Genomic DNA, 57671 nt, shown 5'->3' on the forward strand with positions numbered 1-57671 from the left:
ACCGCGATCTTCCATTTTCGGTTATTGGATTCTTCCGGGACATCACCGGAGTCTTCAATCAGGTAGAGGACATCGTCCTGGTCGGCCATTGCGTAGTCCCGTCAAATGATCCGGCGGCGCCAGTGGCGGCCCGCGGCATGATAATGCGAAATGTCGTGCCTTGTCCCAGTCTTGACTCCAGCATCATCCGGCCACCCAGCTGCTGGGTCACCAGATTGTACACGATGTGGAGGCCGAGGCCGGTACCGCCTTCGTTGCGGCGGGTGGTGAAAAACGGGTCGAAAGCCTGTCGCTGGACGTCCGGGCTCATGCCCGCGCCGTTGTCGGAGAAGCTGATCTCGATATCGTCGGTGCCGCGCGGCTTGGCGGTGATAGCGATGGCGCCGGGCTTGCCGTCCGGGAACGCGTGATTGGCCGCATTCAGGAACAGATTCGTCAGGATCTGGCCGTAGGAACCGGGATAGCCGTCGATCATCAGCCCGTCCGGCACGTCGACTGTCAGCGTGATCGGAGCCTTCTTCAGGACGGGGCGCAGACTGGCGATAATCTGATCGGTGGCCTCGGAGAGGCTGAATTGCCGCCGTTCGGCATGGGAACGATCGACGGCGACCTGTTTGAAGGACTGAATAAGCTCGCCGGCGCGATGCAGGTTGGCGACCAGTTGCTGCGCCGCATCGCGTGACGTCTTGACGAATTCTTCCAGTTGCGAGCGCCGCAGCGGGGCATTGGAGCGCAGCTCGGCCTCGAACATTTCCGAGCGCCGCGCGAAGCTTGATGCCACGGTGAGGCTGATGCCGATCGGATTATTGACCTCGTGGGCCACGCCGGCGACCAGACCGCCAAGTGCGGCCAGCCGTTCGGCGTCAATCAAATTCTGCTGTGCGGCATTTAGTTCGAGCAAGGCGCTTTCGGCCTTCTCTTTCGATGCCCGTAGCTCGTTCTCGGCTTCGCGCTTGGCGACGGCGTTCTCACGGAATACTTCGACCGCGCGGGCCATGGCGCCAACTTCGTCCGTAGCGGCAGTGCCCTGGACCTTGCGATCATAGTCGCCGGAGGTGATTGCGCGCATCGAGGCCATGATCTGCTGCAGCGGCAGGCGGATGCTCAACGCGATGATAATGCCTGCGGTGATGATCAGCCCAAGGAATGCGGCGGCGATGACCATGACATTGCGGGAGATCGCCGTCAGCGTGCGGTCGAAAGTGGCCTGCGCGGACTGCTCGCGCTGGCGCATCTTGACGGACAGGCCATCGATCGCAGCAATCGTGTCGGCCTGGCTGGCATCGATCGAATTGCGCAGCAGGTCCGTGCGGCTGGAGAGTTGCTCCGACAGTTTTGCGAGCCCCTGGCGGAGTGCAACTGAGCGTCCCTTGAGCCGCTGCAGTGCAATGCGCTGCAGATCATTGTCCGCAAGGTCGGTCATGACCGGGATGGTGCGCTCGATCGTCTCTGTGTTGCGCCGCGCCTCCTCGGCCGCGGCGGATGCCAGCGACAGATAATAGGCGTTGGCGGCGACCAGCATCGCGGTGAATGCCTCGCGTGACTTGCCGAGTGCCGGCCAGATCAGCGCGTCTCGCTGGCCGGTGGCGCCCTCGATGATGGAGTACAGCCCCGCCATGTCCTTGGCAGGCCCGAGCACCTGTTCCTCATAGGTCTTGGCGATGGTGGTCTGAAGCGTCCGCAATTCACCGAAACCGCTGAGGAAGCGCTCGGTGACCCGCTCCAGCTCGGCGACCGAGCCTGACAGCATGGGGTCGGTCGAGGCACGGGTATTCAGTGTCCCAAGCACAGCCTCGCGCAACAGCAGAATCTCGGCGAACAGTTCGGGGCTGGGCTGATTGATATAGCGATGGATCAGGTTCTGCAGCCGGCCGGTCTCGCTCTCGAGCAGGGCCAGAACCTGATCGGACTGCCGGACCTGGCGCACGTCGTCCCAAGCGGAGGACAGCACCCGCGAGCCACTCCAGATCAATCCCGCCAAGACGAGAACGACCGCGGAGTTCAGGGCTGCGATGGACAGAATGCGCCAGCGGATCGGAATCGCGCGGACAGCCGCCACCAAGCTGGTCCGGCTTCGCGCCGCCAGTTCGTCCTGTCCGTCGGAAACTCCGTTGTGCGGGCTCGTCACCACAGGTCTGTCATTCGGCCTTGCGAAAGGTTCAATCGGTGAGACAGCCGTGCGTCACAACCCGGCAACTCGATCTTTATAGTCTGAAAGAGTTTCGTTGAGGTTGCGAGACAGTTCAATCTAGCAAATAGAGGTGTTGCTGGCTATTGGCTTGCAACAGCTGGTTGAGCCACACTTGGTCCGATTGAACCGAACGCCGCGAAGTCGCAACAGAGTGCTGCGGCTGATCGTGTCCGGTGAACGCCACCGTGCGGGGCAATTTCGATCAAAACTATAATGGAATCATTATTTTATTGGGCGGACGCTTTGGCCCCCAATGATGACGCAACAGGCGGGTAGCCGACGGCGTTGTAGGGCAGGATGAAATGAAGTTGAAGGCGGCGCTCGGATATCTCGCGCTTGTGGTGACAGTCAGCCAGATGGCGACGCCCGCACGCGCCACCGACATTCAGTGGTGGCACGCGATGTCCGGAGAACTCGGCCGGCATGTCGAAAAGCTGGCCGCGGATTTCAACGCCACGCAGACGGGCTATCGCATCGTTCCGGTCTACAAGGGCAACTATACCGAGACCGTCACCGCGGCGATCTTTGCCTTCCGGTCGCGCAGCCAGCCGGCCATCGTCCAGGTCAATGAGATCGCGACGGCCACCATGATGGCCGCCAAAGGCGCGACCTATCCCGTTTATGAGCTGATGCGCGATCAGGCGGAAGCGTTCAATCCCTCGGCCTATCTGCCCGCCATTACGGGCTATTACACCGACATGGCCGGCAACATGCTGTCCTTTCCGTTCAATGCGTCGACGCCGATCCTCTACTACAACAAGGATCTGTTCCGTGCCGCCGGGCTCAATCCGGACGAGCCGCCGCGGACCTGGCCCGAACTCGGCGCCGCTGCCAAGCGATTGCGGACGGCAGGCGCGGTTTGCGGCTTCACCACAGCTTGGCCGTCATGGATCAATGTCGAAAACTTCTCGGCATTCCACAACATTCCGGTGGCGACCAAGTCCAATGGTCTCGGCGGTCTGGACGCTGTCCTGACCTTCAACAATCCGTTGATGGCGCGCCATATCGCGCAGCTCGCCGAATGGCAGAAGACCAAGGTCTTCGACTATAGCGGCCGCGCGACAGCGGCTGAGCCACGCTTTCAGAAGAGCGAATGCGGGATTTTTCTGGGCTCGTCGGGCACCCGCGCCGACATTCTCGCCAATGCGAAATTCGAGGTCGGCTATGGCCTGATGCCCTACTGGCCGGATGTCACGGCCGCGCCGCAGAATTCGATCATCGGCGGCGCAACGCTCTGGGTACTGCGTGATCGCCCGCGCGAAGAATATAAGGGCATCGCGAAGTTCTTTGCGTTTCTTTCGCAGCCCGAAGTGCAGGCGACCTGGCATCAGAAGACGGGTTACCTGCCGATCACGCGCGCCGCCTATGAACTCACGCGCCAGCAGGGTTTTTACGACCGCAACCCTGGCACCGTGAAATCCATCGAGCAGATCACGCTCAAAGCGCCGACGGAAAATTCGAAGGGATTGCGCCTTGGCTCGTTCACGCTGATCCGTGACGCTATCGAGGATGAGTTGGAGCAGGCCTTCAGCGGCAAGAAGCCCGCGCAGGAGGCCCTCGACGGTGCAGCAGAGCGCGGTAACAAACTGCTGCGCCAGTTCGAACGCGCCAATCCCGTGCAGTGATATCTGCCGGGGCGCGGCGCATCACGATCTTCGGTTGCTAACGAAGATCGTATCGGAGCGGAACGTTGAATGCTTCCGTACCGCCGGTCTTCTCCGGCGGAAATGCCGGAAATGGCTGCGCGCGACGAACCATGGCGAGCGTTTCGGCATCGAGCGCCGAATTTCCCGACGATCCCAGGAGGCGAGAAGACAGCACGCGACCGCCGCGATCGAGCGTAAAGGCGATCCTGACGACTGCCGTGCCTGACTGACCAGTGCGGGCACTCTGGGGAAATTGCTTGAAGCGCTGCAAGTGTGATTGAACGAGCTGATTGTAAGACGCTGACGCTGCCCTCGATGCACCGGCGGCGGCCGCCGATGCCGCAGGCGCGATGCGTTCTGCGCGCGGTGCTGCGGTGGTCTGCGGCGCTGCCGGCGTATCGCTGGGCTTCTTCTTGACCTCGGCGCGTATCGGCTTCGGCTTGGGCTTTTCCGGCACCGGCTTTGGCGGATCGGGAATGATCTTGGCGGGTTCGGGCGGGGGCGGCGTCGGCTCGATCTTCTGCTCGGGCGGGGCTTCGACGACCGGCTTCTCCATCAGTGGCGTCGGCGGGATCTGTTCTTCGACCTGCTTCTGCTGAACCGGCTCGGGCGGCGGCTCGGACGGCGCTTCCGACTGCTGCATCTCGGGGCCGGGTGCGATATCCAGCGGCTGCGTTTCAGGTGCGGCGGTGGCAGGCGCCAGGTCGATCATGATGGTGGGCATAGTAACGCCCGGCGGGTTCGGTTGATGGTACCACCAGATTCCTGCGGCGATCAGGCCGGCATGGATCGCGACGATAGCGATCGCCGACCCGGTCCAGCGAAGACCGACGCTGTCGGTCGGCGCATGTAGCGCAAAGACGTTCATGGCGCGGAGGTTCGTCCGTCGAGGCCGACCAGTGCGACTTTGAGATAGCCTGCGTTGCGCAGCAGGTTCATCACTTCCATCAGATCGCCATAGCTCACGACCTTGTCCGCGCGCAGGAAGATGCGCTCGTCCTTGTTGTTCTTGGTCGCAGTATCCAGCGTACCGCTCAGCGTATCGCGCGGGATGATGTCTTCGCCGACGGCGATCGTCAGGTCAGGCTTGACGGTGACGAAGACCGGCTTGTCAGGACGCGGCTGTGGTTCTACCGCGCTTGCCGGCAGATCGACACCGAGATCAACCGTTGCGAGCGGCGCTGCCACCATGAAGATGATCAGCAGAACCAGCATCACGTCGATGAAGGGCGTCACATTGATTTCGTGGTTGACTTCGAGGTCGTCACCGCCGCCTGAGCGTCCACCTAATCTTGCAGCCATGGTCTATTCCGCCGCCCGCGAGATTGGCATGCCGCGACGGCCGTGATCGCGGCTCATCAGCAGCATGACCTGTGCGGAGGCATCGCCGAGCAGCGCACGGTAGGTCGTGATGTTACGAACGAGCTGGTTATAGATCACCACGGCCGGAATGGCTGCGACAAGACCGAGTGCTGTCGCGAGCAATGCTTCTGCGATGCCCGGTGCGACGACGGCGAGGTTGGTGGTCTTGGTTTCCGAAATGCCGATGAAGGCGTTCATGATGCCCCAGACGGTTCCGAACAGGCCGACGAAGGGTGCAGTCGCACCAATCGTTGCGACGACGCCGATGCCGCGAGAGATCCTGCGCGACATCGCCTGTTCGACGCGCTCAAGCCGGAGCGCGATACGCTCCTTGAAGCCGTCATCGAACAGTCCATGGGAGAGAGCGGTCTCGCGCACTGCCGAATGAATGAGCTGGGCCACGGGGTCGCGGGCATCGGCGCTGTCGCGCTCGACCTGGGCCAGCGTCGTGTCGCTTTCCAGTATGTCGAGCCGCCGTTTGGCGGACCGTGTTTCGCGGTTGAGTTCGATGGTCTTTGCGAGCCAGACCGTCCAGGTCGCCAGCGAGGCGATGGCAAGACCGATCATCACGGCTTTCACCACGATGTCGGCGTTCATGAACATGCCCCATGGGGACAGATTATGCGGCAGCAACGCTTCTGTGGTCGCAGCTACAGCAAACTGCGGAACCGCCGCCATTCCACTAACCGCCACGAATACAGTTGCGATGGGAGACCAGGATCTTGTCATAGGGGCTGCATTCCGTCGGTCGAAGTTTGCAATGTGAGATGATGGCGAAAGAATAGCTTCGCATGTGAACGATGTCGCCCTCAGGAGGCGGAGTTGAGGCCCAAACTGGAGCGATTCCAAGGTCTCGGCGCTCAAAATCTCATACTCGTGAAGAGCCGTACGCCGCGTCCGGGCTGCAACACCTCCGCCTTCTTGAAGGAGATGTGGTTGCGGACCTGTTCGTCGAGCAGATTGTCTCCGGTGACGCCGAAGGTGATGTCGCGCAGGCCGCCGTCGACCTTCGCGAATGTGTGGGTATAGCTCACCTCAGCCTTGAGCAAGTTGTAGCCGGCGGTCGAAGTTTCATTGAGCGCAATGTCATTCTGCGTAAATGCATGCAGGACACCCAGACGGGCATACCATTCAGCGCTGCGCCACCAGACGCCGCCGCCAACGCGCATCGGTGCGATGCGCGGAACATTGCTGCCATCGGCAAAGGTCGCGCGGACCACGTCGAATTGCGTATCGATGCCGAACATGCCGTCGCTGAGCGGCGTCACGTCGAGTTGTGCCATCAGCTCGGCGCCGCGGAAATTCGCGTCGCGCTGGCCATAGGCGACCTGCAGAAGCGGGCCGGTCGCGCCGCAGCTTGCGAAAGTGTCGGTGCAGAAGTTGCCGGTCACCTGCTTGAAGATGAAATCCAGATAGCGCGTGTAGTAGAGGCTCGCCTCGAAGCGAAGCTGGCCGCTGCTGCGCTTGAGGCCGACTTCGACCGACTCTGCGGTTTCGATTTTCAGATCCGGATTGCCGATGACGAAGGTGCCGGATGCGCCATCAGAACCGCGCGAATAAAGCTCGGGCGCGGCGGGCGCGCGCTGCGCACGCTGAACGCTCAGATTGGCAACCATGTCCCAGGGCAGTGATTTCAGCAGTCCGAAGCTGAAGCTCTTCGGGGTGAAATCGCGTGTCGCTGCGGTCTCGGAGAATGTGTCGGGCGGCGGCAGGAAATTGCTGGGGAAGATCGGCGCCATGCCGGACACGGAAAGATGTTCGATGCGACCTGCCGCCTGAAATTTGAGAGTGTCCGAGAGCTGCAACTGTTCGAACACGAAGCCTGCGACTGTGTCCGTGTTGGTCGGTGCGAGCAAACCGCCGAGCAGGCCTGCGGTGGCGAGCTTGCGATTGCTGGCCTGCACGCCCCAGCTTCCGGTCAATGCGCCGAGCGGCGTTGCGACCGCGGCGTGGTCCAGTTCGAGGCGGCCTTCGATTTCCTTGTTGGTGATGGTGTTCTGCAGGCCATCGACGCCATTGCTGCCGATGCCGAGCTCGCCATGCTTGTAGTCGCTGACGCCGAACGTGTAGCGGATCGCGGCTATGCCGTCGGTTGGCGCGCGCCATTCGCCCTTGCTGGTCACCTTGGTCTGTTCGAGGTCGATGCGGGTTCTTGCAGCTGACTCGGCGACGCCGGGGATATGATACAGGCTGGTGATGTGCTGGATCGCGGTGCCGATATAGCCGCCATCGAAGATGTAGGAGCCGCCGACCGACTGGCCCTCCGAGCGCAGCCTCGTATTGGCCTGCACGCCGCCGCCGGGAATTCTGTAATCGCCGGCGCTGCGGCCGAAGGCGTCGACGTGAATGGCAACATTGTTGCCTGACGCATCGATGCTGGCCGCGCCGTCGATGCTGCTATCCACCGAGGAACCGCCGCCCTTGACGCGTGCGCTGAAATTGTCCGGCACGAGATTTTCCGGAATGCGGTTGTTGCTGGCATTGACGACGCCGCCGATGGCCTGATTGCCATAGCGCAGCGTTGCGGGACCGCGGATCACCTCGATCTTGTCGGCGGAGAGCGGATCGACCGGGACCTGATGGTCCTGACTGAAATCCGACGCGTCCTGGCTGCCGATGCCGTTCTCCTGAATGCGAACACGATAGTCGTCGAGGCCGCGGATGTTCGGCCTGCTCGCGCCCGGCGCAAAAGTCGATGCCGCAACACCCGGCTGGGTTGCCAGCAGGTCGGCGATGGAGGCGGAGGTGGTGCGTTGGAGTGCGTCACCGGTCAGGAGCGTGGTGGACTGGAAGCCGTCCGCTTCCTTCTGCCGCTCGGCGCTGACCACGATTTCCGACAACGTTTGTCCCTCCTGAGCCTTCGCGTCTCCAACCCAGACTGACGAGAGGCATGCTGCCCCCGTGATCGATGCCCACAACCTTAAACTCACGCCATTCCCCAACGTTACTGATCTGATGCGAATGCTAATGCGAACTATTCGCAATAAGGAGGCGGGAGCCGTTTATGTCAAGCCGGAATCGGGCGAGTAATGACCGGGCAAGCACGCGCAGCGGTCTAAATTTTATGCATATCAATATCTTTGTATGCAACATGACTGAGTCTAGGCGATGCTGACCGTCGAGCGCGCTGCGGAAATGCAAGGTTTATCAGGTGCCTAGACGCGCATTAGGTGTTCGTTAAGCTCTGGCACGAAGTTTGCGATGTCTGTTCCCAAGCCGATCCACTCGCGCCCTTGGGGAGAGCAAGAATGAAGCGTCGTGATTTTCTGAAAACCGCCACGGGCGCCGCCGCCGGCGCCATGGTCTCCGGCCCGGCGATCTTCTCGTCCGCCAAGGCTGATGCCCGGTCCGAAACCCTGCTGATCGTTTCCGAAAGCGGCCCCAACAACCTCGATATCCATGGCGTCGGCACCAATGTGCCCGGCTATGAAGTGTCCTGGAATTGCTACGACCGCCTGATCGGTCATGAGATGAAGGCCGGCCCCGGCGGTGTGCCCTACTACGACCGCGACAAGTTCAAGCCCGAACTCGCGGAAGACATGACCATCTCGGACATGTCGGCGACCTTCAAGCTGCGCAAGAACGCCAAATTCCACGATGGCTCGCCGGTGACGGCGAAGGACGTCAAGTGGTCGCTCGATCGTTCGGTGAGCGTCGGCGGTTTTCCGACCTTCCAGATGAGCGCCGGCTCGCTGAAGAAGCCCGAGCAGTTCGTCATTGTCGACGATCATACCGTGCGCGTCGATTTCGCCACCAAGGATCGCCTGACGATTCCCGATCTCGCTGTGATCGTGCCCTGCGTGATCAATTCCGAACTGGTGAAGAAGAACGCCACCGAGAAGGATCCGTGGGGTCTCGAATACACCAAGATGCAGACCGCCGGTGGCGGCGCCTACAAGGTGACCAAGTGGACCGCCGGCACCGAAGTCGTGCTTGAGCGCAATGACGACTGGGTCTCCGGCCCAATGCCGAAGATCAAGCGCGTGATCTGGCGCATGGTGCCGCAGGCCGGCAACCGGCGCGCGCTGCTCGAGCGCGGCGATGCCGATATGTCCTATGAACTGCCCTACAAGGATTTCCAGGAGATCAAGGCCAACGGCAAGCTCGACGTGGTGTCGCTGCCGTTCTCCAACGGCATCCAGTATATCGGCATGAACGTCACCAAGCCGCCCTTCGACAATCCGAAGGTGCGTCAGGCCGTGGCCTATGCGCTGCCCTATCAGAAGATCGTCGATGCTGTGTTGTTTGGTCTCGCCAATCCGATGTACGGCGCATCAGCCGACAAGCCGACCGAAGTCGCGTGGCCGCAGCCGCATAAATACAATACCGACATGGTCAAGGCGAAGGCACTGCTCGCGGAGGCCGGTTATCCCAACGGCTTCGAGACCACGATTTCGTTCGATCTCGGCTTTGCCGTGGTCAATGAGCCGCTGTGTGTTCTGGTGCAGGAAAGCCTCGGCCAGATCGGCATCAAGACGACCATCAACAAGATCCCCGGCGCCAATTGGCGCACCGAGCTGAACAAGAAGGAGATGCCGCTTTACACCAACGTGTTCTCCGGCTGGCTCGATTACCCCGAATACTTCTTCTACTGGTGCTATCACGGCGACAATTCGGTGTTTAACACCATGAGCTACAAGTCGCCCGAGATGGACAAGTTCATCAACGGCGCGCGCACCGCTGCCGCAACCGGCGACAAGGCCGCCTATGATGCCGATGTGAAGGGCTTCGTCGATCTCGCTTTCACTGATGTGCCGCGGATCCCGCTGTATCAGCCCTATGTCAACGTGGCGATGCAGAAGAACATCTCAGGCTACCAATACTGGTTCCACCGTCGGCTCGACTATCGCGCGCTCGTGAAGGCGTGATGTGTCATGCTCAGCCTGATCGGCAAACGACTGATGTTCGCGATCCCGAGCTTGATCGGGGTGGTGATCGTCACATTCCTGCTGACGCGCGCGCTGCCCGGCGATCCCGCGGCCTATTTCGCGGGACCGTCAGCGGACAAGCAGGCGGTGGAGGAAATCCGCAAGAAGCTCGGTCTCGATAAGCCGCTGATCGAGCAGTTCTTCCGCTATACGGCGGATCTGGCCAAGGGCGATTTCGGCAATTCGCTCACGACGGGCCAGCCGGTGGCGACGGAAATCCGCAACCGCCTGCCGGCATCGGCCGAGCTGACGCTGCTGGGTCTCATGGTCTCGGTCATGATCGCCATTCCGCTGGGTATCCTTGCCGCGACGCGGCCGGGCTCATGGATCGATCATCTCTGCCGGGTGACGACCACCGCCGGCGTATCGCTGCCGGTGTTCTTCACTGGTCTGGTGCTGGTCTATGTCTTCTATTTCAGGCTGGGCTGGTCGCCGGCGCCGCTCGGACGTCTCGACGTGTTCGCGTCGACGCCGCCGAATGTGACCGGCTTCTATCTGATCGACAGTCTCATCGCCCGTGACTGGGAAGCCTTCAGGTCGGCCTTCAACCAGTTGATCTTGCCGACGGCGACGCTAGCGATCTTCTCGCTGGCGCCGATCGCGCGCATGACGCGCGCATCTATGCTGGCGATCCTGTCATCTGACTTCGTGCGGACGGCTCGCGCCAGCGGCCTGTCGCCACGCGCCGTGATCGTCACTTACGCCTTTCGTAACGCCATGCTGCCGGTCATCACGACGCTGTCGATGACGTTCTCGTTCCTGCTCGGTGCGAATGTTTTGGTCGAGAAGGTCTTCGCCTGGCCGGGCATCGGCTCATACGCGGTGGAAGCGCTGATCTCGTCGGATTTCGCACCGGTGCAGGGCTTCGTGCTGACGATGGCCGTGATGTATGTGCTGATCAATCTGATCATCGACATTCTCTACGGCGTGATCGATCCCCGCGTGCGGCTGGAAGGGTGAGGTGTAGACCATGAACGTTGTCACGCCCGTCGATTCCGAAGCCGTTCCTGCACCGCAGCCGGCGCCCGCAAAACGCACCTCCGGCTTCGCCGCGACGCTGCAACACACGCGTTACATTCTCGGCGAGAACCGCGTCACGGCCTTTGCGTTCGGCCTGCTGGTGCTGATCGTGTTCGCAGCGCTGTTCGGTCCCTACATCGTGCCTTATGACCCGCTCGCCAGCGACACGGCCCAGGCATTGAAGGCGCCATCTGCGGCGCACTGGTTTGGGACCGATCAGCTCGGGCGTGACATTTTCAGCCGCGTCATTGTCGCGACACGGCTCGATTTCTTCATCGCCATCGCCTCGGTCATCCTGGTGTTCGCCATGGGCGGCCTCGCCGGCATCGCCTCGGGCTATTTCGGCGGCTGGACCGATCGCATCGTCGGTCGCATCGCCGACACCATCATGGCGTTTCCGCTGTTCGTGCTGGCTATGGGCATTGTCGCGGCGCTGGGCAACACCGTGCAGAACATCATCATCGCGACTGCGATCGTGAACTTCCCGCTCTACGCGCGTGTCGCGCGGGCCGAGGCGAACGTCCGCCGCGAGGCCGGCTTCGTGCAGGCGGCGCGACTGTCCGGGAATAGCGAGATGCGCATCCTGCTGGTGCATATCCTGCCCAACATCATGCCGATCATGATCGTGCAGATGTCGCTGACCATGGGCTACGCCATTCTCAACGCGGCGGGTCTCTCCTTCATCGGCCTCGGTGTCCGCCCGCCGACCGCGGAATGGGGCATCATGGTCGCCGAAGGTGCGTCCTTCATGGTGTCGGGCGAGTGGTGGATCGCATTGTTTCCCGGTCTGGCGCTGATGATCGCGGTGTTCTGCTTCAACCTGCTGGGCGACGGTCTGCGCGACATCGTCGATCCGCAGCGACGCACGTGAGGGCTCGGACATGACCGCTCAACCGCTTCTCGACGTCAGCGACCTCACTGTCGAATTCGCCACGCGACGCGGCATCGTCAAGGCCGTGCAGCACGTCAATATTTCGGTCGCCAAGGGCGAGACGCTGGGCATCGTCGGCGAGTCCGGCTCGGGCAAGTCGGTGACCTCCTATGCGGTGATGCGCATTCTCGACCGCGCTGGAAAGATCGCTGAAGGGTCGGTGATGTTCTCCGGCGTCGACATCAAGGGCGCAACAGAGAACCAGATGCGCGACCTGCGCGGCCGCGAAATCTCGATGATCTTTCAGAATCCACGGGCGGCGCTGAATCCGATCCGCAAGGTCGGTGACCAGATCGAGGACGTGTTGCGCCAGCATGCGCAGGCCGGCAGCGCAGACCGTGCCGAGAAGGCCATCGAGGCGCTGGAGCAGGTCAAGATCGCACGCCCGCGCGAGCGCTATCACGCCTATCCGTTCGAACTCTCGGGCGGCATGTGCCAGCGTGTAGTGATCGCGCTTGCGCTGGCCTGCAATCCGCAGCTTCTGATCGCAGACGAACCGACCACCGGCCTTGATGTCACGACGCAGAAGGCCGTGATGGATCTCGTCGTCGAGCTCACCAAGAGCCGCGGCATGTCGACCATCCTGATCACCCATGATCTCGGTCTTGCCGCTGCCTATTGCGACCGCGTGGTGGTGATGGAAAAGGGCAGGGTGGTCGAGACGGCACTGTCGGCCGATATCTTCGCCAATCCGAAACACGCCTATACCAAGAAACTGATGCAGGCGACGCCGCGGCTTGGCGTCTCGCTGCGCGACCTGCTGCCGGCCGAAGAACGCGCGGCGATGCCGGTGCAGCAGCCGGTGGCGGATAGCGTCGGCGCCGATGCAGCTGCAAAGCCGCTGCTGGTCGTCGACAACCTGGTCAAGGAATATGCCCGCCAGGGCGCGACCGCGTCGCTCGCCAAACTGTTCTCGCGCAAGCCGCCGACCGAGCCGGACAAATTTCGCGCAGTCGACGGCATCAGCTTCACGGTTGGCCATGGCGAGAGCGTCGGCCTTGTCGGCGAATCCGGCTGCGGCAAGTCCACGACATCGATGATGGTGATGCGGCTGATCGACAAGACGTCGGGCCGTATCTCGTTCGATGGCGACGAGATCGGCGAGATCGCGCCGAACTCCTTTGCGCGGCTGCCGTTGCGCAAGAGCATCCAGATGGTGTTCCAGGATCCCACCGACAGTCTCAATCCGCGCTTCACGGCCGCGCGGGCCATCGCCGACCCGATCATGCAGCTCGGCGATATCAAGGGCGGCGATGCATTACGTGCAAAATGCGAGGACCTCGCGCGGCAGGTGGGGTTGCCGCTCGAATTGCTCGATCGTTTTCCGCATCAGATGTCCGGCGGCCAGAAGGCGCGTGTCGGCATTGCCCGCGCCATCGCGCTGCAGCCGAAGCTGATCATCCTGGACGAGCCGACTGCGGCGCTCGATGTCTCCGTGCAGGCGGTGGTGCTGAACCTGCTGCAGGATCTGAAGCAGTCGATGGGCATGAGCTATTTGTTCGTGTCGCACGATTTGAATGTGGTGCGTTTGCTGTGCGATCGTGTCATCGTGATGCGCACCGGGCGGATCGTCGAGCAGGGGCTGACCGAGGCCGTGCTGGATGCGCCGCAGGATAACTATACGAAGGAACTGCTGTCGGCGATCCCGCATCCGCCGTTGCCGGTTCATTGAGACAGATCGAGAGAGGGACCGTGGCCGAACCGCTTGATGACTATATCGACGCCGTCGCCGGGGCGCTGGAATTGCCAATCGAAGACGCATGGAAGCCGTCCGTCCGTGCCAATCTCGCGGTGACGCTGAAAATGGCTAAAATGGTCGACGAGTTTTCGCTGCCAGATGAAATCGAACCGGCGAGCATCTATGCAGCTTGATCCCGTTATCACCCCCGAAGGCGATTGGCGCCCGGCGTCGGAAATCGCACAGGCGGTCGCCTCGAAGAAAATCTCGGCGCTCGCCGTCATCGAAGCTGCGCTGGCGCGGATTGCTCAGCATAATCCAGTCCTGAACGCATTCACCGATGTCACGGTCGATCGCGCACGTGCAACGGCCAAGGCGCTCGATGCCGCGATTGCCGCGGGTCAAAGCGTTGGTGCCCTTGCGGGCGTGCCGTTCGCCGTGAAGAACCTGTTCGATGTCACGGGCCTGCCGACCCGGGCCGGCTCCAAAATCAATCGCGATCGTCCGCCCTCGACCCGCGACGCGACACTGGTCGAGCGCATGGAAGCCGCGGGCGCCGTATTGGTCGGCGCGCTCAATATGGGCGAATACGCCTATGATTTTACGGGCGAGAATATTCATGATGGACTGTCGCGGAATCCGCATGACGTGACCCGGATGACCGGTGGCTCTTCGGGCGGTTCCGGCGGCGCAGTCGGCGGCAGTCTCGTGCCGCTTGCCCTGGGGTCGGACACCAACGGCTCGATCCGCGTGCCGTCGTCATTTTGCGGCATCTTCGGCCTGAAGCCGACCTATGGCCGGTTGTCGCGGGCGCGCTCGTTTCCGTTTGTCGCGAGCTTCGATCATCTCGGCCCGTTTGCGCGGTCGGTGGAGGATCTGGCGCTGTCCTACGACGCCATGCAGGGACCCGACGCCGAAGACGCCGCGTGTTCGACCCGCGCTATCGAGCCGGTGACGGCGCTGCTCGGGCAGGATATCGGCTCTCTCCGTATCGCTGCGGCCGGTGGATACTTCCGCAAGAACCTGTTTCCGGAGGCCCAGGAAGCGGTTGCCCGCGTCACCAAGGCGCTCGGCGTCACACGCGATATCGAGCTACCCGAGGTCGCCCGCGCGCGGTCTGCAGCTTATGTCATCTCGACGGTTGAAGGCGCCTCACTGCATCTGGATCGCTTACGCACGCGTCCCAATGATTTCGATCCGGCGGTGCGTGACCGGTTGCTGGCGGGCGCCATGGTGCCCGCGCCGCTGGTCGATCGCGCGCAGAAATTCCGCCGCTGGTATCGCGCGAAGGTGCTCGAACTGTTCAGGGACGTCGATGTGATCATCGCGCCGGCGACGCCCTGCGTCGCGCCGAAACTGGGTCAGGCGACTTTCGTGCTCGATGGTGTCGAGCTGCCGGTGCGGGCCAATATCGGCATCCACACCCAGCCGATCTCCTTTATCGGCCTGCCGGTGGCGGCCGTGCCGGTGCCACTCGATCCGATGCCGATCGGCGTGCAGATCATTGCAGCGCCGTGGCGGGAAGACATCGCGCTGCGCGTCGCTTATGCTTTGGAGCGGGCCGGCGTCGTTGCCGCGCCGCGCGCAAAAGGGTTCTGATATGGACATTGATCTACCGGACGTCATCGCCGAAGTGGGCGAAGCTTTCGCGCGCTATGAAAAAGCACTGACGACAAACGACACTGCGGTGCTCGGTGAGTTGTTTCGCAACGATCCCCGAACGCTCCGCTATGGTATGGGCGAAAACCTCTACGGCTATGACGAGATCCAGGCCTTTCGCGGTGCACGTTCGCCGGTCGGATTGATGCGCCGCACTGCGCGCACGGTGATTTCCGCCTATGGCCGCGACACTGCGGTCGCTTCGACGCTATTTTATCGCGACACGGCTCCGGGTAAGGTCGGTCGACAGATGCAGACGTGGATCCGCTTTCCGGAAGGCTGGCGAATCGTGGCGGCGTCTGTCAGCCTGATCGACGAACCGCAGGGCGCCAAGGGATGAGTTTCGACGACATGCTGATCCAGCCGGGGAAGCCGCGCCGCAAGGCGGGCATCGCCGGGCCGGTCAGCCGGGTTGACCGTGCCGGCACACCTACCGGCAAGCTGACGCGCGCTGAAGAGCTTCGTCTGCAACTCGCCGACGAGATCGTGCGTGGCGTACTAGCGCCGGGCACGCCGCTTGACGAAACCGATCTGGCACAACGTTTCAATGTTTCGCGCACGCCCGTTCGTGAAGCGTTGCGCCAGCTCACGGCGAGCGGACTTGTCGACTCGCGCGCCCATCGCGGTGCCGTCGTCGCGCAGCCGTCGATCGATCGTCTCACCGGGATGTTCGAGGCAATGGCTGAGCTCGAAGCGATATGTGCCGGTCTCGCCGCCGAACGGATGCCGGCCGTACAGCGTCACGGGCTGGAGGCCATCCACGAAGAGCTGCGGGTGCTGAGCTATGACGGCAACCCGGATCGCTTTCACGAAGTGAACGAGCGTTTTCACAACGCGATCTATGCGGGTTCGCAGAACGAATACATCGCAGAGATCACGCTCGCGACCCGGGTTCGGGTGCAGCCGTTCCGGCGCGCCCAGTTCCGCAATCTCGGCCGTCTCGCCAAGTCGCAGGCCGAGCATGACCGCGTCGTCGTCGCCATCATGCGCGGCGATCGCAACGGCGCCGCCGCGGCGATGCGCGCCCATATCGAACTGGTGCGCGGCGAATACGAGCATTACGCCGTTTCGCTCTAGGTCCCAATTCCCCGCATAAAATGGGAACCAACGCGTTCTTCGTGGGTTCCTTCACGGAGAATGTAACCCTTTGGCGCTGAAACACCCGTCACCGCAAGGTTTCGGGATTTTCGTGTTGATGTCGATTCCCGCTTGTCCGTATCGAACAAAAGCTCAGGAGCAAGGCGGCATGGCTTATCTGAGCAGCGCGGATATCGCGCCTTCGCCGGTGCCGGGCCAGACGCCAGCTTCTGACTCGAATCGTATCATCGAGACCGACATTCCTGCACGCCTGGATGCGCTGCGCTGGAGCGGCTTTCACACGCGGGTTGTCCTGGCGCTCGGTATCACATGGATTCTCGATGGGCTCGAGGTGACCCTGGCAGGCGCGTTGTCCGGCGCGCTCAAGGAAGATCCGGCGCTGCGGTTCTCAAACCTCGATATAGGCTTTGCGAACAGCGCTTATCTTGCAGGCGCCGTGATCGGCGCGCTGGGCTTCGGCTGGCTGACGGATCGCATAGGCCGGAAGAAATTGTTCTTCATTACGCTTGCGCTTTATCTCACGGCGACTGCCGCCACAGCGCTGTCATGGAATCTTGCCAGCTATGCATTGTTTCGCTTCCTGACGGGCGCCGGCATTGGCGGGGAATATACCGCGATCAATTCAACGATTCAGGAGCTTGTCCCGGCACGCTATCGTGGCTGGACCGATCTGGTGATCAACGGCAGCTTCTGGCTTGGCGCGGCGATGGGCGCGGTCTGTGCCATCGTTCTGCTCGATCCTGCTATCATTTCTCAGTCCTATGGTTGGCGTGTCGCATATTTCACCGGTGCTATTCTGGGTCTCATCGTGCTGTTCATGCGGATGTGGATTCCGGAAAGCCCGCGCTGGCTGATGATTCATGGTCAGCCGCAGCGCGCCGAAGAGATCGTGGCCGATATCGAAACTTCAGCGCATCAGAAGGCAAAGCCATCGGCTCTGGCCGCGCTGCCGAAGATCCGGCTGATGATGCGCGATCATACGCCGTTGAAAGAAGTCGCCCAGACACTGTTCGTGCTGTATCGGCAGCGGTCGCTGGTTGGACTCGTGCTGATGGCGTCGCAGGCGTTTTTCTACAACGCGATCTTCTTCACCTATGCGTTGGTACTGACGGATTTCTTTGGCATCCCGTCCAACCATGTCGGCTGGTATATCCTGCCGTTTGCCGCGGGCAATTTTCTCGGGCCGCTGCTGCTCGGCCGGCTGTTCGATACGCTGGGCCGCCGCGTGATGATCGCGGTGACCTATGGGATGTCGGGCATATTGCTGGCGATCTCCGGCTATCTGTTCTCGATCGATGTGTTGAGTGCACAGACCCAGACCATCGCCTGGATGATCATCTTCTTCTTTGCGTCGCCTGCGGCGAGCGCGGCCTATCTCACCGTCAGTGAGACGTTCCCGATCGAGGTTCGCGCATTGGCGATAGCTGTCTTCTACGCGATCGGTACCGGAATCGGCGGCGTTGCCGGCCCGGCTCTGTTTGGCGTGCTGATCGATACCGGGTCGCGCAACAGCGTGTTTGCCGGATACTTGTTTGGCGCTGTTCTGATGGTCGCGGCTGCGATTGTCGGCTGGCGCTATGCCATCGCGGCGGAACGCCAGCCGCTTGAATCAGTTGCACGGCCGTTGGCTGTAGTGGAGTAGTCTTATGAGCATGCCTCAGAAAATTATCGAAATCCCTGTCGACGATGCGCCGCATTCCGAAGAGGTGCTGTATCCGGGTGCGGAATTGCCGCGGCTTAGCGAATGTGCGCTGCTGCTCGATATCGACGGAACGCTGCTCGACCTGGCGCCGACGCCGCGTGAAGTGTGGGTGCCGCCGGATCTGGCGACGTCCATGGGCAAATTGCTGCAGCGCACGAATGGCGCCATGGCGCTTGTCTCGGGTCGTTCGGTCAACGACATCGATCTGATTTTCGCGCCGATGCAGTTCCCGGCGGTGGGTGGTCACGGTGCCGAGATGCGACTCTCGGCAGAGAATGAATCGGTTGCGGCCGGTGCGCCGCCGATGGACAAGGAGTTGAAGCGTCGCCTTGCTGCCATTGCGAAGTTGAGTCCGGGTATTCTGCTCGAGGACAAGGGCTATGCGCTCGCGCTGCATTACCGTCTCGCGCCGCATGCGGAGAAGGCGATCTATGATGCGGTTTCCGCGATCCGTGCCGATTTGCCGAATGCGCCGATCGAAGTGCTGCCCGGCAAGGCTGTATGCGAGATCAAGCCGGCTGGTGTGACCAAGGCGACGGGCGTGATCGAGCTGATGACGCATGAGCCGTTCAGCGGGCGCCGTCCGATCTTCATCGGCGATGATGTCACCGATGAATCTGTATTTGCGATCATGCCCGGCATGAATGGTCTCGCATTCTCCGTCGGCCGCCGTGCGCAAGGTGTGTCGGGTCACTTCGACGAACCGCGCGATGTGCGCGCATGGCTCGCGCGCCTGCTGATCGACGATGCCGCGAAATCAAAGTGATTTACCCATGTCGTTGATACCGATGCAGATGGAACTCACTGAAAGGTGAGTTCCATCGTTGCGTGCCCGAATTTGGTTTCAATTGGGTCGAATGGTGACGAGGAACCATATTGATGAACAGACGTTTATCAGTGTGTGCAATCAGGAGGGGACCCTGTGAATCTCGTCGTAGTCTCAAACCGAGTATCGCGCGCTTCGGCGAATGAGCCGATGACCGGCGGTCTGGCAGCAGCCTTGCTGCCCGTGGTGGAGAAATCTGGCGCGATTTGGGTGGGTTCCAGCGGCCGCGTGCGCGATGGCGCGCAGAAGGAACCGTTTGCCGAAATTGAGGCGCTGGGCGCCGGTGCGCTGGCCATGCTCGATCTGCCTGCCGCGCATTACGGTGGCTATTACGAAGGCTTCGCCAATTCGGCGCTTTGGCCTGCATTGCATTCCCGTACCGACCTGATCTGCACGTCGCACGATGATTATCAGTCGTATCGCGAAGTGAATTCGTTCTTCGCGCGTGCGCTGCTGCGGTTCCGCAAGCCCGATACCGCGTTCTGGATTCAGGATTACCATTTCCTTGCGCTGGGCGCCGAATTGCGCGCGCTTGGCGTGACGCATCCGCTCGGCTTTTTCCTGCATACGCCGTGGCCGGCACGCGATATTTTTGGCGGCGTGCCGCATCATCGCGAACTGGTCGAGGCAATGCTCGCTTACGATCTGATCGGCTTCCAGACCGAAGGTGATCGCGACAACTTCCTGTCTTATGTCGATGGCGAGCTCAGTCTGGACACGACGGGTGGCGTGGTGATGTCGCGTTACGGCGCGTCGCGTTGTGCGGTATTTCCGATCGGCATCGATCCCGCGAAGTTTGCTGCGCATGCTGCCAAGGCGGCGTCGCATCCCGATGTGTCGCGGCTGCGTCGCAGCCTGAATGGCGAGAAGCTCGCCATCGGCGTCGATCGCGTCGATTACTCCAAGGGCCTCATCAATCGTCTCGATGCATTCGACCGCATGCTGGAGCTGCAGCCGCAGCTCAAGCGCTCGGTCTCCCTGTTGCAGATCGCGACGCTGTCGCGCGGCACGATCGAGGCCTATGGCGATCTGCAGAACCAGCTTGCGAAGCTCGTGAGCGATATTAACGGGCGCCACGGCGAAGTTGACTGGACGCCGATTCGCTATCTCAACAAGGGCTTTAGCCAGACAGTGCTTGCTGGTCTTTATCGCACCGCGCAGGTTGGTCTGGTCACACCGCTGCATGACGGCATGAATCTGGTGGCCAAGGAATATGTCGCTGCGCAGAACCCAGTCGATCCCGGTGTGCTGGTGTTGTCGAAATATGCCGGCGCTGCCAACGAGCTCGATACGGCCCTGCTGGTCAATCCGCATGATGTTGACGGCATGGCGCGGACCATTGCGACCGCTCTGTCGATGCCTTTGCTGGAGCGCCGCATGCGCTGGGAAGCCATGATGGCGAAGCTGCGCGCCGGCACGATCCAGGACTGGTTCGCCGATTTCGTCGATGCGCTTCAGCAGGCTCACACGGCCAATGACAAGACACCGTTGGAAACGCTTGAGCCGCCCGTGGTCTGGCCGGTTCGGTCGGTAGGAGCGGGTTTCGGCAGCCAATTCCACTGAGCCGCGCCGCCAGGCCGGCCAATGGCGAGGTCTGTCGGGCGCGCTGGTGTCTGGATTGCCGCGCCGACGCATCGCAGGCCGATTCGCCGCTCGCCGGGGCGGGCTGGCGGCGCCAAGGCTCACCCGAATTCCCTATATCCTTCAATAATTTGAGAAAAACCGCCGGGTCGAGCCGGCGGTCCCTTGCAAATCTCGCTCCGGCCCGTCATGAGAAGGCGCGCTGGAGAGATGGCCGAGTGGCTTAAGGCGCACGCTTGGAAAGCGTGTGTGCGGGAAACCGTACCGTGGGTTCGAATCCCACTCTCTCCGCCAGCCCCCTCCTAACCAGCTGATCTATTTGCGAGCCGGCCGTCGTCCTTCCGCTCCCCGCGCGGTAACAGGATGACGTGTGTGTCGATGGCTAGGTTTTTAAGGAGCGTGTATCGGCAGGCTGGCATTGGAAGGAACCTCACGCTCTGGAAGGCGGAGCTTCTTGAATGGCGCAAAGTCTGACGAGGCAAATGGCTGAATACGTCAGACTGGTTGCCTTGATTTGAGCTTGAATTATTGGGTAGCCTTTTTGCGTCGCGCCTTGGGGCATCAATTGCGTAGATCTCGAATTGTTATTGCTGCTGCGTCTGCCGGAGCCTTGGCTGTGGTTCTGACGCTATGCGCATACGTTCGAGACTCTGAAAATATGTTGCGCTTCCTTAGGGCCGAAAATCCAGATCGTCCCCGGGCCGACGTCGTCTCGTTCGTTCAGCGTTTTCCGCAAGCTTTTGATTTCGAAGTGTCGGTTTCCAATGCCCCATTGGAAGTTCAGCGGGCCAAGTTACAACTCGCGCAGGCAATGCGATCGCAGCCAATGCTTCCCGCCGATAACTCGCCCGGAATCTCGGCGGTGAATGGAAAAGTGCCGCTACCGAGAGTCCGGCCGTTGGCTGCCAATTTGATTGCTGTGTCTCTGCCCGATCAGGTGCCAGCACCGTCCGATCCGTTGTCCAATGTAAGCGCAGCGCTTAAAAAAGTCTTCGCGATGCTACAGCCGTCTGAAACTGTTTTGGCATCTGCGTCACCTGACGGTGGGATCACCGGCGACGGAAAGGATAGTGCAGCTCCAACGTTGGCGGAAACGCGGGCGGCGCTTTACGACATCTCCGCGCGCACCGTGTACATGCCTGATGGAACGAGGCTTGAGGCTCACTCCGGACTTGGCGAGCTATTGGACGATCCAACGCAAGTCCACATCCATGATCGAGGTGCGACGCCACCGCAGATATATGAACTGAGCAAGCGAGAGAAGCCGTTCCACGGCGTCGAAGCATTGCGAATGAAACCGGTGGGTCAAGGTGATCTGTTTGGCCGCTCCGGTTTGCTCACACACAGCTACCTGATGGGGCCAAAGGGAGATTCGAACGGTTGCGTATCGTTCAAGGACTACGCAACGTTCTTGCAGGCCTACAAGGCAGGCGCCGTGAAGCGATTGATCGTTGTGCCGAGCCTGGCCGATCCGACTGTCATGGTGGCACAAAAAACGTCGATGTAGCCGTGTCTGTGAGTACTCAGATATCGCGCTGCAGCTTGAGATTGATCTTCAGAACTAATTTTCGCCCAGATTTGGATTGGTAGTATGTCAACGCTGAATCGGGGGATTCGCATATGACACCCAGTGACTACGCGCGAATGGCAAAAAATTGCGCTGAGCGAGCTGACGCCTTGGAGCCCGGCCCGAAGAGAGACGAGTTGCTTAAGAAGGCACAGCAGTTTCGGTTTTACGCGAAGGTCGAGAATTGGGTGGCGTCACCGGGGCTGCAACCCCCGGATTAATTCTCGCGCAGTCAGAGCGGCAAACTACGCAGTGCCTGGAAGACGGGACGCAGATAGTCCAGCATTTTTGGCGGGTTCTCCGTCATCGGAAAATGCCCGAGCTCCGGCATCTCTGTCACCACGGCGCCCTCGATCCATTCGGCGAGCGCGTAGGCATCGCTCACGGTGGCAGAGAAGTCGTAGTGACCGATCAGGAGATGCACCGGGATTTTGTGGCCATCGATGAGCTTGGCGGTCTGTTCGCCGTCGAACTCGTCCGAATAGAAAGCCAGATCGCCATCATAGATGCCCGGCGCACCCTGCGAATAGATCCATGCGGCGCGTCGGCGATCCTCTGCGGGGCTGGACGGGCTCATCAAGCCGCGCACATAGGCTGCCGAATGCCAGCCGCCATTGACGCCTGCATGGGTGAGATAGTCGTTACGACGGCCGCGTGGGCGCAAGGGCGCTTCGAGCGCGATCACGGCCTTCACGAGATCAGGTCGCTCCGCGGCGAGCGCCATGGCGATGCCGGCGCCCATCGAGCAGCCCATCACCACAACGGGTTCGCCGATCGCCTGTTCGATAAAGCTCGAGCACCAGTCAAGATAGGTCGGCTGATCGAGCTGATAGATGCTGCCATCCCAACCGGCGGGCGGCATCGAGCGGCCATGATGCGGCATGTCGAAGCCGATCAGGCGCCAGTCGCGACCCAGTTCGGGATCGCACATTACGCCGTGAAACTGCCGTGTATCCGCTCCGGCTGTGTGGAGGCACAGCACTGGCCTGCCGGTGCCCGTGGCCTCTGAATAGATTTCAGAAATCTGCCCGCCGGCGCTGTGCACGCGGTGATAGCGGCCCTCAAGGCGCGTGAGATCGACTTCGACCGCATGCGCGGCCGGCGTCGTCAGATTCGCGAACACGGCCTCGAGGAATGCGCGGGCCTGCGCAATGACCAGCGCATTGCCGGTCACGGTGAAACTGGTGTTGCGCAGTTGGATCGATGAAAACGAATGATAGGTCGGCGGCGGGCAGGGCGCCAGCACCTTCAGCCATGCCGTGGCTGGCCCGGATAGCGCGATGTCCGGTGCATGGCTGGGTATACTGACAACCGGCTGGTTGTTGCGACAAGCGATCGCGACGGTGGCCTCGTCGATCCCGAACTGAATTTCAAGATCTAGCCCGCGCGCGAAGGACTGCACCTCAGGCGCGGCGATCGCGACCGCAAGTCGATTGCGAAGCTCGTCGATCAGACCCATGCCCAACGTCACCTACTTCCTGGCAGTCAGATAGCGGCCGATCTCGACATGGTCGGCGGACGGTCCGAGTTTCTCCAGTGCGGCATCCCACAATGCGGCGACTTCATCTGCCAGCGGCGCATTGACGCCGATCTGGTGCGCGAGTTCGTCGGCGGTGCGGATATCCTTCGCCATCAGGGCCAGCCCAAATCCCGATGTGTATTTCTCGGGAATGATGAATTGCTTGAGCTTGTTCTCGGTCGAGTTGTTGCGCCCGGTGGAGGCATTCAGCACGTCGACGAGGACATTCGGATCGATGCCGAACTTTCCACCGATGGCAACAGCTTCGGCGGCAGCGGCGAGGCCTGCTGCCGAGACGTAGTTGTTCAATGCCTTGGCGGCGTGACCGGATCCGAGCGGGCCGGTGCGGAACACCGACTTGCCCATGGCATTCAGCACGGGATCGGCGCGATCGATGGTCTTGCCGTCGCCGCCGGCCATGATCGCCAGCGTACCGTCGACGGCGCGTTTCACACCGCCCGATACCGGCGCGTCGATGAACGCGAGACCTGCCGCGATCAGTTCTTCGCCGAGCGCGCGCGTACCCATCGGTGCGGACGAGCTCATATCGATCACCACCGTGCCCGGTGCGAGCTTCGCCTTGAAGCCTTCGACGGCGGCGCGCACGATCTTGCCATCTGGCAGCAAGGTGATGACGGCGGCTGCGTCCTTGACGGCTTCATCGACTGTCGCAGCTGACGTGCCGCCGGCTTCGGCATATTTGGCGCGGGCTTCTGCAAACGTATCGAAGCCGACCACCTGATAGCCCGCGCGCGCAATGCATGCGGCCATGGGGCGTCCCATATTGCCGAGGCCGATGACGGCGATCTTGGCGGGCGGATTGATGGCGGCTGAATTCGACACGAGCGTTCCTCTTTACGTTCTTATTTTATTCGATATCTGGCGCGGCAGGTGATCGCGCTTGTCAGGGATTATCGCGCCGCAGCGCTTCCAGAGCTATGGCGGCGGCATTCTTGATGTGCTGGACGCAAGCCTGCTCGGCGCCATCTTCGTCGCCGGCCTCGATCGCGACAAGGATGGTCTCGATTTCGGCAAGACTGCGGCCGATGCGATTGGACTGGGTCATCGATGTCATGCGCAGCACCGTGACGCGGTTCAGCAGCATTTTCAGAAAGCGTTCGACGAAAACGTTGCCGCAGCCTTCGAGCAGCGCGGCATAGAATTCAGTCTTGGCGGCCAGCAGGTCGCTGCGGTCTTCCTGACCGGCAACCGCCCCCATCTGGATGAACTGTTTGCGCAATCGTCCGATGATTTCCGGATCGCGCAGGCGCGCGCATTCGCGGCCGGCATAACCCTCCAGCAGCGCGCGCAGATCATAAAGCTGCTCGGCTTCCTCGACACTGATCGTGCTGACGATGGGGCCGCGATGCGGGATCGTGGTGACGAGACCCTCTGCCTCAAGTTGCCGGAGCGCTTCGCGGATCGAAGTCCGACCGACGCCGACCTGCTCGCACAGTTCGCGTTCGATCAACCGCTGACCAGGCTTGAACAACCCACTGCCGATTGCAGATCGCAGTCGATTTTCAACCAGCAGTCGCAGGCTGGTCGATTCCCGCGAGACATTCAGGTCCGATTCGATCTTTGCCATGCGTCAAGTTGACCGCCTATCAGACAATCTGTCAAGCAGCTTGACCGCTCGTCTGTTTTATGTCGAATTGCGGACGAAGCCGCAAAGGCCGTTCTGCATTCGGAGAAAACGCCCATGTCCAAGACAACCTCCCATCGTGGTGGCCTGAGCCGCCGTTCGCTGCTCGCCGGAACCGCGTCTCTGCTGGCCAGCCCGATGATTGTGTCGTCGGCACGCGCGCAGGCGAAGCCGGTCAATATCGGCGTGATCATGCCGCTGTCGGGCGCCAACGCGCAGTTCGGCATCAATTCGCGCAACGGCATCGAGCTGGTCGCCGATGAGATCAACGCAGCCGGCGGCATCAAGGCGCTCGGTGGTGCCAAGATCAATCTGATCGTGGCCGATGCGACGTCGACGCCCACCACCGCGGGCACCGTCGCGCAGCGCCTCATCACCCAGAACGAAGTGACGGCGATCCTTGGCGCATTCGCGTCATCGCTGACCATTGCCATTTCGGAAGTCACGGAGCGTCGCGACATTCCGCTGCTCACCATGTCCTTCGCCGACCAGATCACCGGTCGCGGCTTCAAGAACATCTTCCAGATCGTGGCCAAGGCCTCTGCGCTCGGCAAGGCGCAGCTCGACTACACGCTGGCGATCGCGCAGGCATCTGGCGCCAAGATCGACAAGATCGCAATCATGTACGAAGACACCGCCTATGGCACTGCGCAGGCGGCCGGCCTTCGTGCCGCTGCCAAGGCAGCCAATATCGACATCGCGATGGACGATGCCTATCCGCTGGGGATCACCGACACCACGCCGCTGATCAACAAGCTGCGCGCGTCGGGTGCTCAGGCCGTCTTCCCAGTGTCCTATCTCAACGACAGCCTGCTGCTGATCCGCACCATGCGCCAGCAGCGCATCACCATTCCGGCCATCGGTGGCGCAGCCGGCTATGTCATTCCGGATTTCGAGAAGGGTCTCGGCGAATTCGCCGAGAACGTGCTGTCGATCGCGCCCGCCAATTACGATCTCGCCCCCGACCTTACCGAGCGTTTCCGCAAACGTTTCGGTTACTTCATGGTGCATGAGGCGCTGGAACACGCCGTCGCCCTCGACGTGCTGGTACAGGCCATCGAGAAGGCGAAGTCGGCCAAGGCCGAGGACGTCACCATGGCGTTGCGCGGTGCGAAGTTCACCGGTGGCTGGACCAAGGCGATGACCGGCGGCGCCGTCGAATTCGACAGCACCGGCCTCAATACCCTGTCCGTTCCCGTCATGGCGCAGTGGCGCAATAAGGAGCTCGTCACGGTCTGGCCGAAGGACGTCGCCAAGGGTACCGCGGTCTGGAAGTCCTGACGAACTAAGAAAGATCGCAGTGTCATTTCTACAAGCAATAATCGACGGGCTGCTGGTGGGTGGCGTCTACGCCGTCATCTCCATCGGCCTGACGCTGGTTTATGGTGTGATGGGCATCGTGAATTTCGCGCAGGCGGAATTCCTGATGATCGGCATGTTCGTGTCCTGGTTCGCCTGGGCCTATCTCGGCCTTGATCCGGTGCTGGCCGCGCCGCTGTCTTTCGCGGTGGCGTTCGGCATCGGCTGGCTGGTGCAGGGGCAGCTGATCGCGCGCGTGCTGAAGGCGCCGTCGGTGGCGCAGATCTTCCTCACCGTCGGCCTGTTGATCGTCATCGAGAATGGATCGCTGCTTCTGTTCGGCTCGCAGTTCCGTTCGGTGACCACGTCCTACCAGACCATGTCGCTGTCGCTCGGCGCGCTGTTCATTAGCGTGCCGTATCTGATCGCTTTCGGCATGTCGCTGGCCTGTGGTCTGGCGCTGTGGTGGTTCATGCGCACGAGCTGGTTCGGCCGGGCGATGCGCGCCACGGCGCAAAACCCGATGGCTGCCCAGCTCATGGGGATCGACACGGCATTGATGTACAAGATCGCCTTCGCGCTCGGCGTCGGCCTCACAGCCTTTGGCGGCGCAGTGATCCTGCCTTATGTCACGGTCTTCCCCGGTGTCGGGGGCCAGTTCGTGGTGCTGATGTTCACCGTCGTTGTGCTCGGTGGTCTCGGCAGCGTTGCGGGTGCCGTGGTCGGCGGACTGGCCGTGGGCGTCATTCAGGCATTGTCGTCGCTGTTCTTTCCGATCCAGTTGCAGAACCTCATTCTGTTCATCGTCTTTATTTTTGTGCTCGCGGTGAGGCCGCAAGGTCTCGTAGGAGCATCCCGATGAAACGCTGGATCGCAATTCTGGCTGTGATCGCCATTGCGGCTGTGTTGCCGCTGTTGCTCAGCCCGACCGGATACTGGATCCGCGTGCTCACCTTCACGCTGCTATTCGCAGCGATGGCGCAGGTCTGGAACATCATCGGTGGTCTGGCCAACCAGACGTCACTCGGCCACGCCGCCTTCTTCGGCATCGGAGCCTATACGTCCACTATCCTGGTGCTGAAATTCGGCATCAGCCCGTGGATCGGCATGTTCGCTGGTGGCTTCCTCGGCGGCATCGCCGCGCTGATCATTGCCGTTCCGACCATGCGACTGCAGGGCCATTACTTTGCTTTGGCCACGCTGGCGTTCGGCGAAGTGATGCGCGTCATCGCCAATGTCTGGACGTCGCTCACCGGCGGTCCTGTTGGTCTGTCGGTGCCGTTCGTGCCGCCAAGCATCGCCGCCTATTCCTTCAAGCAGCTATTGCCGCATGCCTATATCGCGCTGATCGCCTTGATTATCGTGACGGTCATCTTCGAGGTGATCCGGCGCAGTGCCATGGGCTATCGGCTGCGCGCCATCAAGGAAAACCCGGCCGCGGCGGAAGTGATCGGCATCGACACCACCAAGGTGAAGCTGCAGACCGCTGTCATCTCTGGCGTGCTGATGGCCATGCTGGGCACGCTCTATGCGCAGGTCGCCGTATTCTTCGATCCGGATACGGTGTTCAGCGCAGCATCCATCTCCATTCGCGTTGCATTGATCGCCATCTTGGGCGGCGTCGGTACGGCGATCGGTCCGATCCTCGGCGCGCTGTTCATCATTCCGGTCGAGGAGCTGATGAATGATCTGTTCTCGTCGGGCGCGGCGGGTCTTTCGCAACTGATCTTCGGCGTCATCCTGATCGCCGTCATTCTGTGGCGTCCACGTGGCTTCATCACCGTGTTTGACTCGCTGATGGCGCGGTTCTCGAACAAGGCACGCTCATGACCATTCTCGATGTGCGTGGCATCTCGCGTCGTTTCGGCGGCCTTCAGGCGCTGTCCGACGTGACGTTCTCGGTGCCGAAAGGTCAGATCGTCGGCCTGATCGGGCCGAACGGCGCCGGCAAGACGACGTTCTTCAGCACGCTGGTCGGCCTCATTCGTCCCGACAGTGGCTCGATTCAGCTCGATGGCACCAGTCTCGTCGGCCAGAAGCCGCACAAGGTTGCGGCGCTTGGCATGACTAAGACGTTCCAGAACGTGGCACTGTTTGCCGAAAGTTCGGTGCTCGACAACGTGCTGACCGCGGGCCTGTTGCGCCACGATGTGGAGACTGCGCGCAAGGAGGCATTGATCTGCCTCGACCGCGTCGGGCTCAAATCCGTTGCCCACAAGCTCGCCGGAAATCTCTCGTTTCCCGAGCGTGCGCGCGTCGAACTGGCACGCGCATTGTGTACCGGTCCCAAGGTACTACTGCTCGATGAGGTAATGGCCGCACTCAATCCGGTGGAGATGCAGGAGATCATGGATCTGATTCGCTCGCTGCGCGACGACGGCATCACGCTGCTGGTCGTCGAGCATCATATGCGCGCGATCATGACGATCTGCGATCGCATTCTGGTGCTGAACTTCGGTCGCCTTCTGGCCGATGGCACGCCGGAGCAGGTGGCGAACGATCCGGTGGTGGTGGAAGCCTATCTTGGCCGTTCGATGGAGGCCCACAAATGAATGCGTCTCAGCCACTGCTCGAGATCAAGGGCCTCAATGCCGGTTATGGCGAGATCGAAGTCCTGCACGGCATCGATCTGCAGATGTTCGAAGGCGAGTTCATCTGCATCATCGGCGCCAATACCGCCGGCAAGAGCACGATCCTGCGCGCGATCTCGCGCCTGGTCCCGCATGTCACCGGCACGTTGCGTTTTACAGGCAATGATCTGTCGAGCCGCGCCTCGCATGACATCCCCACGCTGGGCATCGCGCATGTTCCCGAAGGGCGCCATGTGTTTACGGACATGATGGTGGAAGAAAACCTGATGCTCGGTGCCTTCACCGCGCGGCATGCCAAGGATCTGTCGTCGCGCATGGAAGGCATCTTCGAACTCTTCCCGCGTCTGCGCGAGCGGCGCGGGCAATTGGCAGGCACGCTCTCGGGCGGCGAGCAGCAGATGGTCGCTGTCGGGCGCGCGCTGATGCTGCAGCCGAAGCTGTTGCTGCTGGACGAGCCGAGCCACGGACTGGCGCCGAAGGTCGTCGAAGAGATGCACGACGCTTTCACCAAGATCCACAGCGGTGGAACGTCGATCCTGCTGGTCGAGCAGAATGTCGGACTGGCACTCGATGTGGCGACACGCGGCTATGTGCTGGAAAGCGGTCGCGTCACGCTGCAGGGCACGTCTGCAGAATTGAATGAAAATCCTGCCGTTCGCGCGGCCTATCTCGGCATATGATCGAGGCAGACGCGCGAACGACGTCGAACTCTGGCAATCGCAAACGGAAGGAATAAACATGAGCTACGATCAGACGATCACCCTCGGCGGGATGTTCGACATCGGTCTTGCCGCACGGCGCGAAGTGCTCGGCGCTGCCTATGTCGACAAGTCGATGCAGTCGACCAATGACTTCATGATGTCATTCCAGCACATCACCACGGAATGGTGCTGGGGCTACGCCTGGAATCGTCCGGGCCTCGATCGCAAGACCCGCAGCATGCTGAACCTTGCAATGCTGACGGCGCTGAACCGCGCGCCGGAAATCAAGCTGCACACCCGCGGCGCAATCACCAACGGCGTTACCGTCGACGAGATCAAGGAAGTGCTGCTGCACGCCACGGTCTATTGCGGCATCCCGGCCGGCCTCGATGCGTTCAAGGCCGCCAACGAAGTGCTCAAGGAAATGGGCAAGGTCGAGTAGGTCGTCAGCATAACGCTGGCCACTTGAGGCGGCCTTTGCTGCTGCTCCAAAAGTCCGCTCGATCTGCACAAGATCAAGCGGACTTTTCTGTTTACCCCGACGATACGAACAGGAGCGACTGGCGCAGATACCCACGCCGGGCGCTTCTGTTGCACCTATGCCAGTCCCGCAAACTCAGGCAGCGGGCTTGGATGCCGTGGTCGTGGATGCCGCTGGCGCTGCCTGAGCCTGGGGCTCGGTTGTGGCCTTGGCGAGCGCGTTCCTGAGCGCCTGCTCCTTGGCATCGTCGAGGGACGTCTTCAACACTGTGCCGCCGGCGTCTTGGATTTCCTTGAGGACCTTGTCTGCAGTGATGCTCTTGATGAGAACGAACAGCGCCGCATTTCCCGGCTGAAGATTTGCCGATAGCTCCTTCATGAAATCGTCGTTGATGCCATAGTCGGTCAGTGCACCGCCCAATGCACCGGATGCGGCGCCCAGTGCCACGCCGAGCAGGGGATTCAGGAACAGCACGCCGATCAATAATCCCCAGAAACTGCCGGAGGCGGCGCCGGCCATGGTCGTATTCATCAACTGGTTCAGTTTGACGGGGCCAGCTTCGGTTTTCACCGCGATAACGGCATCGCTGATCGTGATCAGATATTCCTTCTGCAGCTTGAACAGACGCTGCCGTACCTCTTCGGCTTTGGCCTCGGTTGGATAGATGATCGCAACGAGATCTGACATTTCCAATCCTCCTGACTGAGAGATTTCTATTCCGCCACGTGGTCTGCGTCGTTGATGGTTCCTTATGCGGCTATGCTGCCTTGGTTCTCAGCTGCCACGCGTAAGCGAGCCACGCTAATCCGTGGGAGATCATGTCGACGGCCAGCAGAGTGCCGAGAACCCACAGGCCTGTCCTGGGAAAGCCGGTCAGAATGACCAGGCCTGCCAGAATGCCGAAGAGTCCCGAAGCCAGCATGATCCAGCCCCCTTTGCTCCAGCGACTAAATCCAAGCAGCATGCGAATGAAGCCGGAAACCAGCAGCAATATGCCGAGGACATAGGTGAGGATGATTGCGCTGGCGACGGGCTGTTGCACCAGAACGATACCGAATGCGATGTAGAGAATGGCGAGGAGGATCTGCCACAGAAATCCTCCCCATCCCTTGGTCCAGAACGCATGGATCATTTCGAACACGCCGGCGGCAATGGCTGTCCAGCCGATGAACAGCGTGCTGATGACAGTGGCGAGAACGACATCGCCGAGGATCAGGAGCCCGGCCAAAATCAGGACGATGCCGAGCAACACGCACATCCAGAACGGCGGGGAAGGCAAGCCAGTGACGCTTACGGAGGAGCTGCTGCCATACGTCGTCATCTTACTCTCCCAGTCCTGTGCTGCTCCCGCGCCATCATTTGTGGCCGCGCGTATTACAACGCATGCGCCTCACACCATCAACGCCACGCGCAGACGCGGCGACCATGACGCCACCAGCACACACGGCGACGACGTCGCGACGATCGATGCGGGTGGTGAAGGACCCTGCGTGCCGGGCGCCCAGCCACAGTTACCTGGGCGTTTTCTGTGAGGGGCTCCAACTTGTTGGCGAGGTCCTTCTCCAGCGGGATTGGCGCGGCCTTGGCGGTCGTCAGAAAGACGCTCGTGCCAAGGCCCGTGGCGACTGCGCTGAACAGAAGGCCCTGCAACAGGTTTCGCCGATCCATCACTTCCATAGAACTTCTCCTTTCACGCATGGAAAAGGAACGTCAGAGATATAAGGAGGCACCGGAGTTGCGCGGCAGAGCCGGTAATGGCGGAGCACAGGCGTGCATGGGCGCACGAATGATAGTTCACTAATGAAAGCTGTTGTGAAGCGGTTATGGATTTCAGGCGCCAGCCCTTGGACAGTCTCCGACCAAGGTGATTGCCCAGTCAGGACATCAGGCAGCTCAGCCTGTGTTGCGATCGATTGCGGGGCCATGGGACTCCGTTCCGGCTTTTTGTCAGCCTGATTTTTGATATCGCACGGGACGAATGGATATTACCAAAGGTGTAGTCCGTCAATCGGAACAGGAAGATGTGCTCGATATGGGTATGCCTCGCTGTCTTAATTTTGCAGGGATCTTGAACCGCCTGATTAAATCGGCATGTCGCAACATGTTGAAGAAATTGAGTGATATTTTCAGTTACCTGTCTCTATTTGCCGCGCTCATTTCTCGCCATGCCTTAGTAATTACATCATAGGAGCGGTGATGTTGCATCGGGTCAAACCCTGACGCGCGCGGATACTGTCGAAGGTGTGATAGCGTCACTCTGATGACGGGATTGTGCCTGCTCGCAAAAGGCGACGCCATGAAGAGAGGGGATGCGGGAGACGACAAACCAGCGAAGGAACGGAACAGAGAAGCAATCGATCCGCGCCGGGGCGATATCGAGGACGATGCCGCCAGCCCTGAACAGCGAACCCTGCTCTCGATGGCCGGGAGCCTGCTTGTTGAAGTCAGTCTGCCAAAGCTCCTGTTTGCCTGGACCGTATCGTTGTTACTGCCGGCGGTGTCGTTGGGTCTCGCGGCATTGGCTGCTTCTGCCTGGCTCTCAACTCTGTCGGACAAGGTTCTCGTACTGACGGAGATTGGCGCGTTCCTGGTGGCAATCGGGATCGTCGCGCTGGGGTGGATCGGCTGGAAGCCTCTGTTTCGGGTCGCCGAGGTCAACTTCTGGTCTCTCAATGCGCTTACCATCCAGCCAGGATACGTCTTCGGCCGCGAAGGCCTGCAGCATCTGACGGAGAAGGTGCTGGGAAGACATCTGACCGTGCATGGAAGAGCGCGGTTGCGCGCGGTGAATTCGGCCGCGGCAGGAATCGCCATCTCCATTTGCGCCGTGGCGGTCGCGACGTGGGCGTGGCCAGCCTCGCGCTGGACAGGGAGTCTGGAAGATCTTGGTGTTCCTCATCGTTTGATCATTCCGACGCTAGCAAATGCCGCAGTCTTGATATGCGGCTACCTCGCCGGCGCATCGCTTGTCTGGGGTCTGGCCGATGCCCGTATGGCGCAGCCTGTTGATCTCGTCGCCTTCGATACAGCCCCGTCACACGCCAGGATCTGGCGTGTGGCTCATTTGTCGGACCTTCATGTGGTTGGCGAACGTTACGGTTTTCGCATTGAAAGCGGGCGCGCCGGGGCGCGGGGAAATGAGCGTCTGCAGCAGGTGATGGCGCGGCTGGCCGCCATTCACGCCGTTGATCCGCTCGACCATGTGCTGATCAGCGGCGATATGACCGATGCCGGACGGGCGACCGAATGGGCAGAGTTTCTGGACATCCTGTCGCGCTATCCGGACCTCGTCGCGCGCATGTTCGTGCTGCCCGGAAATCACGATATCAACATTGTGGACCGGGCGAATCCGGCGCGGCTGGATCTCCCGTTCAGTCCGGGCAAACGGTTGCGGCAGGTCCGCACGCTTTCGGCCATCGCTGCCATTCAAGGCGATCGTGCTTTTGTGGTGAAGGACGGGAAAGGTCATACAGCAACGCTGACCGACGCGTTGGTACCGTATCGCCGTCAGATGGCGGATTTCGCAGATCTCGGCGGCCTGCAGCGTGCAGCCCGGTTGCGTGGGGTTTTCGATGACCTGTATCCGATGGTGGTTCCGCCTCTGGAGGAGAATGGACTCGGCATAGCGCTGCTCAATTCCAATGCTGAAACACATTTTTCCTTCACCAATGCACTTGGCCTCGTCTCGATCGAGCAGACCCGCCGGCTGGAGGCTTTTATCGCTCAGTTCCCGAAAGCGCGCTGGATAATCGGATTGCACCATCACCTGATGGAATATCCGATGCCAGTGACTGCGTTCGCTGAACGCATCGGCACGGCCGTGATCAACGGCAGCTGGTTTGTACGTCGGCTGGAGGCCTTTGCCGATCGGGCCGTCGTCATGCATGGACATCGCCATATCGACTGGATCGGCACCTTTGGATCGTTGAAGGTCATTTCGGCTCCGTCACCGATCATGGCCGCTGCTGATGCGGCCAGCACGCACTTCTATATTCACAGGCTTGCGGTCGGGCCGGATGAGCAGCTCTTCTTGCTTGAGCCGGAGCGGATCGACGTGCTGGCGGACGCGAGTGACCGTGCGGATGCGGCGGAGGATACGACCGCCAGATCATCGATTGCGTAATGCTATCACTCGCAATCGTCGGCAGAAATGGTTCGACCAGAAAGCGCGCCGAACCGAATCGCGTCGTAACTATTCGAATCGAAATCGAGTCAGCTTGTGAGTTGTGCCTGAGGTGGCGATCTTGCGGCACTGAATAGCCACTGCCATATTCTCGCGCAGAAAGTGGAGGCTCCCATGATCAAGAAGGCTCTGCTTGGACTTTTCGGCGCATCCCTTTTGCTTTGCGTCTCATCGCTGCCGGCTTCCTCTGCCGCATTCAGGGCAGGAACGCTGACATGTATGAGCAATCCCCGGATTGGCCTGATTATCGGCTCGCGTCAGACGCTGCGATGCGTGTTCAGGGTACGAAATGCGTCACGGCAGTACATCTATGAGGGAACGGTGCGCCGCATCGGCCTGGATCTCGGGGTGACTCCATCGAGCGCGTTGGTCTGGGGGGTCTTCGCCCGAAACTCACAGGTCGGCCGGGGTACGCTCCGTGGAAATTACGTTGGCGCGAGTGGCAGTGTGGCGTTTGGCCCGGGTCTGGGCGCGAATGTTTTGATCGGGGGATCCCGCAGGACCGTGATGCTCCAGCCACTGTCGCTTGAGCGCCAGATTGGCGTGAGCCTTGCTGCGGGAATAGCGACGCTGACGTTACGCTAGTGTCACTCGACTGATTTCTGTTGCTTGCGCAGCCGCAATTGTCGCTCGCTCGGAGGTCGCGGCATGGCGTGCAAGCGTGGTCGCCCTCTGCGCTGCAGTGTCTGTCCCTGAGATTGCCGCGGTTGTTCCACGTTGAGCGGTGACGCCGGTGTTTTCAAGCGGTTGGTGCGGACATCGTCCCGAATTGCTTCAGAATCCAGTCTTTGGCCACGCTCGACGGAATCGCGAGGCTCCGCAGTTGCTGACAACGCAGCGCACAAGAAAATCAGTCCCGAACCTGTCGCAGCAATAAAGCGCTTCATGACATCTCCTGTTGAGGATCGCTCGAACGAAAACCCTTAAATGAAAAAGCTGCGCATCTCTATGCGGCCTAAACGCAGCTTACTAGCTTGTCAGATCCGCTAATCGTCGCTTAGCCCAAGACGCCGGCGAGCTGCTTCGATGTCCGATGTATCTTCGTCCGATATGTCCTTGTGATCGGCAACCGCATCGCCCAGCGAGGCGGCCTGTGAAGACGCCTTTCGTTCGGATCGGCGTGTATCGGTCCGGAGCGACCAGAAAGCCATGGCAAGGCCGATCACGAAAACCACAACCAGAATCAGGAAGAGCGCTGACTGCTTGATCCAGGAGATTGCGGGAACTGCCAGAGCCATCGAGAGGCCGAGGAAGCCCATTTGCGGCGACATAAGGTTCAGCCCGGCGAGAAAGGTGCCGAGCGCCAGCAACATCAGAAGCACGAGACTGGTCGCAGGCGCGGGCAGAAGCTGTTGAACGCCCGCCAGCAGCATGATGTTCATCGTAACAAGAACCGCGATCCAGTGAAGCGCTTGCGTCCACACCAGTCGAACCCGGGCTTGCCTGTCATCAAGCTCGGTCCATTCGGTTACGATGCATACAACACCAATTGCGAGCGCGAGGAACTCCCAATAGCCAATGAGCGGTTTACCTGAAAAATTCGTATAGGCCACGCCCGCGATTGCAAGCGCGAGGATGGCAAGAAAGGGAAGCTGCCTGAGGACGATGCTTCTCGTTCTGAAGTGAAGGTCTTCAGTATGCCGACCCGGTGGCAGATCCAGCTCACTCATCGACGATCCAGTCGTAATTCTGTCCGCTGTCGCGAATTCCGAAACGTCGCGGCCTCCTTCAAAAAGCTAGCCTAAGCTTCTGTGAGGCTGATGCGATATCGGATGATCACCTTAGGGGACCTAGGGGATTTCCCGATGATTTGGGAGGCGCCAATTCGCTTCCGGTTTGGGTGAGGCGTCGCCGGACGCGACAAATGCGGGCGCAATCGGCGTTCCCCAATCTGGATCCTGCGTCTCGCCCTAGGGGAAACACCTGATTGTACTGGCGGCAGCGTCAATGATCTGCTGGGACTTCTCGGCTCGTCGGACGGTCCCTGCGACGGCCGCGCCAGCACGCTGCGTTGCTCGAAGGCAATCGAGAAAGGCTTATGAGAAAGGGTTTGACCGAAGGTGCACAAGTCGGGCGAATAGAGATGAAGCTTCGCAAGGTATCGCAGCTCTTCGATACGCTCGATCCGTCTCCGTTTCGCGAGACCGATCTCGCGCCACAGGCCGAAGATTATATCGTTGACCGCGCGCTGGAGTTTTCCGACCGCGTCCCCATTGAAATCGTCATCTATCTGCCGCCTGATGAATTCCGGAAAACGCATGTGTCTGATATCGCCGCCGCCGTCAGATACTATTTTGGCCTTCGAAGCCAGGCCGTCTCACGTGAACTGAGCGAGCTGTTCAAGACCGGCCGGCTGTCACTCATCGTCGGAATGGTGATTCTTTTCGTCTGCCTTGTGCTCGTCTGGAGCTTTTCCCAGCGAATGACGGGGGGGCCGTTTTCAAGGGTTTTCTCAGAGAGCTTTCTTATTCTGGGCTGGGTTGCGATCTGGAAGCCTTCGGAAATCTTTCTTTACGCCTGGCCACCCGTTGCAGCTCGCAGAAAACTCTTTGACCGGCTTTCCAGGGCGGCTGTTTTGCTCGATGTGGATGACACCGTGTCGTCGACTGCGGAAGGTGCGAGCGGATAGCTGGAACGATCCCGGAGGAACCTGAAAACAGTGTGTCCTCGTATTGCGCCTATGTTGGTCCTTCTTCATTCGACCGATCGTCTTCGAGCGTCAGGTTCAATAGAAAAATGGGAACATCGTCCAGTTCATCCGATCAGAAGCTCTCGCGCGGTGCGCTGATTGCGCTCGTGGTTGGCTCGATGGTCGGCTCCGGGATCTTTGCATTGCCATCGGCATTCGGTCGCGCCACGGGCGGTCTCGGCGCCCTGGTTGCCTGGTGCATCGCCGGCACCGGAATGCTGATGCTCGCTTTCGTCTTTCAAACGCTGTCCCGGCGTCGGCCCGATCTCGATACTGGCATTTTCGCCTATGCTGAGGCCGGCTTCGGCGAATATGCCGGCTTTGCATCTGCGGCCGGTTACTGGATCGGATGCTGTCTTGCCGATGTTGCATGTCTTGTGCTGATCAAGGCGACATTGGGACAGTTCTTTCCAGTGTTTGGCGATGGCACCACACCCGTTGCGATCTTGGCCGCATCGTTACTGCTCTGGAGCGTTCACATCCTCATTCTCCGGGGCATCAAGGAAGCTGCTGCGCTCAATACGATTGCGACATTCGCGAAGATGATACCGATACTCCTTTTCATCGTCGTGGCCGCTTTTGCGTTCAAGGCCGATGTCTTCGCGCATAATTTCTGGGGTGGTGAGGAGCCGAGTTTTGCCAACGTGTCGAGCCAGGTGCGCAACACGATGCTTGTCACTGTATTCGTGTTCGTAGGGATCGAGGGAGCAAGCGTTTATTCGCGCTATGCAAAGAACCGCAACGATGTCGGGATCGCGACGGTTCTCGGCTTTCTTGGTGTGCTCGCTTTGCTTGTCCTGGTCACCATGCTCTCCTACGGAATTCTTCTACGCCCGGAGCTGGGCGCGCTCGCGACGCCCTCGATGGCAGGTGTACTCGAAGCGATCGTTGGGCCTTGGGGCAAGGTGTTCATCAGCATAGGGCTGCTGATCTCCGTGCTTGGAAATTATCTCTCCTGGTCATTGCTTGCCGCCGAGGTCCTGCATTCCGCAGCGTTCAATGGAACGATGCCGCGCTTCCTCACGCGCGAGAACGTCAATAAGGTACCCGCAGGCGCGCTGTGGCTTACCAACTGCCTTATTCAGCTTTTCCTGCTCGTTACCTATTTCGCCGAATATGCCTTCACGCTGGCATTGAAGATGACGAGTTCAATGACGCTCATTCCGTATCTGTTTGTCGCTGCATACGGACTTAAACTCGCATGGACCGGGGAAACATATCAGACGGAGCCGCGTAGCCGTGCCATCGATTGGGTGCGCAGTGCGCTTGCCACGATTTACGCCGCTGTGATGATTTACGCAGGCGGTCCCACCTTCCTGCTGCTTTCGGCGCTTCTCTATGCGCCGGTCACGATCCTGTTTGTGATCGCGAGGCGGGAACAGAAAGCGACGGTCTTTGCGTCTGCCGAGGGGATCTTGTTCGGAGCGATCCTCGTGGCAGCGGCCGCCGGCCTGTATAATCTTGCGATGGGCAATATTTCAATCTAGTCGGAGTTTCCCGCCTCTACCTAAGGTCAGCACCGTCGTTCAGGTTATCTCCCAGGCAGTCCTCCACATAGAGTCGAAGAACGGCGACGCGCCCGATCGCGAATAGCGGCATCGCAAGCGCAATTCCCAGGACGCCGAACAGAGAGCCGAGCAGGACGATGGCGACCAGCGTCCATGCGGGGGGCAGCTCCACCGCGCGCCGCTGAATGAGCGGGCCGATCACATAGCCCTCGATGGATTGAATAATGGTGTAGATTCCGATGGCCCAGATCACCATCGAGGGACCAAGCGGCATTGCGACCAATCCCACGGGGATACTGGCCAATATCGGGCCGAGATAAGGCACAAAATTCGACAGACCGGCCTGCAGGCCGAGCAGAAAGGCGCTTGGAAGGCCGAGTAAATAGAGCGCCAGCCACACGCAGGCGGTCATCAGGACGATCCGGATCAGTTGCCCCATGAGCCATGAGCGCAGAACGGCGCCCATTTCATCCAGAACAGAACGCATGCGCTCGCGCGAGGAGGGTTTGACCAACAATACGACGCCGTCGCGATAGGCCTGCGGATCGAGCGAAAAGAGAAGGCCGAGAAATATGATGACGAGCGTATTGGCAAGAAAGCTCGAGGCGGTCCCGACGGCCGATTGCGCGTGGCCAAAGAGCTTGTCGTGATCGGGAAACCAGCGGGAAAAGTCGCGTCCCCCGTCCGGGCCGAACAGATCCACGCCAAAAGCCAGCAGGCGTTGTTGCAGGATATCCAGTTGGGCGTCCATGACGCGCATCAGGATCCGGGCCTGCTCGGGGATCTTTCCAATCCCCCATATTGTCCCCAACACAATCACTGCAGTCAGGATGACGATCACTATGGCTAGCCGCCACGCGCGCCCGATCGGAATGTATCGACCAAGCGACCGGGCGCAGGCATCGAGAAGCGATGCAAGTAAGATCGCAGCAAATATGATGAGAAGGCTGGACGACGCGCGCCATGCGAGGAAGATGCCGCTGGCAACACCCAGAATAACGAGTGCTCCCCCGAGGGTCAGTCGCCGGCCGGCGTTCGCGCCTGCCGTCGGTAGATCCCGACTTCGAACGTCCTTGGCTAGGATGGCTTGATCCACTCTCGGCTCAGGCATGGTCCCCCACATTTTCCATAGCAACTAGGGTCCAATCAGTTTCATGCGAATTGCATACCGGACCAGTTCGGCAGTAGAGGAAACTCCAAGCTTGCGCATGGCGGATGCGCGGTGGGCTTCGACAGTTTTCACGCTGAGATTCAGTACCGTGCCAACGGACTTGTTGGTGTGTCCTTCGGCGATCAGCTGAACAACGTTCTGCTCGCGTAACGACAGCAGGACTTTCGATTTGTCCTTCTTGCTGGCCAGGTAGTCGTGAAGCAATTTTTCCACGACCACACCGGTGAAGTAAGGCCGGTGATTGAGCAGTGCGTCGATCGCTGCAATGAGATGATGTCGCGCATCTGACTTTAGCAAGAAGCCTCGTATCCCCGCCAGGAGGGATTCGGTGAGGATTTCATTGCTTTCATGCATTGTCAGGATGAGCACCTCCGTCCGGGGGTGATGCAACTTAATCTGACGGCTCACCTCGAGACCATTCAGGACGGGCATGGAGTAGTCGATAATTGCTATATCCGGCTTCAGCTCCCTGATCATGGCGACCGCGGCCCTGCCATCGCTCGCTTCTCCGCTCACGGCCCAGTCCGCACGGCTTTCGACGATCGCGCGTAGTCCGGATCGCACCACTTCATGATCGTCTGCAATCAAGATCTGCTTCACAGTGCCGTTCCCATTCGTTGGAACCACTGGCCATATCCAATTGACGAAAGTAGCTCGCAAGAACGACCGCCTTGAAACGATATGCGTCACGACCGCCAATTCCGTGAAGGCCGTCGACCATGTTTGCGTAATCACGCTTCTACGAGATTGCTTCGTACGGCGTACCGAACCAGACCTGCAGTCGATTTTACGTTGAGCTTGCGCATCGCCGCAGCTCGGTGGGTCTCGGTCGTTTTGATACTTAAATTCAAGGTCTCGCTTACACGCTTGTTGCTGTAACCTTCGGCAACCAGTTTAACGATTGTCTTCTCTCGCGGCGAAAGCGATCGGCCTGTGCCAATATTTCCGTCAGCGGACCCGACCATTGTGCCGCAAGTCTCGCCGGCATAAAACGATCTGTGATGCATCAGTGATTCAACGGCCGCCAGGAGCATTTTGTTGGCGTCGGATTTTCGCAGGAATGCGCGAACGCCGACTTGAGATGCTTGTAGCTCGAGCGCGATCGAGTCGTGCATCGTGAAGATAAGCACCTCTGTTGGGAGTTTGTATTCCTTCATCCGCCTCGCAACTTCGATGCCGGTCATGAATGGCATCGAGTAATCAACGATAGCGACATCCGGATGCTTCTCGATGGCGCAAGCGACGGCTTCTTTACCATCGCGGGCCTCGCCGACGACCTCCCATCCGGGACGTCGTTCCAGAACTGCACGAATTCCAGCCCGCACCGCGTCATGATCATCGGCTATCATAATCTGCTTCATGATCCTCAGTGCTCCGATGTCATTTCCTTACGGGCGGCAGAATTCTTCATCGACAAAATCCACCCCCTGGAATTCATGATCCGCTCCGAGTGTCAGATTATTGAATCCATTAGCTGACCCTTAGCCATGCGACGGTCGGATCTTCGCCGATCCTCGGCCGCCCTGATGGATATCCACTGGCTTGCTTCCTTTGCGCGAGGTGGCTCGTGGAATAGTCGCGCACACCGTGGTCCCGCCGCATGCCGCTGTGGATGACGAGTGGATCTCGAATGTGCCTCCCATCTGATCCAGTCTCGCTCTCATGGCTGGAATTCCAACACCAAGCGACAATGCCTTACGGCCATCCCTCGTCTGAGACACCGGCATTCCGCAGCCATTATCGCTAATCCGAAGCGTGACGTTCGTGTCTGTGGCCTTGATCGAGATATTCACCTGCGTCGCTTTCGCGTGCCTGAAGACGTTTGCGAGCGCTTCCTGGACAACTCTCAGCAACGAGCGCTGCGTGTCGTTAGGCAATGCATCAACCGCAGCATCGATCTTGAGATGCGTTTCCAGCGATGCCCGCGATGAAAGCCCCACCGCAAACTCCTCGATCGCCGACCTCAGTCCGCCGTCGAGCAAATTCTGGGGATGCAGGAGGTAGGTAAAAGCCCTGATTTCCCTAAGGGCCTCACCGATCGACGCGTCGATCTCATCACAAATCTTTGTGGCGCTGCCGATGCCAGCGACGGCGCACCTCATTCGCATCATATTCAAACTCGCGGCCAGCAGATGTTGGCAAGTCGAGTCGTGAAGGTCTGATGCAATCCGCTGCTGCATATCCTCTTGCAGCGCCAAAAGCTGAGTCCCAAGACTTGAGCCGTCAACCTTCGATTTTGTTCGCGCACTAGCAGTGCCGTTGAAAGTGTCGTGACCTACGACCTTTGCCCGAACATGAATTCGACACGATTCGTCTACGTGAGCCTTGTGGGCCATCATGTAGTCCGATGCATCTTGGATCGAGCGATGGTCAGATAACCACTAAGGTTAAATGCCATCGTTCTTTTGCACGAAGTTGGGCCTACTAAATACCTCCGATTGAATCGGCGTCAAGTAAGATGTCGCCAAGTCGTCTGATGTTGCGACTGACGACGATCCTCAGTCTGAAAAGATACGAAGTAACAATAGAAGTAATTTCAGTTAATTGCCGCGTTTGCTCTGCACAAGGAACCTCGTCGCCTTCAACTGAGCGCATGGATATTGCTGCGGTTCGAGAGTGTCAGCAGGGCGCCAGAGAATCGTTTGTACGATCAGTAGTTTCCCCGATACCCGGTAGATATCCGCGACCCCAGAATACTTTGAGTCATAGAAAAGTTGGCGGGCAAGCGATCGCATAGGCAGGAGCGCGTTATCTGCTTTTGCAAGGCGGTCAGCGAATCTGGCGGCACAATTATGTTCATTGAGGGTCTATTCATGCCTGCGTATGCCAGTAATGCTTACGTATGCCGAGTGGCACGATATCGGACGATTATAATTATTCTAACAATTGTACCGGCGTTTCTGCTGGCGGCGTGCGGCAGAGAGTCTGATGAAACTGTTCCTGTCGTGCGGCCCGTACGTACAGTCACTGTTGCGAAGAGCGTTGCGGGCGCGCCGCTTTCATTCACCGGCCGTATCGAAGCGGAAGACGAGGTGGCGCTGGCATTTCGCATCTCGGGCCGGCTGATCGAGAACAACGGAAAAGCCGGAGATCGGGTGCAGCCCGGTCAGGTCATCGCGCGGCTTGAATCCCAGAATGAGTTGAACACGTTGCGCCAGGCCCAGGCGGCGGTCGCGGCCGCGCAGGGGCAACTGACCCAGGCCCGCAATCATTTCGATCGCCAGCAGACGCTGCTTGCACAGGGCTGGACCACCCGCGTCAACTACGATCAAGCAACGCAGGCACAGCAAACCGCTCAATCGCAGGTCGACGCCGCCGAGGCGCAGCTCAAGACGGCACATGATCTGGTGAGCTTCACCGAGCTGAAGGTCGACGCACCGGGCGTCATAACCGCTGTCGGACCTGGCGCTGGGGAAGTCGTGCAGGCCGGGCAAATGATTCTCAGGCTGGCGCGTCAGGATGGCCGCGACGCCGTTTTTGACGTGCCGGCGCAATTCTTTCGATCGGCACCGAGCGATCCGCAAATAACCGTAAGCCTGACGGACGATCCCGAGGTGACGGCTCACGGTCGTGTCCGTGAGGTCGGCGCCCAGGCCGATCCCGTCACGCGCACCTTTGAAATCAAGGTTGGCTTGACGAAGCCGCCGGCGGCCATGCGGCTTGGCGCAACCGTCGTGGGGCGTATGGAAATGGATGCCGTCCCCATCATAGAGATCCCGGCATCGGCATTGACGAGGGCCAATCAACAGCCGGCTGTCTGGATCGTCGATCCCGCGAGCCGTACGGTTTCGATCCGAAACGTGGACGTTTTGCGCTTCGAGCAAGCGCAGGTCGTCGTATCGCAGGGGCTCGACACGGGGGAGGTCGTCGTGACTGCGGGTGTGCAGGCGCTGCACCCCGGCCAGAAAATACGCCTGCTTGGGTCAGAGCAATGACCGGCTTCAATCTCTCGGAATGGGCACTTAAGCACCGTTCCCTGGTGATTTATGTCATGATTGTTGCCGTTATCTTTGGTGTCCTGTCCTATTTCCGCCTCGGTCGTAGCGAGGACCCGTCGTTCATTATCAAGACGATGGTCGTTCAGGCGGCATGGCCCGGAGCAACGGTCGAGGAGACCGTCAAACAGGTCACGGAACGGCTCGAGCGCAAGCTGCAGGAAACACCTCATCTGGATTTCCTGCGCAGTTTCACGCGGGCAGGCGTCACCACGATCTTCGTAAACCTGCAGGGCAGCGCGAGCGCCGCGCAAGTGGCCGACACCTGGTATCAGGTCCGCAAGAATATTGGCGACATCCGCCATACCCTCCCGGCAGGAGTGGTCGGACCCGGGTTTAACGATGATTTCGGCGACACGTTCGGAATCATCTATGGCTTCACGAGCGACGGCTTCACGCACCGCGCGCTGCGCGACTATGTGGAAGACGTGCGCTCGAAGCTTCTTTTGGTCCCCGACGTATCGAAGATCGAGTTGCTGGGAGCTCAGGACGAGCGGATCTTTGTTGAATTCTCGATGAAGGAGCTGGCAAGCCTTGGCATCGACCGCGCGGCACTGCTGTCCGCTCTCCAGACGCAAAATATCATAAGGCCAGCCGGCACGATTCAAACAGGCGACGAGACACTATCGCTTCGGGTATCCGGCGCATTTCAGTCCGAGCAGGATGTTGCTGACATCAATTTTGTCGCCGGCGGGCGCATGATCCGCTTGAGCGACATCGCCCGGATTACGCGCGGCTATGCCGATCCGCCGCAGCCCCTGTTTCGCGTTAACGGCGAGCCAGCCATTGGCCTGGCCATCTCGATGCGTGATGGCGGCGACATTCTCGCGCTCGGCAAGAGTCTCAAGCGGGCGATGGCTGCGATCACGGCGGATCTTCCGATTGGCATCGAACCGAAGCTCATTGCCGATCAGGCTGTCACGGTCGAGAGCGCCATCTCCGAATTCATGACGTCATTGCTGCAGGCAATTGCCATCATTCTCGTGGTCAGTTTTATCAGCCTCGGCGTGCGCCCGGGCCTGATCATTGCGCTGTCCATACCGCTGACACTCGCCATCGTCTTCCCGATCATGAAGCTTGCGGGGATCGACATGCAGCGCATATCGCTCGGCGCACTCATTATCGCCCTCGCGCTCCTGGTCGATGATGCAATGACCACCACGGACGCCACCCTGAATCGCCTGGCCGAAGGCGACGACAAGGTTCAGGCCGCCAGCTTTGCCTTTCGAACCTACGCCTTTGCCATGCTTGCGGGAACGCTGGTGACCATCGCGGGCTTCGTCCCCGTCGGTTTTGCCGCGAGTTCCGCGGGAGAATACACGTTCTCCCTCTTTGCCGTTGTCAGTATTGCGCTGATCGTCTCCTGGTTCGTCGCCGTGATCTTCGCTCCGCTGATGGGCGTTGTCATTCTCAAGCCGCCGAAGCAATGCGGGACAGACGCCCCCGGCAGAGTTTTCAGGTGGTATCGCGGCTTTCTGCTATTCGCCATGCGGGCGAAATGGCTGACCATCGTGCTCTCGCTGGTGCTTTTCGTCGGCTCGTTTCTTCTTCTCCCCTTCATCCCCCGGCAATTCTTCCCATCGTCCGATCGTCCGGAGCTGCTCGTCGATATCAGCCTGCCGCAGAACGCATCCATTTATGCCAGCCAGACAGCGGCACAGAAATTCGATGCCGCGCTGCAGGGTGATCCGGACGTTGCGCGCTGGAGCACTTATGTGGGTCGCGGTGCTATCCGGTTCTATCTTCCGCTCAATGTTCAGCTGCCGAATGATTTCTTTACCCAGTCTGTGGTCGTCGCAAAGGATGTCGCAGCGCGTGAACGTATCCGCGCAAAGCTGGAGATGCTTCTAGCGCATGATTTTCCCAATGCGATTACACGGGTGTCGCCCCTTGAGCTTGGGCCGCCGGTCGGCTGGCCCGTTCAATATCGCGTCAGTGGTCCTGACGCAGGCATGGTGCGCGAAATTGCGTTCAAGCTTGCCCAGGTCATCGCCGCCAATCCCAAGGCGAATGGCGTCAATTTCGACTGGATCGAGCCGGCAAGGCAGGTCCGTATTCGGGTCAATCAGGACAAGGCCCGATTACTCGGGCTGAGTTCTCAAGCCCTGGCAGGCGTGCTGAATACGGTCATCTCAGGCACCACGGTCACCCAGGTTCGCGATGATATCTATTTGATCGATATCGTTGCGCGCGCGATCGATGAGCAGCGCGTCTCATTACCCAACTTGCGCAATTTGCAAGTTCCGCTGCCAGGCGGGCAGACGGTTTCGCTCAGCCAGTTTGCAACTTTCGAATACGAGCAGGAATATCCCCTGATCTGGCGGCGCGACCGTGTCCCGACCCTGACGGTGCAGACGGATATCACCGCCGGTGCAATTCCGGAATCCGTCGTCAACTCGCTGACGCCGGCCATTGCTGCCCTGTCGAAGACCATTCCAGCATCCTACAGCATCGTGGTCGGGGGCACGGTCGAAGAAAGTCAGAAATCGCAGGCGTCGGTCATCGCCGTTGTGCCGGTGATGCTGCTGATCATGTTTACGGTCCTCATGATCCAGCTCCAGAGCTTTCAGCGGCTGTTTCTGGTCCTGAGCGTGGCACCCCTTGGGCTCATCGGCGTGGTCGCCGCCCTTCTGCTGTCCGGCCGGCCGCTTGGCTTCGTTGCGATTCTGGGCATTCTCGCACTGCTCGGCATGATTACAAAAAATGCGGTGATCCTGATCGGTCAGATCGATGCCGAACGCGATGACGGGAAGAGCGTGTGGGACGCGGCGCTGGATGCCTCGAGTTCTCGCTTTCGCCCGATCATGCTAACGGCCGTGTCGACCGTACTCGGCATGATCCCGATCGCTCCGACGGTGTTCTGGGGGCCGATGGCCTTTGCGATCATGGGTGGGCTGTTGGTCGCGACGGTTCTCACTCTGATCTTCCTGCCGACATTGTATGTGGCCTGGTTCAGGGGAACAGAAGGGGCGGCGGACCCGCTCCGATCGACGCAGGCATAATCAGATCGTGCGCTATTCAGCGCCGGCGCCCGCTGCGGCACTTAGGGTAACTCCCCGTCTTCAACCTAGGGCATCACCCGATATCGTGGTGCGTCCCGAATGTGCTCTCCTTTCTAGTAGTTAGTATTGGAAAGGGGGCGCACGGTGCAGGACCTGATGTTGTTTGCATCTGCACGCGCCTTGTGCGCCCATTATTCTGCATGTCGACTGCATCCGCATATGGGAGCGCTTCTGTCATGAGCAGTGCAGACGCGCAGAAATTGCCGCTTTGGACGCTCACGGCCATGGTGGTCGGCGGGATGGTCGGCGCCGGCGTGTTTTCGATCCCGCGTAACTTTGCTCAGGCCACTGGCATCTATGGAGCGCTGATAGCGTGGACCGTCGCGGGTGCCGGCATGCTGATGCTGGGTTTTGTGTTTCAGACGCTGGCCAACCGCAAGCCGGATCTCGATGCGGGCGTCTATGCCTATGCGCGGGAGGGGTTCGGGCCCTATGTCGGCTTCTTCTCCGCCTTTGGCTACTGGGCCAGTGCCTGCGTCGGCAACGTATCCTATTGGATTCTGATCAAGTCGACGCTCGGCGCGCTGTTCCCCGCACTCGGTCAGGGTAACACGGTCACTGCCATCGCAATATCGTCGGTAGGTGTCTGGGCGTTCCATTTCCTTGTGCTGCGCGGCGTCAAGGAGGCGGCTGCGATCAACAAGATCGTGACGATCGCCAAACTCATTCCACTGCTGTTGTTCGTGGTCCTGTCGATCTTCTTCTTCAAGCCCGACGTGTTCGTCGGCAATCTCTGGGGCGGCGCAACCGGGGACTACGGAAATCTCTTCGAGCAGATCAAGGCGACGATGCTGGTAACGGTCTTCGTGTTTCTTGGCATCGAAGGCGCCAGCAACTATTCCCGGTTCGCGCAGCGGCGCGAGGACGTCGGTATTGCGACCGTGACGGGATTTCTGGCCGTGTTGGCCTTGTTTGCGTCCGTGTCCATTCTTGCATATGGCATCCTCCCCCGCGCAGAACTGGCGCAACTGCGTCAACCCTCGGTTGGCGGCGTGCTCGAAGCGGCCGTTGGTCATTGGGGTGCCATCTTCATTGGCATCGGCGTGATTATCTCGGTGCTCGGCGCCTATCTTGCCTGGACCCTGATGGCCGCCGAAGTGCTGTCGGTTGCGGCGAAGAGGCAAGACATGCCGGCCTTCCTGGCGCGCGAAAACGCAAACCAGGTTCCGTCAATGGCGCTCCTGATGAGCACGTTGCTCGTTCAGATCGTGCTCATCGCCACGTTGTTTTCCGACGATGCCTTCACCTTCGCTCTCTCGCTGTGCAGCCATCTGTCGCTGATTCCCTATTTCCTCTCGGCAGCGTTTGCACTGATGCTGGTCTACCGCAAGGAGACTTACGAGACCGATCCGAGCGATCTGCGCAAGGATACGATCATCGCTGTCCTGGCGACAGCCTACACGATCTTCCTGCTATTCGCCGGCGGTATGAAATTTCTGTTGCTCGGCTTCATCATCTACGCGCCCGGCACAATCCTGTATTTCATCACACGGAGGGAGCTCAAGAAGCAGCTCTTCACTCCGGCAGAATGGGTCCTGTTCGGCGTCGCTGTCGTCGGATGCATTGTCGGCATCCATGGCCTCGCCGCCGGCTATATCAGCATCTAGGAAATCGATGGGAGTTCACGATGGCCAGCGCAAAAAAAGTCCCGTTTGGTGTGCACTCCGAAGTTGGCCAGCTGCGCAAGGTCCTGGTTTGTGCCCCGGGTCTTGCCCATACACGCCTGACCCCGTCCAACTGCGATCAGTTGTTGTTTGACGATGTGCTCTGGGTCGACAATGCGAAGCGCGACCACTTCGATTTCGTCACCAAAATGCGGGACCGCGGCGTCGATGTCGTTGAGATGCATAACCTGCTCGCCGAGACGCTGGCAGTCCCGGAGGGCAAGGCTTGGATCCTCGATAATCAGGTCGTGCCGAACCAGGTTGGCCTCGGCTTCATCGACGAGCTCAAAAGCTACTTGTCCGGGCTCGACAACCGAAAGCTCGCGGAAACGCTGATCGGCGGCCTGTCGACCCATGACTTTCCCGAAGCCCATGGTGGCGCCGCGCTCAGGATGGTGAAGGAGGCCGCGGGGGCGACTGAATACCTTCTCCCGCCGCTGCCGAACACATTATACACGCGCGACACGACCTGCTGGATCTATGGCGGTGTCACTCTCAATGCGCTGTACTGGCCGGCGCGACATGAGGAGACGATCCTCACCACCGCGATCTACAAGTTTCATCCCGACTTTGCCGGCAACGTCAATGTCTGGTGGGGCGACCCGACAGAAGACCATGGACTGGCCACGCTGGAGGGGGGCGATGTGATGCCCATCGGCAAGGGGGTGGTGCTGATCGGCATGAGCGAACGCACCTCCCGTCAGGCGATCAGCCAACTTGCAGCGACCCTGTTTAAAAAGAAGGCCGCGGAGCGCGTGATCGTTGCGGCAATGCCGAAGATCCGTGCGGCCATGCATCTCGATACTGTTTTCACATTCGCCGACCGCGACTGCGTATTGCTCGCGCCGGATTTCATGAACCAGACACGTACCTATTCCTATCGTCCGAGCGATCATCCGAGTGGGGTTGAGTTGCATGCGGAGAAGAAGTCATTTGTCGGCGTCGTCGAGGAAGCACTGGGCCTCAAGAAGCTGCGGGTGGTCGAAGCTGGTGGCAGTGACTATCAGCGGGAGCGGACTCAATGGGACAGCGGCGCAAATCTCGTTTGCGCATCGCCGGGTGTCGTCTATGCTTACGATCGCAACACCTACACCAACACGCTGCTTCGCAAGGAAGGCATCGAGGTGATTACGATTGTCGGCGCGGAACTCGGTCGCGGCCGTGGTGGCGGTCACTGTATGACTTGTCCGATCATTCGCGATGCCGTGGACTACTAGCACTATCGGCCATTCTCCGCTCGGGGGAGCGAGATCATGAGGCTGCTACTATCGAAGCCAGCACCATCGACCGACGGAGAGTAATTGTCTGGGGAGTGTGCAATGCGCGGATCCGGAATTGTTATGGCAGCGACAAGCTTCCTTTATGCCAGCGGGGCAATAGCTGCCGACATCGACCTGACTGAGCTCAAAAAGGTTGAGTATACGTCGATGAGCCCGACATGGAGTGTTGTTGGATCCCTGTCCCCCACCTACACGGCCAATGCCCTGTTTTCGCGTGATGACCGGCGAGGGGACTTTTACTATGAGCCTGATGTGAGCTTGCGGCTGGACGGTAAACTTGCGCCGGACCTGTCCTACCGCATCTTTGCACGTGCCCAGTTCGAAGCATTTTCCAGAGAACACGACGGCAATGCCGCCATTGCGCGCCTGGGAGCGCGACTGACGAAGAATCTGTATGGCTGGAGAATAAGCGCCACCTACGAAAACAGATATGATTACGACGGCGTCTTCCGCGATCTCGCCTTCACCTCCCACGACATCACCGGCGCCATCGCGCGCGATTTCAACATCGCAAATGTCACGCTCTCGCCGCTTCTCCAGCTCACTTATCGGTTCTCTGATCTCGCCGAGGCCAGGCGCTGGCGTTTCGATGCGCTGGTCGGCATCGAGGTCGAGCTGAACTCGAAGTGGTCCATCGTCAGCACGCCATTTTTTGAGGCATTCTGGTTCACCGATGGCTTGAACCGGGATCGGGAGGATCAGATCTATTCGGCCTCTCTTGGCCTGAAATACAATATCGCCAGCAACGTATCGCTCACCACGAACGTGATCTATGAAGCGCGAAATTCGAACGTGGCGCTGCGTCATTATAGGGATTGGATGATCGGCCCACGGCTCGATTTCGCGTTTTAAAGATCAGGATACGAGGGGCGATGATGCGGAACTTGATTGCGACGATAGGTACGGCAATTCTTCTTATCTGTACGGCATTTGCCGCAAGTGCGGAGCCGCGCGACTCCGTCGAGCGCGGCGACCGGATGGACCGGGATGCCCTGCGGGACGACGTTCGCGTCGATCGTCTGAAGATCCCGCAGCATCCGATCGTCGTCGAGGAGCCTCAGCAGCAGCCCGTTTACAATACGAAGAGCAAGCAGAAATCAAAGCGGAGCACGGACAGCAGTCGCTAGCGGTGTCAGGCTGACACCGTCGCCAAACTCTTCATGCCAGCGACGACGCGCTGTCGAAGTTCGACGCGTTGCCGGGACGATACGCCCAGAAGATCTGCGGCGCGCCAGATCAAATTCTCTTCAAATTCGTTGACCCGCTGATCCGCGTAAACGACCTCCCACATGAGTTGAACGATCCGCCGACGTCCATCGTCATCGAGCGATTCATTGAGCTGCCGGGTAAAGCGATAGAGATCGACGGCGCTACGGGCGACTGCATCTGCATCAACGAGCAGCTGAGCTGTAGCCGTGTCATCCAGCCCATACTGCGATTTAAGAATGGCGTGCAATCTCGCGCGCCTGATATCCGATAGCTCGTTATGGACGGTTGCAACGCGGATGAGCAACGCTGCGGTGTCGATGAGAAGCTCTCTCTGCTCGACGTTTTTCCGTTGATTGACGTCTTCGATCGCACGCGAGATGAACGCCTTGATTGATCCAAACATCACTCGACCATTCTCTTCAGGACGACGATAACTGTGCTCTCACGGCCGGCCATCCGGGCCTGCGATATCTGGGAAGTTTCAGGAGCGGTCGTCTGGACTGGAGATGGCGTTTGTCCGTCCGCGCCGCAACTTTCTTACAGAACTTTAAAGTTTTCCGGATTCAGCCAAAAGCGAGGCAAAGCAGCCGTACTTGTGGCGCTCTGGTCCCAGCGAATGGCCTGGAATCTTCCATGGGGCACGCGCGCTGAGCGCGCCTGAACCCAGGTCACTATTCCTCGGGCAATCCGGGTGCTCATCATGACCTGTTCAGGGTTTTTCCCGATTAACTATTGCGTGCTGACGGCTAGCCTCGTGCGGCAGATGTGAGGTTATTTTTGTCGCGGCTTCGAGAGGGAAACAGATGTTCAGCATTCGCATAATGACGGTGGCGTGCGCATTCCTGATCCCGCAGATGCTATCCGCGCCAGCTCACGCGCAGCAGCTTTTCCGCGTGGGCGGACTGACCTGCAGCACCGGTCCGAGAGTCGGGCTGGTTCTGGGCTCACGCCAGGATATGCAATGTGTCTTCCTGTCGAGCGTGGCCGCGCGGCAATATAACTACAGGGGCACGATCAGGCGGGTTGGCCTCGATGTTGGCGTAACCCGGGGAGGGACACTGTTCTGGGGCGTCTTTGCGCGGAATAGCAATATCGGCCGCGGCACATTGAGAGGCAGCTATGTCGGGGCAAGCGGAAATGTTGCACTCGGCCTGGGCCTTGGTGCGAATGTGCTGATTGGCGGATCACGCCGTACGATCACGCTGCAGCCGCTATCAGTCGAGGGCCAGATCGGATTGAATCTGGCACTCGGCATCTCCAATCTCGTTCTTCGATAGTCGGTATTTATCGCCGGTTGTCGCTGGTGCCGGAATTGGAATTCCGGTGACGAAAGTGACCGCGAACGAATTTCGGAGTGGAGACCGATCATGCTGTTTCAGGGTGGCTTCACGTTCGCCAATTTCGTGGCCGATGTGTTTGCAGTGTTCATGTTTGTTCTGTGGTTCTGGCTCTTTATCGTTGTCACCGGCGATTTGTTTCGCCGCCATGACGTGTCCGGCATCGGCAAAGTATGCTGGGTGATACTGCTCATCGTCTTGCCCTATATCGGCATCTTCGCTTACCTGCTCGTGCACGGCGGCAGTATGGCTGAGAGGAACGCAGAGCGCGCCAAGGAGGCCCGCAATGATTTACGCCGGATGGTGGGATTCAGCGCTGCCGATGAAATCGAGAAGCTCGATCGCCTGAAATCGGCGGGATCTATTACGGAGGCAGAATATACGCGCCTCAGAACCAGTCTGGTCCAATAGGCCCGATATCGCTTTACCGGGCGGGTTGGGCCGTCTTCGCGGGGGTGAGAATGCTCTCACCGATCCGGCCGACCATATAGGGGAAGAACGGGTTTGATGACGCCCGCATCAGCGAGTCGAGGCTGGCGATCAGTACGTTGCGTTCCCCGCGCGGCGCCAGGGTCCCGAGGTTCTCACCAAAATCCTCCGACTTGTCCGGCTCCGCCCCATAGAGAGAATCGCTGACCGGAAATGGCAGCGCCACGTGCGACAGCGAATAGAAGCCCCGTGGATAGTTCAGGCCGATCGGGCGTGCATGCTCGGCGACAGTGCCGGCCTCGGTCACACGCTCGATCACGTCGTCATTATTGTCACCGGAATTGGTAATGACGGCGAGGCGGTAGCGCCGCGGGCCGGCGGGTACAATACGTGCCAGCGCGGTGTCGGTGCTGGTGCGGAGCAGGGGGCCAAATCGGGCGGTGCGGTTGACGTCGAACAGAACGAGTTCGCTGCCATTGGCCGGCAGATGAGCATAGAGGTCGGAGACGATGGCCCGCGTGCTGACGGTGAAATCCATCAGCGACTGGAATGTCAGGATGGGTGGAAACCGGTCCAGTTTGCCTTCGCTTGCATAGCGCGCGAGGCGCCCTTGAAGAGCCCTGGTCAGAAGATGCGATTGACGCGCGCCGTTCACCGGGAATGAATTGTACTTGAAGGGATTGAACTCCGGAACGACGTCGAGCCATGCAGCCTTGGCGAAGGCTGGCAGAATTGCCGGAAATCCCGCGAGGCCGGCAAACCGTGCAAAACTGGTGATGCCGACCATCGGTGAGATCAGTATCAGGCGGTCGGGTCGCGACAGTTTTTCGTCGTCGATGGCATCAAGCGCATACATGATGGCCAGTGCACCGCCATTGGAAAATCCCACCAGATGCAGCGGCACAGACGGATCCACACGCTTCTTGACTTCCCGCACTGCGAGCCGCGTGGCAGCCAACCAGTCTTCCCATTCGACGTCGGTCAGCGCGGCCGGAACCGTGCCATGTGCCGGCAGCCTGGGGACGATCGCCAGGAAGCCTTGATCGCGGTAGAAGCGCGCAATATGGCGCTGGCTGTAGGGGGAATCCGTCAAGCCATGAAGGAGCACGACCGCTCCGACCGGCTTACCCTTCGGCTCCAGCACAAAGGATCGATTGAAATCCTGCACGAAATGCGGGGGATAAACCGGGCTGCCTTCGAAATACCGATTGGGTGGCACACGTTCTGTCGCATCGAGCTTCTGCGATACCTCGCGCTGGACTTCGTCGAAAAGCACCGCCTCAGCCGCCATGTATTGCGCCCAGTCGGCAGTATCCAGCTTGCTCGCATGGAGCTCATGCGGAACGTAGGTGTGCCATGTCTCGAGCGGCAGGCCTCGCTGCGAATCGTAGATGCGGACAGCGAAGATCGTCATCAGCGCGATGCCGACAAACGCCATCAGGATCTTTGCAAATCTGAAGATTCTGGCCCGCACGACCGATCCCCGTAAATGACGACGTGGTGCAAGATGGCCCGGAGAAATTGAAACGCAACGGGAGATATAGGGGAAAGCACCCGAGCGAGTATCGGGCTTTACCCTGATACTCGGTAACTTCTTCGACGACGACTCGATCCGCGCATACGACGGCAGCCATATGCGAGGCCGTCAGTTGGCCCGGCATCTGAATATGCGGTTGCCGTTCTCGTCGAGAACGAACACCAGATGGGACCTGCAAAGCGCGCCGGCCTTGCTCAATTCCGTAGCAAGGGCCCGCGCTTGCGTGATCGCGAGCTTCGGATTTGCAAGGCGGCTTCCGACCTCATCGGGGAAAACTTTCGGCCCGTCCAGGATATGGAAAAAGTATCGCATCGCGCTCCAATAATTCGGAAGAGCGGCGTGTCCCAGTGAATAATTAGTAAGGCGCTGACGCATGCGGTCGGCATTGGTTCCGCTATCAGATGACAGCGTGCGGGATCTCCGGGCGCGTCACGCGCACCGGCCAAGGGTTTTTCCCGATGGCTATGGTTCTGGATGTGCATTTCAAATCGGGACAGGTGAGGGGCGTCAATTGTCAGGGAGTTACGCATGCGCCGGATATCAACCTTGCTCGTTCTACTCACGCTGTCTGCAGTGGTTCCGCTGGCGGATGCGTTTGCCCAAAGCGCAGCAGGACGCGGCGCGGTATCCGGCGCCATCATTGGCGGCGCCGTCGGAGGGCGACGCGGTGCAGCCATTGGTGCTGCCACCGGAGCGGCGGTGGGGAGTCACAGGCGGCATTGGCACAATCGGTATTACTGGCGCCATGGTCGTTGCTGGGTCCGGACATCGCACGGACGGTCCCATCCGGTATCGCATCGCTATTGCAGGTGAGCGATACGATTGCACCGTCGTGTGCGACAGCCATTCCGGCGCATCCCGATCTTTCGCCGTTATCGCGCGGGTGATTCCGCGGCTCGGATCAGGTCAACACCCGATATCGTGATGCAATCGCGTCATCCATTATTTCCACGATTGAAAAGGAGGATGCGATGCAGAACCTGAAGAAGCGTTTCTTATTGTCCCTGCTTGTTTCCACGATCGTGGCGAGCGCGAGCATGGTATTCGTCACCACGCAGAGCGAGGCCAAGGGAAGGGCGTGGTGCGCCAAATCACAGTCGCGGGGCACCGATTGTAGTTACGATACGATCGACCAATGTCGCGCAGCGGTCAGCGGAACAGGTGCCTCCTGTCGCAAGCGCGTCCGCTGAGGCACTGTGTCGTTTTTGAACCGGCAGCCGTCGCCATGTCATCTGGCGACGGTACCTTTATGCACGGACGAAGCGGCGGCCTTACGGCAAGGGCCTTCGTCAAACAGATCCTTGCTCTGATGTAACTGAGCAGCGGGCATAGACCGCGTGTCTCAGCATCTCGTGCTCTTTATTCCGCCGCGACCGCGACCTGACCCAGCCTGTCGAATACGATGTCGCCGCCCAGAATGGTGAGGTCGCAGCGGGTGTCTTTCTCGACTTCCTCGGGCGCGCAGGTGAAGACGTCGTGGCTGAGCACGGCGATATCCGCAAGCTGGCCCGGCACCAGACGGCCCATGCGATCTTCGGCGAACTGCGTATAGGCGCCGAAATAGGTGTAGGCGTGGATCGCTTCCGCCATCGACAGTTTCTGTCCTTCGCCGAGCACCGTGTGGCGGTTGGACATGCGCGTCGTCATCGTGAACAGGTTCTTGAACGGATCGGTGGTGGAGACCGGTGCGTCCGAGCTTGCTGCCGGATGCAGGCCGGCGTCGAACCACTTGCGCATGGGATAGGCGACGTCGGTGCGCGCCTGGCCGAGATTGGTAATGTAGAGATCGCCGAATTCATACATGAAGACCGGCTGCGGCACCGGATCGATGCCCGCGGCTGCCATGCGTGCGATCTGGCTGTCGCTCAGGAAGCCGCAATGCTCGATGCGATGGCGGCGGCCGAGGATAGGGTTCTCCGCCGTGCCGGCTTTCTCGATCCCTGACAGCACCTGCTCGATGGCGGCATCGCCGATGGCGTGGATCGCAAGCTGATAGCCGAGGTCATGATAATGCGCGAGATAGTCGTGCATCTCCTTGTCGGTGTAGCAGAAGATGCCGCGGTTATCGGGGTCGCCGACCAGATAGGGCTCCGACATCGCAGCGGTGAGGCCGCCCGCGCTGCCGTCACCGAACACTTTCATCGCGCCATAGCGCAGCATGCCGACCTCGCGGCCGAAACGATAACCGGCAGCATGTGCCTGATCGCCGATGCCGTCGGTGTTGCCGTAGATACAAACCCAGGTGCGGATCGGCAGCGTGTTCGATTTCGCAAGATGCTCGTAGGCATCGATCTCATCCATGCCCGCGGACATGCCGACCGCGGCATCCATCACGCTGGTGAAGCCTTGCTCAAGCATGAATCGGCCGGCGCGGTCGATCGCATCGCGCAGGCGTTCGACGCTCGGCTTCGGCGCAGCATCGACGATCAGGCGCAGTGCGCGTTCGGCGAGCAGGCCGGTCAGCTTGTTGTCGCGGCGTTCGATCATGCCGCCATCGGGCTGCGGCGTGTTGTGGCCGATGCCGGCCGCGCGCATCGCCTGCGTGTTGATGACGGCGACATGGCCGCAGGTGCGCTTGAGATAGACCGGATTGTTCGGCGCAACCTGATCGAGCTCTTCGGCGGTGGGGTGTCGCTTTTCCGCGAGCTCGTAATGGTCATAGCCGCGGCCATTGATCCATTCGCCGGGCTTGGCCGTCTTGGCCTTCTCGGCAACGCGGCGCAGGATTTCGCCAATCGAGTTGGCGCCGGTCTCCGGCCGCAAATTGATTTCGGTCATGGTCAGGCCGAGCGGCAGCAGATGCATATGCGCATCGTTCAGGCCCGGGATGGCGGTGCGGCCGGCGAGTTCGACGATGCGCGTATCCGGGCCGGCAAGCTCGACGATTGCCTCGGCTGAACCGGTCGCCAGCACACGGCCGTCCTTGATCGCGATCGCTTCGACGAAGCCTTCGTTGAGACCGCAGAAAATGCGACCTCCGGTAAGGATCAGGCTCGGCTCGTTCATATGCATTCCACCTTCAGTCAATTGGCCACGCGCAGCGAATGACGCAAATTCGCGCGCGCGGCAAGATTGCACATTGGGCAATGCAAGCCCGCAGTTTCAGCATTGCCCCACACATTGCCTTGCAGCGGCATCTGTGATGGATTCCCATATTGGCAGCATGTTCAGATAACAAGTGG

At 60.0% G+C, this 57671-nt stretch carries 52 protein-coding genes and 1 tRNA gene; 33 read left to right on the forward strand and 20 right to left on the reverse strand.

The features are described 5' to 3' along the window. Positions 1 to 58 precede the first annotated feature (58 nt). Positions 59 to 2062, reverse strand: a complete 2004-nt coding sequence (locus AB8A33_RS00005; RefSeq protein ID WP_439095811.1) for an ATP-binding protein — start codon at positions 2060 to 2062, stop codon at positions 59 to 61. A 431-nt stretch (positions 2063 to 2493) separates the two neighbouring features. On the opposite strand from AB8A33_RS00005, the gene ugpB reads away from it, so the two are divergent. Beyond that, positions 2494 to 3816 (forward strand): sn-glycerol-3-phosphate ABC transporter substrate-binding protein UgpB, encoded by a 1323-nt coding sequence (gene ugpB / locus AB8A33_RS00010; RefSeq protein ID WP_439090860.1) that lies wholly within the window; start codon positions 2494 to 2496, stop codon positions 3814 to 3816. 37 nt (positions 3817 to 3853) lie between these two features. On the opposite strand, the gene AB8A33_RS00015 is transcribed toward ugpB, so the two are convergent. The 4 genes from AB8A33_RS00015 to AB8A33_RS00030 form a co-directional block, all read right to left on the reverse strand. Next, a complete protein-coding gene (locus tag AB8A33_RS00015; protein ID WP_439090861.1) occupies positions 3854 to 4705 on the reverse strand; it encodes an energy transducer TonB family protein in 852 nt (283 codons plus the stop codon). Further along, on the reverse strand, positions 4702 to 5139 hold the full coding sequence (gene exbD / locus AB8A33_RS00020) for a TonB system transport protein ExbD (protein WP_439090862.1): 438 nt from the start codon (positions 5137 to 5139) through the stop codon (positions 4702 to 4704). The genes AB8A33_RS00015 and exbD overlap by 4 nt, the downstream gene beginning before the upstream one ends. 3 nt (positions 5140 to 5142) lie before the next feature. Continuing rightward, entirely contained in the window at positions 5143 to 5877 is a 735-nt protein-coding gene (gene exbB, locus AB8A33_RS00025; RefSeq protein ID WP_439090863.1) for a tonB-system energizer ExbB, read from the reverse strand. Between the two features lie 182 nt (positions 5878 to 6059). After that, entirely contained in the window at positions 6060 to 8039 is a 1980-nt protein-coding gene (locus AB8A33_RS00030; protein WP_439090865.1) for a TonB-dependent receptor, read from the reverse strand. Positions 8040 to 8447: 408 nt separating this feature from the next. Between AB8A33_RS00030 and AB8A33_RS00035 the strand changes: the two genes are divergently transcribed. The 13 genes from AB8A33_RS00035 (at position 8448) to AB8A33_RS00095 (ending at position 22129) form a co-directional block, all read left to right on the forward strand. After that, a complete protein-coding gene (locus AB8A33_RS00035; RefSeq protein WP_439090866.1) occupies positions 8448 to 10067 on the forward strand; it encodes an ABC transporter substrate-binding protein in 1620 nt (539 codons plus the stop codon). Positions 10068 to 10073: 6 nt separating this feature from the next. Continuing rightward, positions 10074 to 11087, forward strand: a complete 1014-nt coding sequence (locus AB8A33_RS00040) for an ABC transporter permease (RefSeq protein ID WP_439090867.1) — start codon at positions 10074 to 10076, stop codon at positions 11085 to 11087. Positions 11088 to 11097: 10 nt separating this feature from the next. Further along, positions 11098 to 12018, forward strand: a complete 921-nt coding sequence (locus AB8A33_RS00045; protein ID WP_439090868.1) for an ABC transporter permease — start codon at positions 11098 to 11100, stop codon at positions 12016 to 12018. A 10-nt stretch (positions 12019 to 12028) separates the two neighbouring features. Next, positions 12029 to 13750, forward strand: a complete 1722-nt coding sequence (locus AB8A33_RS00050) for a dipeptide ABC transporter ATP-binding protein (protein WP_439090869.1) — start codon at positions 12029 to 12031, stop codon at positions 13748 to 13750. A gap of 20 nt (positions 13751 to 13770) precedes the next feature. Beyond that, positions 13771 to 13950, forward strand: coding sequence for a DUF4089 domain-containing protein (locus AB8A33_RS00055; RefSeq protein WP_439090870.1), 180 nt, complete (start codon positions 13771 to 13773; stop codon positions 13948 to 13950). After that, on the forward strand, positions 13940 to 15355 hold the full coding sequence (locus tag AB8A33_RS00060) for an AtzE family amidohydrolase (RefSeq protein WP_439090871.1): 1416 nt from the start codon (positions 13940 to 13942) through the stop codon (positions 15353 to 15355). The genes AB8A33_RS00055 and AB8A33_RS00060 overlap by 11 nt, the downstream gene beginning before the upstream one ends. 1 nt (position 15356) lies before the next feature. Next, positions 15357 to 15755, forward strand: a complete 399-nt coding sequence (gene hpxZ / locus AB8A33_RS00065) for an oxalurate catabolism protein HpxZ (RefSeq protein ID WP_439090872.1) — start codon at positions 15357 to 15359, stop codon at positions 15753 to 15755. A gap of 11 nt (positions 15756 to 15766) precedes the next feature. After that, positions 15767 to 16492: a GntR family transcriptional regulator gene (locus AB8A33_RS00070; RefSeq protein WP_439095812.1), complete on the forward strand. Its 726-nt coding sequence runs from the start codon at positions 15767 to 15769 to the stop codon at positions 16490 to 16492. 169 nt (positions 16493 to 16661) lie between these two features. Next, complete coding sequence (locus tag AB8A33_RS00075) at positions 16662 to 18155, forward strand: MFS transporter (protein ID WP_439090873.1); 1494 nt, start codon at positions 16662 to 16664, stop codon at positions 18153 to 18155. A gap of 10 nt (positions 18156 to 18165) precedes the next feature. Next, complete coding sequence (gene otsB / locus AB8A33_RS00080) at positions 18166 to 18981, forward strand: trehalose-phosphatase (RefSeq protein ID WP_439095813.1); 816 nt, start codon at positions 18166 to 18168, stop codon at positions 18979 to 18981. 156 nt (positions 18982 to 19137) lie between these two features. Beyond that, positions 19138 to 20604 carry a trehalose-6-phosphate synthase gene (locus AB8A33_RS00085; RefSeq protein ID WP_439090875.1) on the forward strand — a complete coding sequence of 489 codons (1467 nt, stop codon included), beginning with the start codon at positions 19138 to 19140 and terminating at the stop codon, positions 20602 to 20604. A 222-nt stretch (positions 20605 to 20826) separates the two neighbouring features. Then, positions 20827 to 20916, forward strand: a tRNA-Ser gene (locus AB8A33_RS00090). A gap of 226 nt (positions 20917 to 21142) precedes the next feature. Continuing rightward, positions 21143 to 22129, forward strand: a complete 987-nt coding sequence (locus AB8A33_RS00095) for a DUF2778 domain-containing protein (protein WP_439090876.1) — start codon at positions 21143 to 21145, stop codon at positions 22127 to 22129. A gap of 292 nt (positions 22130 to 22421) precedes the next feature. On the opposite strand, the gene AB8A33_RS00100 is transcribed toward AB8A33_RS00095, so the two are convergent. The 3 genes from AB8A33_RS00100 to AB8A33_RS00110 all read right to left on the reverse strand — a co-directional run bounded on the left by AB8A33_RS00100 (position 22422) and on the right by AB8A33_RS00110 (position 25296). After that, the gene (locus AB8A33_RS00100) at positions 22422 to 23648 is read right to left on the reverse strand and encodes an alpha/beta fold hydrolase (protein WP_439090878.1); all 1227 of its coding nucleotides are present in this window, start codon (positions 23646 to 23648) and stop codon (positions 22422 to 22424) included. Between the two features lie 12 nt (positions 23649 to 23660). Then, positions 23661 to 24551, reverse strand: a complete 891-nt coding sequence (locus tag AB8A33_RS00105) for an NAD(P)-dependent oxidoreductase (RefSeq protein ID WP_439090879.1) — start codon at positions 24549 to 24551, stop codon at positions 23661 to 23663. A gap of 61 nt (positions 24552 to 24612) precedes the next feature. Then, entirely contained in the window at positions 24613 to 25296 is a 684-nt protein-coding gene (locus AB8A33_RS00110; protein WP_149533340.1) for a GntR family transcriptional regulator, read from the reverse strand. Between the two features lie 114 nt (positions 25297 to 25410). On the opposite strand from AB8A33_RS00110, the gene AB8A33_RS00115 reads away from it, so the two are divergent. The 6 genes from AB8A33_RS00115 to AB8A33_RS00140 are packed head-to-tail and all read left to right on the forward strand — an operon-like array spanning position 25411 to position 30386. Next, positions 25411 to 26634 carry an ABC transporter substrate-binding protein gene (locus AB8A33_RS00115; RefSeq protein ID WP_089263518.1) on the forward strand — a complete coding sequence of 408 codons (1224 nt, stop codon included), beginning with the start codon at positions 25411 to 25413 and terminating at the stop codon, positions 26632 to 26634. A 19-nt stretch (positions 26635 to 26653) separates the two neighbouring features. Next, positions 26654 to 27514, forward strand: coding sequence for a branched-chain amino acid ABC transporter permease (locus AB8A33_RS00120; RefSeq protein WP_089263519.1), 861 nt, complete (start codon positions 26654 to 26656; stop codon positions 27512 to 27514). Further along, positions 27511 to 28482: a branched-chain amino acid ABC transporter permease gene (locus AB8A33_RS00125; RefSeq protein WP_439090880.1), complete on the forward strand. Its 972-nt coding sequence runs from the start codon at positions 27511 to 27513 to the stop codon at positions 28480 to 28482. Before AB8A33_RS00120 ends, AB8A33_RS00125 begins: the two co-directional genes overlap by 4 nt. Further along, positions 28479 to 29204, forward strand: a complete 726-nt coding sequence (locus AB8A33_RS00130) for an ABC transporter ATP-binding protein (protein ID WP_439090881.1) — start codon at positions 28479 to 28481, stop codon at positions 29202 to 29204. The genes AB8A33_RS00125 and AB8A33_RS00130 overlap by 4 nt, the downstream gene beginning before the upstream one ends. Continuing rightward, a complete protein-coding gene (locus AB8A33_RS00135; protein ID WP_439090882.1) occupies positions 29201 to 29923 on the forward strand; it encodes an ABC transporter ATP-binding protein in 723 nt (240 codons plus the stop codon). The genes AB8A33_RS00130 and AB8A33_RS00135 overlap by 4 nt, the downstream gene beginning before the upstream one ends. A gap of 58 nt (positions 29924 to 29981) precedes the next feature. Next, positions 29982 to 30386: a carboxymuconolactone decarboxylase family protein gene (locus AB8A33_RS00140; protein WP_068729678.1), complete on the forward strand. Its 405-nt coding sequence runs from the start codon at positions 29982 to 29984 to the stop codon at positions 30384 to 30386. Positions 30387 to 30560: 174 nt separating this feature from the next. Here AB8A33_RS00140 and AB8A33_RS00145 read toward each other — a convergent pair whose 3' ends face one another. Then, a complete protein-coding gene (locus tag AB8A33_RS00145; RefSeq protein WP_439087290.1) occupies positions 30561 to 31112 on the reverse strand; it encodes a DUF1269 domain-containing protein in 552 nt (183 codons plus the stop codon). A gap of 70 nt (positions 31113 to 31182) precedes the next feature. Beyond that, a complete protein-coding gene (locus AB8A33_RS00150) occupies positions 31183 to 31746 on the reverse strand; it encodes an HdeD family acid-resistance protein (RefSeq protein ID WP_439090883.1) in 564 nt (187 codons plus the stop codon). Between the two features lie 657 nt (positions 31747 to 32403). On the opposite strand from AB8A33_RS00150, the gene AB8A33_RS00155 reads away from it, so the two are divergent. The 3 genes from AB8A33_RS00155 to AB8A33_RS00165 all read left to right on the forward strand — a co-directional run bounded on the left by AB8A33_RS00155 (position 32404) and on the right by AB8A33_RS00165 (position 35193). Next, entirely contained in the window at positions 32404 to 32613 is a 210-nt protein-coding gene (locus tag AB8A33_RS00155; protein ID WP_439090885.1) for a hypothetical protein, read from the forward strand. Between the two features lie 72 nt (positions 32614 to 32685). Next, on the forward strand, positions 32686 to 34548 hold the full coding sequence (locus AB8A33_RS00160) for a metallophosphoesterase family protein (RefSeq protein ID WP_439090886.1): 1863 nt from the start codon (positions 32686 to 32688) through the stop codon (positions 34546 to 34548). 174 nt (positions 34549 to 34722) lie between these two features. Then, the gene (locus tag AB8A33_RS00165; protein ID WP_439090888.1) at positions 34723 to 35193 is read left to right on the forward strand and encodes a DUF992 domain-containing protein; all 471 of its coding nucleotides are present in this window, start codon (positions 34723 to 34725) and stop codon (positions 35191 to 35193) included. Positions 35194 to 35195: 2 nt separating this feature from the next. On the opposite strand, the gene AB8A33_RS00170 is transcribed toward AB8A33_RS00165, so the two are convergent. Both AB8A33_RS00170 and AB8A33_RS00175 read right to left on the reverse strand, forming a co-directional pair. Beyond that, positions 35196 to 35495 carry a hypothetical protein gene (locus AB8A33_RS00170; protein WP_439090889.1) on the reverse strand — a complete coding sequence of 100 codons (300 nt, stop codon included), beginning with the start codon at positions 35493 to 35495 and terminating at the stop codon, positions 35196 to 35198. 99 nt (positions 35496 to 35594) lie between these two features. Beyond that, the gene (locus AB8A33_RS00175; protein WP_439090890.1) at positions 35595 to 36278 is read right to left on the reverse strand and encodes a hypothetical protein; all 684 of its coding nucleotides are present in this window, start codon (positions 36276 to 36278) and stop codon (positions 35595 to 35597) included. A 380-nt stretch (positions 36279 to 36658) separates the two neighbouring features. Here AB8A33_RS00175 and AB8A33_RS00180 point away from each other — a divergent pair, with 380 nt between their 5' ends. Continuing rightward, a complete protein-coding gene (locus AB8A33_RS00180; RefSeq protein WP_439090892.1) occupies positions 36659 to 37237 on the forward strand; it encodes a hypothetical protein in 579 nt (192 codons plus the stop codon). Between the two features lie 107 nt (positions 37238 to 37344). After that, complete coding sequence (locus tag AB8A33_RS00185) at positions 37345 to 38784, forward strand: basic amino acid/polyamine antiporter (RefSeq protein ID WP_439090893.1); 1440 nt, start codon at positions 37345 to 37347, stop codon at positions 38782 to 38784. Positions 38785 to 38800: 16 nt separating this feature from the next. Here AB8A33_RS00185 and AB8A33_RS00190 read toward each other — a convergent pair whose 3' ends face one another. From AB8A33_RS00190 to AB8A33_RS00205, 4 genes are all read right to left on the reverse strand, one after another. Continuing rightward, entirely contained in the window at positions 38801 to 39901 is a 1101-nt protein-coding gene (locus AB8A33_RS00190; protein WP_439090895.1) for an AI-2E family transporter, read from the reverse strand. 39 nt (positions 39902 to 39940) lie between these two features. After that, entirely contained in the window at positions 39941 to 40576 is a 636-nt protein-coding gene (locus tag AB8A33_RS00195) for a response regulator transcription factor (RefSeq protein WP_315839665.1), read from the reverse strand. 131 nt (positions 40577 to 40707) lie between these two features. Continuing rightward, positions 40708 to 41337, reverse strand: coding sequence for a response regulator transcription factor (locus AB8A33_RS00200; protein WP_439090897.1), 630 nt, complete (start codon positions 41335 to 41337; stop codon positions 40708 to 40710). A 120-nt stretch (positions 41338 to 41457) separates the two neighbouring features. After that, a complete protein-coding gene (locus AB8A33_RS00205) occupies positions 41458 to 42312 on the reverse strand; it encodes a sensor histidine kinase (RefSeq protein ID WP_439090898.1) in 855 nt (284 codons plus the stop codon). Between the two features lie 477 nt (positions 42313 to 42789). On the opposite strand from AB8A33_RS00205, the gene AB8A33_RS00210 reads away from it, so the two are divergent. The 5 genes from AB8A33_RS00210 (at position 42790) to AB8A33_RS00230 (ending at position 50829) form a co-directional block, all read left to right on the forward strand. Further along, the gene (locus tag AB8A33_RS00210) at positions 42790 to 43911 is read left to right on the forward strand and encodes an efflux RND transporter periplasmic adaptor subunit (protein ID WP_439090900.1); all 1122 of its coding nucleotides are present in this window, start codon (positions 42790 to 42792) and stop codon (positions 43909 to 43911) included. Next, positions 43908 to 46973, forward strand: coding sequence for an efflux RND transporter permease subunit (locus AB8A33_RS00215; protein ID WP_439090902.1), 3066 nt, complete (start codon positions 43908 to 43910; stop codon positions 46971 to 46973). The genes AB8A33_RS00210 and AB8A33_RS00215 overlap by 4 nt, the downstream gene beginning before the upstream one ends. A 236-nt stretch (positions 46974 to 47209) precedes the next feature. Then, positions 47210 to 48640 carry a basic amino acid/polyamine antiporter gene (locus tag AB8A33_RS00220; protein ID WP_439090903.1) on the forward strand — a complete coding sequence of 477 codons (1431 nt, stop codon included), beginning with the start codon at positions 47210 to 47212 and terminating at the stop codon, positions 48638 to 48640. Between the two features lie 20 nt (positions 48641 to 48660). Next, positions 48661 to 49914: an arginine deiminase gene (arcA, locus tag AB8A33_RS00225; RefSeq protein ID WP_244528053.1), complete on the forward strand. Its 1254-nt coding sequence runs from the start codon at positions 48661 to 48663 to the stop codon at positions 49912 to 49914. 102 nt (positions 49915 to 50016) lie between these two features. Beyond that, the gene (locus AB8A33_RS00230; protein WP_439090905.1) at positions 50017 to 50829 is read left to right on the forward strand and encodes an outer membrane beta-barrel protein; all 813 of its coding nucleotides are present in this window, start codon (positions 50017 to 50019) and stop codon (positions 50827 to 50829) included. 280 nt (positions 50830 to 51109) lie between these two features. Here the strand turns inward: AB8A33_RS00230 and AB8A33_RS00235 are convergent, their stop codons facing one another. Next, a complete protein-coding gene (locus AB8A33_RS00235; RefSeq protein ID WP_439090907.1) occupies positions 51110 to 51589 on the reverse strand; it encodes a TerB family tellurite resistance protein in 480 nt (159 codons plus the stop codon). 418 nt (positions 51590 to 52007) lie between these two features. Here AB8A33_RS00235 and AB8A33_RS00240 point away from each other — a divergent pair, with 418 nt between their 5' ends. Together AB8A33_RS00240 and AB8A33_RS00245 are read left to right on the forward strand one after the other, a co-directional pair. Then, a complete protein-coding gene (locus AB8A33_RS00240; protein WP_439090909.1) occupies positions 52008 to 52463 on the forward strand; it encodes a DUF992 domain-containing protein in 456 nt (151 codons plus the stop codon). Positions 52464 to 52553: 90 nt separating this feature from the next. Beyond that, positions 52554 to 52934 (forward strand): SHOCT domain-containing protein, encoded by a 381-nt coding sequence (locus AB8A33_RS00245; RefSeq protein ID WP_439090911.1) that lies wholly within the window; start codon positions 52554 to 52556, stop codon positions 52932 to 52934. A 13-nt stretch (positions 52935 to 52947) separates the two neighbouring features. Here AB8A33_RS00245 and AB8A33_RS00250 read toward each other — a convergent pair whose 3' ends face one another. Both AB8A33_RS00250 and AB8A33_RS00255 read right to left on the reverse strand, forming a co-directional pair. Beyond that, positions 52948 to 54390: an alpha/beta hydrolase gene (locus tag AB8A33_RS00250; protein ID WP_439095814.1), complete on the reverse strand. Its 1443-nt coding sequence runs from the start codon at positions 54388 to 54390 to the stop codon at positions 52948 to 52950. 207 nt (positions 54391 to 54597) lie between these two features. Then, positions 54598 to 54864 (reverse strand): DUF6894 family protein, encoded by a 267-nt coding sequence (locus AB8A33_RS00255; protein WP_439090912.1) that lies wholly within the window; start codon positions 54862 to 54864, stop codon positions 54598 to 54600. Positions 54865 to 55460: 596 nt separating this feature from the next. On the opposite strand from AB8A33_RS00255, the gene AB8A33_RS00260 reads away from it, so the two are divergent. Beyond that, complete coding sequence (locus AB8A33_RS00260) at positions 55461 to 55679, forward strand: DUF3551 domain-containing protein (RefSeq protein WP_089263548.1); 219 nt, start codon at positions 55461 to 55463, stop codon at positions 55677 to 55679. 169 nt (positions 55680 to 55848) lie between these two features. On the opposite strand, the gene AB8A33_RS00265 is transcribed toward AB8A33_RS00260, so the two are convergent. After that, a complete protein-coding gene (locus AB8A33_RS00265; protein WP_439090914.1) occupies positions 55849 to 57495 on the reverse strand; it encodes an amidohydrolase in 1647 nt (548 codons plus the stop codon). Positions 57496 to 57671: the final 176 nt, after the last annotated feature.

It is taken from the genome of Tardiphaga sp. 813_E8_N1_3 (assembly GCF_051811025.1).
Classification (GTDB): domain Bacteria; phylum Pseudomonadota; class Alphaproteobacteria; order Rhizobiales; family Xanthobacteraceae; genus Tardiphaga.

Coding starts and splice junctions, on each gene's coding strand:
- arcA (WP_244528053.1), top strand. CDS start 48,661: ATGGCCAGCGCAAAAAAAGTCCCGTTTGGTGTGCACTCCGAAGTTGGC.
- AB8A33_RS00230 (WP_439090905.1), top strand. CDS start 50,017: ATGCGCGGATCCGGAATTGTTATGGCAGCGACAAGCTTCCTTTATGCC.
- AB8A33_RS00040 (WP_439090867.1), top strand. CDS start 10,074: ATGCTCAGCCTGATCGGCAAACGACTGATGTTCGCGATCCCGAGCTTG.
- exbB (WP_439090863.1), bottom strand. CDS start 5,877: ATGGCGGCGGTTCCGCAGTTTGCTGTAGCTGCGACCACAGAAGCGTTG.
- AB8A33_RS00150 (WP_439090883.1), bottom strand. CDS start 31,746: ATGACGACGTATGGCAGCAGCTCCTCCGTAAGCGTCACTGGCTTGCCT.
- AB8A33_RS00115 (WP_089263518.1), top strand. CDS start 25,411: ATGTCCAAGACAACCTCCCATCGTGGTGGCCTGAGCCGCCGTTCGCTG.
- hpxZ (WP_439090872.1), top strand. CDS start 15,357: ATGGACATTGATCTACCGGACGTCATCGCCGAAGTGGGCGAAGCTTTC.
- AB8A33_RS00110 (WP_149533340.1), bottom strand. CDS start 25,296: ATGGCAAAGATCGAATCGGACCTGAATGTCTCGCGGGAATCGACCAGC.
- AB8A33_RS00240 (WP_439090909.1), top strand. CDS start 52,008: ATGACGGTGGCGTGCGCATTCCTGATCCCGCAGATGCTATCCGCGCCA.
- AB8A33_RS00050 (WP_439090869.1), top strand. CDS start 12,029: ATGACCGCTCAACCGCTTCTCGACGTCAGCGACCTCACTGTCGAATTC.
- AB8A33_RS00070 (WP_439095812.1), top strand. CDS start 15,767: ATGCTGATCCAGCCGGGGAAGCCGCGCCGCAAGGCGGGCATCGCCGGG.
- AB8A33_RS00235 (WP_439090907.1), bottom strand. CDS start 51,589: ATGTTTGGATCAATCAAGGCGTTCATCTCGCGTGCGATCGAAGACGTC.
- AB8A33_RS00145 (WP_439087290.1), bottom strand. CDS start 31,112: ATGTCAGATCTCGTTGCGATCATCTATCCAACCGAGGCCAAAGCCGAA.
- AB8A33_RS00125 (WP_439090880.1), top strand. CDS start 27,511: ATGAAACGCTGGATCGCAATTCTGGCTGTGATCGCCATTGCGGCTGTG.
- AB8A33_RS00175 (WP_439090890.1), bottom strand. CDS start 36,278: ATGAGTGAGCTGGATCTGCCACCGGGTCGGCATACTGAAGACCTTCAC.
- AB8A33_RS00015 (WP_439090861.1), bottom strand. CDS start 4,705: ATGAACGTCTTTGCGCTACATGCGCCGACCGACAGCGTCGGTCTTCGC.
- AB8A33_RS00100 (WP_439090878.1), bottom strand. CDS start 23,648: ATGGGTCTGATCGACGAGCTTCGCAATCGACTTGCGGTCGCGATCGCC.
- otsB (WP_439095813.1), top strand. CDS start 18,166: ATGCCTCAGAAAATTATCGAAATCCCTGTCGACGATGCGCCGCATTCC.
- AB8A33_RS00250 (WP_439095814.1), bottom strand. CDS start 54,390: ATGGCGTTTGTCGGCATCGCGCTGATGACGATCTTCGCTGTCCGCATC.
- AB8A33_RS00135 (WP_439090882.1), top strand. CDS start 29,201: ATGAATGCGTCTCAGCCACTGCTCGAGATCAAGGGCCTCAATGCCGGT.
- AB8A33_RS00160 (WP_439090886.1), top strand. CDS start 32,686: ATGACGGGATTGTGCCTGCTCGCAAAAGGCGACGCCATGAAGAGAGGG.
- AB8A33_RS00260 (WP_089263548.1), top strand. CDS start 55,461: ATGCAGAACCTGAAGAAGCGTTTCTTATTGTCCCTGCTTGTTTCCACG.
- AB8A33_RS00255 (WP_439090912.1), bottom strand. CDS start 54,864: ATGCGTCAGCGCCTTACTAATTATTCACTGGGACACGCCGCTCTTCCG.
- AB8A33_RS00170 (WP_439090889.1), bottom strand. CDS start 35,495: ATGAAGCGCTTTATTGCTGCGACAGGTTCGGGACTGATTTTCTTGTGC.
- AB8A33_RS00210 (WP_439090900.1), top strand. CDS start 42,790: ATGCCTGCGTATGCCAGTAATGCTTACGTATGCCGAGTGGCACGATAT.
- AB8A33_RS00035 (WP_439090866.1), top strand. CDS start 8,448: ATGAAGCGTCGTGATTTTCTGAAAACCGCCACGGGCGCCGCCGCCGGC.
- AB8A33_RS00205 (WP_439090898.1), bottom strand. CDS start 42,312: ATGGCCCACAAGGCTCACGTAGACGAATCGTGTCGAATTCATGTTCGG.
- AB8A33_RS00215 (WP_439090902.1), top strand. CDS start 43,908: ATGACCGGCTTCAATCTCTCGGAATGGGCACTTAAGCACCGTTCCCTG.
- AB8A33_RS00130 (WP_439090881.1), top strand. CDS start 28,479: ATGACCATTCTCGATGTGCGTGGCATCTCGCGTCGTTTCGGCGGCCTT.
- AB8A33_RS00185 (WP_439090893.1), top strand. CDS start 37,345: ATGGGAACATCGTCCAGTTCATCCGATCAGAAGCTCTCGCGCGGTGCG.
- AB8A33_RS00220 (WP_439090903.1), top strand. CDS start 47,210: ATGAGCAGTGCAGACGCGCAGAAATTGCCGCTTTGGACGCTCACGGCC.
- AB8A33_RS00155 (WP_439090885.1), top strand. CDS start 32,404: ATGGATATTACCAAAGGTGTAGTCCGTCAATCGGAACAGGAAGATGTG.
- exbD (WP_439090862.1), bottom strand. CDS start 5,139: ATGGCTGCAAGATTAGGTGGACGCTCAGGCGGCGGTGACGACCTCGAA.
- AB8A33_RS00075 (WP_439090873.1), top strand. CDS start 16,662: ATGGCTTATCTGAGCAGCGCGGATATCGCGCCTTCGCCGGTGCCGGGC.
- AB8A33_RS00245 (WP_439090911.1), top strand. CDS start 52,554: ATGCTGTTTCAGGGTGGCTTCACGTTCGCCAATTTCGTGGCCGATGTG.
- AB8A33_RS00165 (WP_439090888.1), top strand. CDS start 34,723: ATGATCAAGAAGGCTCTGCTTGGACTTTTCGGCGCATCCCTTTTGCTT.
- AB8A33_RS00200 (WP_439090897.1), bottom strand. CDS start 41,337: ATGAAGCAGATTATGATAGCCGATGATCATGACGCGGTGCGGGCTGGA.
- AB8A33_RS00060 (WP_439090871.1), top strand. CDS start 13,940: ATGCAGCTTGATCCCGTTATCACCCCCGAAGGCGATTGGCGCCCGGCG.
- AB8A33_RS00140 (WP_068729678.1), top strand. CDS start 29,982: ATGAGCTACGATCAGACGATCACCCTCGGCGGGATGTTCGACATCGGT.
- ugpB (WP_439090860.1), top strand. CDS start 2,494: ATGAAGTTGAAGGCGGCGCTCGGATATCTCGCGCTTGTGGTGACAGTC.
- AB8A33_RS00045 (WP_439090868.1), top strand. CDS start 11,098: ATGAACGTTGTCACGCCCGTCGATTCCGAAGCCGTTCCTGCACCGCAG.
- AB8A33_RS00265 (WP_439090914.1), bottom strand. CDS start 57,495: ATGAACGAGCCGAGCCTGATCCTTACCGGAGGTCGCATTTTCTGCGGT.